Genomic DNA, 41312 nt, shown 5'->3' with positions numbered 1-41312 from the left:
GAGCAACAGCACTTCCGTATCGAGCGCAAGCAGCATTGCGATTTCAAGCTTCCGTTTCTCCCCGTGGGATAATTGGCTCGCGATGGCATGTTCTTTTCCGTCAAGCAGCACAAGGGCAATCAATTTCTCCGCCTCTTCAATGAGCTGCTTATAATGGATAAAGTGGCGAATCATTTGATACCGGATCTTCTCCTTTGATTGCACAGCCAACCGGACATTTTCCAGCACCGTCAAATTCGGGAATACATTCGTAATCTGAAATGAACGGCCAAGCCCTTTCCGCGTCCTGGCTACCGCCGATAAAGGAGCCATCGATTCGCCTTTGAAGAAAACGTCTCCTTCTGTCGGTTTTAGCTCGCCGCTCAATAAATTGAAAAACGTCGTCTTGCCCGCACCATTCGGCCCGATGATGGATTTCAAGTGCCGTGGCGGCATTTCAAAATTCACATGCGATACGGCCGTATGCCCGCCGAATCGGATTGTCAGATTTTCTGTTCGTATAATCGGTTCCACTCGTTCTCCCCCTTCCCCGTCCTTCTCAATCGGATGGAATTTTCAATCCGATTGAGAAGGACAGCGAGTTCACTGTCCTTCCATACTTCATTTTCCAAAGCTGATCAGTTAGTAATCGGAGGCTCCGTTTCGTCAGGCGACAGCTCCCTGATCAAGACCGGAACCGGATATGGAACACCATCTTGCTTTTCAAGCTTGATGGAATATAGCGTTTGCAACGCTTGGTGATCTTCTGCACGGAACGTCATCGTACCTTTTGGCGTTTCAAATGACATGCCTTCCATCACTTTGATAAGCTCATTTCCGTCCGCGTCGCCATTCGTCTTCGTCAATGCTTCAACAATTGCGATTGCAGCCGACATGCCGCCTGGTGTGAATAAATCCGGAACTTCGCCGTTATAGCGTGCCTTATGTTCTTTGACGAGCCAATCGTTAATTTCATTGTCAGGAAGTGTATGGTAGTAAACGGAGAACCCTTCCATGCCGACGAGCGGCTCCATGATCGACAATGCTGGAATATCTGGTGCACCTGTCGAGATTTTGATGCCTTTCTCTTGCATCTTCAAATCAGCAATCTGGTTCCAAGGCGAGTTCGCCCCAGCCCACACGACAAACATATAATCAGGATCTGCTTCAATGATCTTTTGCAAATTGGATGTGAAATCCGTTGCCGCCGGATCTGCAAATTCTTCGATAACGATTTCCGCTCCTAAATCTTCAGCAGCTTTCTTGAACGCTGCGACGCCATCCCATCCGAATGAATAATCCGGTGCAAATGTCGCGATTTTCACGCCAGGACCTGCAATCGCAGCAGCTCCCGCAACAGCATCCTGCGACGAGTTACGCGCCGTCCGGAAAATGTACGGGTTGAATTCGGAACCAGTAATGCTATCAGCAACAGCCGGCTCGACAATCATGATTTTCTCGTACTCTTCCGCTAATGGAAGAACCGCGAGCGTGTCGCCAGAACTAGAGGAACCGACTAGGAAATCGACTTCATCCTCTTCTAAAAGCTTTGTTGCTTTTTGGACTGCGACTTCAGGTTTCGTTTCCGTATCTTCGAAAACGACTTCGATTTTCTTGCCTGCGACTTCCATCGTGCCGCCAGTCGCATATTCAAGACCGAGCTCGAAGCCTTGTTTTGTTTGCTTTCCATACGACTCGAGCGCTCCAGTCAATGAGGCGAGGACACCGATTTTGATTGTGCCGCCTTCTTCACTGCTTGCTTCGCCCGATACAGGCGTTGTATTCGATGACGTTTCCTTTTCAGAAGACGACGCTTCCCCTTCTTCCGATTTACTGCAAGCCGCGCTAACGACGAGCATCAACGCAAATAATAGAACGAACCATAATTTCTTCTTCATACTGCAACTCCTCTCTAAATCGTTTTGTAAACGCTTTCTTCCTGTCTACTACTCTATTAGAGGGGAGTTGCAAAAGAGTTACAAAGTTGAATGGACCTTGATTGCGAAAGAATGGACTTTGTCGAGAAGAATAGACCTTGGCGCGGGGTAAATGGACCTTGGATACAAAAGAATGGACCCTGAAGCACAAAGAATGGGCCCTTGCAAAAACAAGGACCCATTCTAATTAAACCAACTCTATAATTCATTTATAATCATCTTATGCATCTGCTCTGTCGTTTCCATCGGTTCGATGGCGAGCTCGTCTTGCAAAACAGATTGGCATTTGCGATACCATTTGATGGACTGCGGACGGTTTTGGAGTTGATAATGTGCGTACATAAGCAAGCGGTACGCTTCTTCCCATGCCCGGTCGATCCGCAAAAGTTTCTCCGCCCATTCAATCGTTTTTCCGTAATTTTGCAATCTCGTATAGGACTGGGCAAGCCGCTCCAGCGCTTGGATATACAGCTGTTCGACTCGCTCTCGCTCTTGCGCAATCCATTCGACGGACAGCTTTTCCTCGAACAATTTTCCTTTGTACGATGCGGTTGCTTTCAATAAAAGCTCTACAGCTTTCTCGGCTGTCTTTTCCGACAAGCCCGTCTCTACATATTTTTTGAACCGTTCAAGATCCGTCCGGATATCTGCTTTCGGGTTCAGCCGGTACATCGTCTGTTTGCGGTGAATGAAAAATGGATTTTCCCTTGCACCTCGATTCGGCTCAATCACTTTCAGCAAGGCATTCAATGCTACTTTGAAATCGCGGTCAGCACTTTTGTCGTCAGCATCTCCCCATAACGCTTGCATGATTTCCTCTTTAGGGACGAACCGGCTTTTATTCAACAATAAATAAAGGAAGATTTCCTTTGATTTATCACGTTGCCATTTTCGGTCATCTACTTCATCAAGTCCAAGATAGATTGTAAACGGGCCTAGCGAATGGACGTCGATTTTATAGCCTGGATGTGAAAAAGTATCTTCCAATTGAAGGAGATGGATGGCGTGTTGAATGCCAGGCTGTTCCGGATGAAGGCGCCGCGCATTAAGAAGTAAAGGATGGATGGACTGTCGATCGAACGGGCCGAAGATTGTGTCTGTTGTCAGGAAGAAGGAATAATCCATGCAAAGTGTGAAAAACCGTTCTGTTGCATTCGAAAATCGTTCTTCTTCATTACCAACCCGGTCATACAAATTCATCGACCAGAAAGCCGTCACCATCTCTCCGTACACATCCCCACACGTTTGGAATAACCGATCTGCTTCTTGTAAATGGTGTTCCGTGTCCTTATCCTTGCCGGCGTAAAAATGAACAATCGCGAGTCCAATATGAATCAAGGCCGAAAGCCAACTGTCATTGACCTTCTCCGTCTCCCGCAAGCCTGCTTCTCCGTACCGGATCGCTTCAGCAAATTCTCCTTGTCGGGCAGCCACAATCGACAAACCCATATAAGGTTCCGCGTTCCCACGCGACACATTCAGCTCATCCATCCGCTCGATCGCATGAAGATAATGCTCCTTTGCAATGGCTACATTGCTCGAATCGGCTATGAATTTCGCGTGTCCCATCCGAATGAGGCCGACCGCTTCGATGAAACCCGATTTCTCCACCTTTCCTAGCTGGATTCCCCTCGCAGCACTCTCCAGAGCGAGCTCGTTCTCTCCCGTCATTGAGTAAATTAATGAAAGTAAAATATCCGTTTCACGATGCGAATCCGGCAATGTAGAATTATCGATACGTTCCCCCAAGATCGATTGCGCATCACGTAATTTCCCTGTCCTTAACGCAATCCTTGCATCCAAATTTCCTTCCCGAAGAATTGTCCCATCATGGATTTCTTGTTCCACCCACTTTGCGGCGTCTGCAGCTTTGCCAAGATTGACGAGATTCTCTGCGAATTGCCGTTTCAACAACTCCATTTCCAATTCGCTTGTTCTTTCGCTTTTCTCAGCGAAAAGTATGGCATTCATCAAATACGGATCCGCCAAGCCGGGTTGGATTGTGTCGAGATAAATATTTGCGACTCCGGCATGGGCACGCCCGGCATAGTAATCGTCCCCCTTCTCCTCCGCCGCTTTGATGCAGGAGGAATACGCAACTCTCGCTTTCTCGTAAAAAGCACGGTACCGATGCGCTTCTCCTTCAAAATAATAAAGAGGATAAAATCTTTCAAGCATGTCCGGCGATAGGCTTTTGATAATATCGAGCAGCCACTCGAACTGTCCGGCTTTGATCAGACTGGCGCCGTTATCAACGATGATTTGCCCGATGAAGGAAGGGTCTCCACTTTTGACCGCATGGGAAATCGCTTGGACCGGGTTCGACTGCCGCAGGTAAAATTCCGCCGCCTGCTTCTGGCTAATATAATATTGATCAGAATCGAGCGTCTGCCATTTGCGCTCCAAAAATTGCTGGAAGAGGGCATGGTAACGGAACGTCCCTTCTTCAAGCAATTGGATGAACACATGGCGTTCCGCTAGCTGCTTAAGTATACTCGACGCTTCATTCCCATAAAACTCACTGACAAGCTGCAAGGAAAACGTCGGAAAGATCGAAAAGGCCAATAACCAATCCTTTTCTTCCTCACTCATCCGGTTGAACACTTCCTCGGACAGATAGGCGAACAGCTCATGCAAGGCGGGCTTCATCGCAGTCGGCAAATGAGGTTCGCCGCCAGCAAGATGGAGCGCCAGCAGATTGACCGCTATCGCCCATCCTTCCGTCAACCGGATGACTGAAGCCGCCTCTTCCTCCGTTAACGTCTGATCAAAATAATCCTCATAGAAAACGGCGACTTCCTCTTCCGAAAAGAGAAAGTCTTCCTCTGTTAATTCGCAAAGCTGCCCTGTCACCTTCAGCTTGACGATGCTCGCCCACCGCGGACGGTTCCTCGTCGCGACAATCAAATGGATGTTCGGAGGCAAGGAACCGATCATCTTTTCAACAAGATAATTGACTAAAAACACATGGTCGACATGATGGAAATCGTCGATGACAATGAATAGGGAGGTGTCGATTTCACAAAGTTCATTCATGAATAGGGCGAGCCATCGTTCAAGATCCATTTCCTTCGGTTGCAACGTCGGCTCCTCCCATTCTGACAAGGAAGCCCCGAATTCAGGTACAACACGACGAATGCTTTGCGTCAAGTAGGTGATAAACGGAAGGACGTCGTCATCTTCATCCGTCACGGAATACCAGCTGTATGTCGCGTTCGTATCCTGGAAATACGCAGAAAGTCCTGAACTCTTTCCATATCCGGCGCCGCTATGCAATAACGTCAACTTCACCCGATCCGCCAGCTTCATCTTTTTAATGAACGAAGCTCTCCGCATATACGTGGAGGATGGCGTCGGGGGCATCAGCTTGGATAGTAAAATGGGCTTTGTCTGCATCGATTCTCACCTCACCCTAGTGTCACTTTGTAACTAGTTTATCATAAGAAGGTTCTGAATTGGATGACTTTATCGAGAGGTAATAAAAAACCTCCTTGGCAGTTTCGTCAGGAAACTGTAAGGAGGTGCATTTCAATCAAATCGCTTTTTTCAATACTTTAACATCTAATGTCAGCTCGTCTAACCTGGCATTAAAAACGCATCAAACCGAAACGTCCGTTCTCAAATAACGTATATACCTTTTCCATCAAACTTTCAATATAATTCGGAATTCGACAATTTTCTCACCAAACCGCAATTGATCCATCGGTCCTCGATTCGGTACCCCCTGCAAGGACGCCTGTTTCAGGGTTACGCCAAATAATCTGCCCTCTGCCGAATGAACCGCCGTCCAATGTTGGGACGACTTGATGCCCTAATCGGGCGAGTGCTTGCGCGATATGGTTCGGGAAGTTCGGTTCAACGTGCACTTTATTCCCCTCAATCCATTGCCAGCGCGGTGCGTCCAACGTCGCTTGTGGATTCAACTGATAGTCGACCGTGTTGACGACGACTTGGAAATGCCCTTGCGGCTGCATGAAACCGCCCATGACACCAAACGGGCCGACCGCTTGTCCATCTTTCGTCAAGAATCCTGGGATGATCGTGTTATACGTCCGTTTGCCCGGCTTCAAAACGTTCGGGTGCGTCGGATCTAGCGAAAAATCCATCCCGCGATTTTGAAGCGTGATGCCCGTTCCAGGTACGACGATCCCTGACCCGAAGCCCATATAATTCGATTGGATGAATGAAACCATATTCCCCTCTTCATCTGCGGTAGCCAAATAGATCGTTCCGCCTCGAGGAAGCTCATATGGCTCCGGAACTGTCGCCCGTTCCTTAATTTCCACGGCGCGTTTCTTGGCATAGTCCTTCGACAGCAATTCCTTCACATCAATTGGCATATCTTTTTGTTCGGTGATGAACGCTTTTCCGTCAATGAATGCAAGTTTCATCGACTCGATCTGTTCGTGCAAGGAATGCACGTCTCCCGCTACTGCAGGATTCATTTCAGAGAAAATATTGAGCGCCATTAGCGCCACGACGCCTTGTCCGTTCGGCGGGATTTCCCATACGTCATAGCCTCTATAATTGGTCGAAATCGGGTCGACCCATTCCGCTTTATACTTTTCAAGGTCAGATTTGCGGAGATAGCCATTGTTTTCAGCCACATGCGCGTCAATCAAATCCGCGAGCTCACCTTTATAAAAGGACTCCGCATTCGTTTCGCCTATGGCACGCAATGTTTTCGCGTGATCCGGCGACTTCCACATTTCTCCGATTCCAGGCGCTCTGCCGTCCGGCGCGAATACTTTGAACCATTCATCGAATTCAGCAGAGTCTAGCGATTTGAATTTATTATAGGCTATTTTCCAGTACTTCCCTAAAACCGGCGTCAATGGAAACCCTTCCTCCGCATAACGAATGGCAGGAGCAAGCGTTTCGATCAATGGCAGCTTTCCGAATCTTTTCGATAGTTCCTCCCAAGCAGAGGGAACACCCGGAACCGTAATCGGCGTGAAACCGAATGTCGGAATCTTTTCATGCCCCGCTTCTTTCATTGCATCCAACGTCAACCTTTCCGGCGCAGGTCCGGATGCATTCAAGCCATACAGCTTATCCTTCATCCAAACAATCGCAAACGCATCGCCGCCCATTCCGTTCGTTGTCGGCTCGACGACCGTCAGCGCAGCGGCCGTTGCAATTGCAGCATCAACCGCATTACCGCCCATCTGCATCACTTCAATGCCCGCTTGTGATGCGAGCGGTTGCGATGTTGCCACCATCCCTTTTCGTGCAAATACAGTGTGGCGTGTTGTAGTATGTGGGTTATATAAATAGTCCAATGGAATTCCCCCATTTTTTCTTTTATTATACGATACTTTCAAGAGAATGGTGGAAAACTTTAGAATAGTTGTTTATTATTTTAGCAATAAAAAATCCCGCTGGATGCTGGCTGCATCGTAGCGGAAGTGTTAAGTTCATAAAACCTTTTTTAAACGATGTACGTCTGCCTGAGTTGAAACCACTGCAGAGTTCAATACTTCAAACTTCGCATCGACTGTTTCCACTTTGTCTTCTAGACGCTTCAAATCACCCTTCAAGACATTCACGTCTTCCTTCAAGACCTTTACATCAGCTTTCACTGCTTGAATTTCTTCCTTCAACTCAATTTTCGTTTCTTTTAGTTGGTTAGAAAGCCCCAACATTTGGTTAGACAGCTCCATTATAGCTTGCAAGATCGCTTCTTGGCTTACAGATGAACTCATCAACTTCAGCTCCTTTCCTTTGAATTACTTTCCTATATCTATTTATCTGTTAAGGACGTTTTTATCTGTCCTCCAATAATAACACGATATCGGGTGATTAGCTTACATAAATCGACAATTTCCGGTGCCTGTGCGAGACACATTTATGATAATTCGACAAAAGTAATATTAATGCAAATAAAAGTCAACCATCAATTGAGACAGTTGACTTGTTGGTAATGGTTATACAATAGAAGTGTATTATCTGAATAGTATTTCACAAAGGCACCGGAAAGATTCAGAAGAGTTGCATCTGTTCCGAACTTTTCGCTTCGTTACCAGCAGTCACATACCCCATCGAAGCGAATCCTGCCGCTCTTTTTTTATGCATATTCACAAAAATCGGAACATGTTTATCGACATAATCATATACACTGACTTCTTTTTTTATCGGGATAATCGCGGTGTAAACGCCCCACGTATTGCTGAAGAACGCCTTTCCACGAAATAGACATGGGTAAGAACAGCGTATCTAAACGAGGATAATCAAATCCTTCGCCAATATACTTGCCAGTCGCAATGATTAGCAATTCCTCTTTTTCACTGATTGACTCCAACTTTTCAAGCGCTAAAACAATTCTTCAACATGTTGAACTCTTTCCGTTAAAATCAAGGGCGTTCTGCCTTCCTCCAACTCTAGCAGCACATCATTGAACAAACGTTCATTCCGTGCTCGATTCTCAATTAATTCATTACAAATCTCCTGAAACTTTTCGGAATCCGTCTTTAATGAAGTGCTCCGCACAATAATCCGGTGATTGTAGAGGCGTATTTTTGCCTGTTCCTTCGCATCCACTTTATAAATGACAGGCCCACATTGCATTGTAATAATTGGATGCAGCCCATGTTTGCGTGTCAGAATTGCCATCAATCTCTAGACAAATTTTGCGCGGATTTGTTTCATCACTCGCTTAAAGGTGACAGCAGACAAATGATGGAACTCATCCACGATCACTTGCCCATATTGTGTAACAACTGGGTCCATTCCTCCATCCCTTGACAGCGACTGAATTATCGCGACATCAATCAGTCCAGTTTGCTTCCGTTTTCCTCCTCCGATTTGATCGATTTCATCCTTCGATACATCCAGAAATGCTGAAAGTTGCTCCACCCATTGCTGCATTAATTGCGATGATGCCGATCTTAGTGTTCGAACGGAACCTGTATGCCTGGAACATCGCTACGCGAAGAATGGAAGGTGAATCCGAGTGGTTTCCAGGCGCACCATCGGATTGGATTCGGAACTTCGGGATTTCCAAGGCCGATCTGGCATGCATTGAAGACATTTTCGACGAAGATCAAAGCGGACAACCCTTCTATCTTCCGTTCATTCCGCTGTTTCCCAGTGGTACATTGTCAAATGCCTTGCCGCGCGAGCAAAAGCGCTGCCAAGTAGGAGCTTATACATTTAATGTGATGTATGAAACCGATACTTGGCGCAAGCTCAAGCTTCCAGGCGCATACACAATGGATGATTTGCATCACAACATTCTTCTATCTTATGACTTTGAGGATAATCATTTATATTCATTTTTCATGGACAACAAAAAATGGTCCAACAATTGCATCGCCTCTCCAAATGACGATCTAGGTCACGCGGACGCATCAAAAGTCCACATCGATAGGAACGGTTTTGTTAAAGGACAACAATTCCTTTATGTATTCGATTATGGCGCTGAATGGACATTCCGAGTAACCGTTGAGGAGATTGATGAGCAGGATACAAACGATTTCACACCACAACTTGTCGATGAAAAAGGTCCAAGCCCGAAACAATACTTTGATGAGGATTGGGATGAAGATGACGAGGATGATGAAGAGGATAGGGATGAATGGTAATCTTCCCATTTTGGGTGCCTCTTTTTGGGTGCCTGTGCAACGCACATTTATGACAATTCAACCAAACTTATAAAAATTCAAATTGAAGCCAACTGCCCTTTGAGACAGCTGACTTTATGATTTATTTTATACAATTGTAGTGTATAATCTGAATAGTTTCATACACAGGCACCGAAATAATAAGCTAAAATAAAGGGCTGTTCCAAAAGTCTGTTCGACTTTCTGGGCAGCCCTTTCCCATTTACTTATCCTTAATCGCGCCTTTAAACCGCGGATATCCAATCAATATCGCCACAACACAGCAAATCCCCATCAATACAGGATAGAATGAGTAGACGATGATGCTTAACGGTGAAATCGCCGCTAAACCCGCGGCCGCCAATACTTGGACACCGTAAGGCAAGACGCCTTGCCAGACGCTTGAAAACGTATCGAGCAAACTGGCGGATTTGCGGGGATCGATGCCGTACTCATCGGCGATGCGCTTTGCGACCGGCCCCGTAATAATGATTGCGATTGTATTATTGGCAGTTGCAATATCCGCAGCACTCACTAAACCTGCAATACCGAATTCGGCGCCTTTTTTCGACTTGATGTTGCGTGTAATGACCCACAACAAGTAATCGATGCCCCCATTATGCTGAATGATCCCGACGATTCCGCCAATCAAAATGGAGACAATCGCCAAATCCTCCATCGACAGTATCCCAGCGGATGCCGCCTGTAAGACGCTATCCAACTGGTAGGATCCATCCAGTAGTCCAATGACACCGGCAAAAATCGTACCGCCTACAAGCACAATCAATACATGTGCGCCCAACAATGCCGCCACTAAAACAGCCAAATATGGCAAGATCTTTATCAATTCGAATGGATATTCACCTGTAAGTTCCGCTGAATTGCCATGCGTCAACAGAGCAAGGAGAATCATCGTCAGTATCGCACCCGGAAGAACGATGAAGAAATTCACTTTGAACTTGTCCTTCATTTTTGTCTGTTGCGTACGGACCGCCGCAATCGTCGTGTCCGAAATCATCGACAAATTATCCCCGAACATTGCGCCGCCAATGACAGTTGCCATGGCGAGAGCTACTGGGATGTCCGTTTGGGAGGCAATCCCTACACCGATTGGCGCCAACGCGACAATCGTGCCCATTGACGTCCCCATTGAAATCGATATGAAACAGCCGATGACAAACAAGCCAACAATGAGCAGATTCGCCGGGAGCAAGGACAAACCTAGATTAACCGTTGACTCAACGGCCCCCATTCCTTTCGCCACTCCAGAAAAGGCACCAGCTAACAGAAAAATGACGGCCATTAAAATGATATTCGGATGCCCCGCATGCTTCATAAATACATCGACCTTTTTACTGAACGTCTCCCGCCGATTCATTACGAGCGCCACAGCAGCCGCTATAAGCATCGCCACGTTCAAAGGCATATTGGAAAAGTCTTTCGTCAAAATCCCTGACCCAATAAACAGGACAACAAAGACAATAAGCGGCAAAAACGCCAAAAGACTACCTTTTTTTAATTGTTCATTCGACATATGCATTCCTCAACTTCATCATTTTCATTTATTGATGGCAGTTCATATCACGTACTGCGAGCTACCCAGTATAACATAAAAATCAGCTATTCATTCGAGTTAACTACTCGTTTGAAAGCTGATTTTGGTTACGTTCTTGTTAAGCGTGCAATGATTGGTGCACAGTTGAACGGGATGATTAATATAACAACTACAAGATATCCATCCAGATCTTAATAGCAGTTGCGCCGATCAAGACGGCAAGGATGCCTTGTAGGATTTTGGTGTTCACTTTTCCGCTTAGTTTTGCCCCAAGCGGCGCTGCGATAAGGCTTGCGATAATCATAATGACGGCCGGGTAATAATCGACTTGCCCGGTAGACACTTTGCCGATCGTCGCACCAATCGAAGAGATGAACGTGATAGCGAGGCTTGTCGCAATCGTCATTCGGGTCGGGATGCTGAGAACGACAAGCATGATTGGAACAAGTAAAAATCCTCCGGCTGCACCGACGATGCCTGAACCGATGCCGACGATGAACGCAAGTCCGGCAGCGAGCGGTTTACTGAACGTCACGTCTTCCATGGGAATGTCATCGATCTTCTTTTTCGGCACGAACATCATAACAGCCGCGATTAGCGCGAGCACCCCGTAAACGATATTGACGCCACCCTCCGAGATGAACTTCGAGCCGTAGCTTCCGGCAAGGCTGCCAAGTAAAATGGCCCCTCCCATGTAGATGATGAGCGATTTATTCAAATAACCGCCTTTTCGGTATGCCCAGACGCCCGCAATGGAAGCGAAGAACACTTGGACCGCACTAATGCCAGACACTTCATGTGCCGTGAATGCAGCCAACCCGAATAACGGAGGAATGTAAAGCAACATTGGGTATTTGATGATGGAACCGCCAATTCCAAGCATTCCCGAAACGAACGAGCCGATGAAGCCAATTAAAAAAATGGTAATGATAAACGTGAAATCCATCCGATCCACTCCTATGCTATGTACCTACACCACTGCAACCGATCACACGTATCTATTCACAAGCCCATATTGGATGAATTCCGATTTATCCTTCAGTTCGAGCTTCTGCATAATATTCGCCTTATGGTTTTCCACCGTTTTACTGCTGATAAAAAGCTTTTTCCCGATTTGGACGTTCGTGTACCCAAGAATCGTCAAGCGAACAATTTCCTGTTCCCGGTTCGTCAACAGCTCGGCCTTCTCCTTGCCTTTCTGTTTGAAGAGCCTCTCGAGCTGTTCTTCCGGTAATCCGACCTGGTAGTAGCGCTTCCCTTCATGCACAGCTTTGATGGCTTCATATAAAACATTGCCTTGACTGTTCTTTAATAAATAACCGTGTGCCCCCACTTCAATACCCTTTTGGATATAAACGATTTCATTATGCATTGTCAGTAGGATAACTTTAACGCCCTCCAGCCGCGTCATAATCTCCTGTGTTGCAGTGAAGCCATCGAGACCATCGGGTATGGAAATATCCATCAAAATGACATCAGGCTGTGTACTGGCCGCCAACTGGATCGCCTCTTCCCCATCCCCCGCCTCACCGACCACTTCAATATCCTGATGGTTTTCAAGAAGGAGGATGATTCCCTTGCGGATCAACACATGATCATCGACAACGAGCACTTTAATCATAAGGCGCATCCTCCTTGCATTTCGGAATTTCTATTTTGATCTGCGTCCCTTGTCCCAGAACCGACTCAATGGAGAACGTGCCGCCTAACTGGTCGATCCGCTCTTCCATATGCTTTAATCCAAGCCCTTCATTTCTAATGGACTCGATGTCAAAACCGACGCCGTCGTCTTCCACAGTCAACTCGATGTGATTTGAGGTTCGGTTCAATTGAATGAAGACGTGCCGGGCCGATGCATATTTTAAGACATTATGCATTGCTTCCTGCACTACACGGTAGACATTGATTTCTACGGAAGGATCGCACCGAGCCGTCGAGTTCGCATCGAAACGAATATTGATCTCGGGATGCACTTTTTGGAGAGACTCAAGAAGCGACTTCAAAGACGGAATGATACCGAGCTGGTCGATGCTATGCGGTCGCAGCTGATGTGAATAAAGCTTAATATCATTCATCACTTTCTCGAGTTCAAGGCGCACTTCCTCGATATATGTATTGAGTTTTGGATTATGGACATACGATTCGATCGCCTGCAGCGCAACGGAGATGGAGTACAGCGATTGGCCGACACCGTCATGAAGCTCCTGCGCCAGCCGCTTATGCTCAGACTCCTTCGCTTCAATCAACTTCTTGATCATTAGCTTTGAAAAACGGGCTTCCTCTTCCTTCAGCTGAATGGTTTGGTCGCGCAGGACGAGCAAATACTCCCGCTTCTCCGTTTTGCGATCTGTGAACATAAGAGCTGTGCTCATTTCGACATCGATTTTGTTCCCATGATACGTAGGCATTTTGGACAGGAAATAAGGCACTTCATTGCTTTCAATCAAATAACAGCGATTCTCTCCTTCTTTGAGATTCCGATTCTCGCAAAACGAACAGAATGGCACACGGTCGTTCATATTCCAGCCAGTCAACCGCTTTGCCGACGGATTCATAAGCAGGATTTCCCGACATTCGTCCATGATGATGATGCCGTCCTGGATATTTTGGAAAATCTGTTTCAAATATTTATTTCCGAGCTGCATTTCGTCCATCATGCGCACTTCACCCCTTCTGCCTTTAACAAGATCGTATCATACCCGCGCATATGAATTTTAAGAAAAATGCCATCCCGATCACAGGCTAACGGAAAAGCCGCCAAGGAAAAGCGTTTGGCGGCCACCGTTTAACGAGTCAATTACCATCAAGGGGCATGATGATTACGTCGTCACGCTATTCTCTTCCTGTGAAACCTCTCTTTTCCATCTGCCGTAACCGCCATCCATATTGACGACATCTTTCACGCCTGCTGCCTGCAGAATGCTGACTGCGATTGCGGAACGACCTCCAGATAGGCAATGAACGATCAATTTCTTATCGTCTTCCACTTCATCGAGCCGCTTCCTCAACGTCCCAAGCATAATATGCTGGGCTTTATCAATGTTGCCAGCATCGTACTCCGACTGATTACGAACATCAAGAAGATTGACATCGCCTTTAGTCAGCATCTTCTGCGCTTCTAGCGGAGAGATGTTCTCATATGTTTCAAGATCCGTCGCTTTATTCAAGATGCAATTGACGTCCGCAAAGCCTGCGACATTATCAATACCGATTGAACGAAGTGCGCTAAGGATTTCATGGAGCTGTGCAGGATCTGTCAGCAAGTAGAGCGACTTTTCATAATCGACGATCCAGCCAGCCCAGTTGGTGAACGAATTGTTCAGCGGAATATTGATCGTTCCCTCCATATGGCCGTCGGCGAAATCCTTCGCATGACGCGTGTCAAGGACTTGATGGCCTGCTGCCACTGCTTCTTCCGCTTCTTCGACCGTCTCCAGCACTTTCAACTCGGGAAGATTTTTGATAAGCTCAATGCCGACTTTGTTCACATGTTTCATAACCGCGAAATAATACGGTGGCTCCGGCTGCCCGTCGAGCAATGCAGCGATAAAGTCCGCTTCCTTGTCAAACTGCATCGCCCAATTGAATTGTTTTTCATAGCCGACAGTCGTTGACGGCACTGCACCGAGCGCTTTCCCGCATGCGCTGCCCGCACCGTGCGCCGGCCACACTTGCAAGTAGTCCGGCAGCTCCTTGAATCTCTTAATGGACGTAAACATCGCCCGTGCGCCAGATTCAGAAGTTCCTTGCATGCCAGCAGCCTTTTCAAGCAAGTCCGGACGACCGACATCTCCGACAAACACGAAGTCGCCGGTGAAGATGCCCATCGGCTTATCTGCGATTCCGCCACGATCGGTCAAGAAGAATGAAATGCTTTCAGGGGTATGGCCAGGCGTGTGCATCGTTTTAAAGACAAGGTTGCCAATGACAAATTCATCCCCATCCTTAAGAAGTTGATGGTCAAGGTGGCTAATGTTCTCGTACGTCCACCCCTCGCCCCCTTCATCTGAAAGATAAAGTGTCGTCCCGAACCGATCCGCAAGCTCCCGCGAACCCGAAACGAAATCTGCGTGGATATGCGTTTCAAGCGCACCGATGATCTTCATGTTCTCCTTCTCCGCAAGTTCCGCGTACGGTTCGATATTGCGCATCGGATCCACAACGACGGCAACGCCTTTCGCCTGGCAGCCGACCAAATACGAAGCATGCGCCAGTTTTTCATCATAGAAGTAACGTAATAGCATAGTTCACTGTCTCCTTTATTTATTCTGTGCCGTCCGCTCATTCAATACGTCCAGCGTCGCTTGGACATAGCAGAGTCCTTTTTGGACGGCAGGATCCTTCAACCATTTGACGAGCGAGAACATCTTCACATTTTGCGGATTGCAATCAGCCTTTTGCTGCACTTCCTGATAGAAAGACAATCCTTCCTTCCCTTTCTGCAAAAACGGCTCGGCGTACTCCTTTAGATTGGAAACGAGATAGTCAGTGGATTGTTCATCCTTCAGGACAGCGGATACAAAATCGATAATGTTCTCGAGCTGTTCGATCATTTGAACGAGTTTCGGCAGTTTTTCCAGCAGCGTCACAAGCGAAGCGACTGTTTCCAAGCTCAAGTTATAGGATGAAAACAACTCATCGTATTTCCGTGTCGTGGATTCGTCCTGCAGCACGGCTTTGCCAAACTGTACGGCATTCCCGATTGAGTCAATGCTTTTCTCGATTTCGGGAAGTTTCGTCAGAAGAGATGTCAGCGACTGCTGGATTTCAGGGCGTTCCAGTTCGCTGATCAATTGCATCAAATCTCCTTCTTCATGAATAGTCGCACTCATTTTTGCCATCCTCCCTCCGTAATGAAACGCTTACATCGTCCCTTTCAGCATCCCGTCCCAATACATGACTGGAAGCAGTTCCTTCTTCAAAATATACATGCTTGTCCGCTCGACTGCCTGATTAAACGGCATCGACTCGGCCGGCTTCTTATCATAATCGAATTCTGCCAAAATGAGCTTGTTGTAGCCCGTGACAAGTGGACACGATGAATAGCCGTCGTATGTCGCCTGCATCTGTTGCCCGCGCATGAGCGCCACTATATTATCCGCTACGACTGGCGCCTGCTTTCGGATCGCCGCACCCGTTTTCGACGTTGGCAAATTCGAATTGTCTCCGATCCCGAACACGTTCTCGAAGCGTGTGTGCTGTAATGTATGTTTGTGGACATCGACCCATCCTGCCCCATCAGCAAACGGGCTGTTTCGAATAAAGCCCGGAGCCTGCATATTTGGTGTTACGTGAATCATATCGTAGGCAACTTCTTCAATTTCCTTCGTATCCAGATTCTCAAACACGGCAATCTTTTCGTCCGCCTTGATCTCAATTAGACTTCGGCGTAACCGTGCATCTATCTTCTTACGGTCAACCACTTTCTCAAGCGCGATCCGATACTTGTCAACATCGAATAAGGCTGGATTTGCGCTCCCGAAAATGATCGTTGTCGCATCGCGCACCCCTACGCGATTGAAATGGTCATCCGCCAAATACATAATTTTCTGTGGCGCTCCTCCACACTTGATCGGCGTCGCCGGATGGGTGAACAACGCCGTTCCCCCTTTGAATGAACGGATCGTCTCCCATGTATAATCGACATGTTCGTAGGAATAGTTGCTGCACACATTTTTTGTCCCAAGTGCTTCCGCCAATCCTTTCACAGCGTTCCAATTGATCTCAATCCCTGCAGCAACAACGAGATAGTCATACGTAAATGTACCGCCATGTACAGTAGACACTTCATTCCGCTTCGGCTCAAAAGATGTTACCGCATCTTGAATCCATACAGCCCCTTCGGGAATAAGATCCTTCATCTCGCGCTCGGAATCCTCTTTCTTCGAATCCCCGCCGCCGACCAATGTCCAAAGCGGCTGGTAATAATGCTTCTCCGCCGGATCAATGATAGCGATCTCGCCTCCAAACACTTTCGATTGACGAAGCAATCGGGCCGCAACCGAAATGCCCGCCGCACCTCCACCTACAATAACGACTTTAAATGAAGTTTTCATTTGTCAGCCTCCCCACAGGTTTACGTGAATTTTTAAAACAATCAATCTACACTTATTATAGTGGACAAGATCAGGACGAAGTATAGGGGAAAACCCCTATAGTGATCGATTGGTTGTGCAAGACGCAATTATGACTATTCACCTTAAAGTAGATAAATGCAAAATAAAGCCAACCATCATAAGTGATAGTTGACTTCCTGATTTTCTTTGTGTATTTGTAATACATAATCTGAATTGTTCCTCACACAGGCACCTTAAAAATTCTTCCGATACTTGTCATCATACATATGACAACTCACAGTTCTTAGCGAATTGTCCGGGATTTCCTTCGGTACCACTGTTTTACAAACATCCATTGCAAATTGGCATCCTGATGGAGGGGCTGCCGGGTTTGGTACGTCGCCTGCTAATATGATCCGTTCTTTCTTCACATCCGGATCCAGTGAAGGAATGGCTGACATTAAAGCCTGTGTGTAAGGGTGCAAAGGATTTTTGAATAGCTCTTTCTTTTCAGCTAGCTCTACGATCCTCCCTAAATACATGACACCGATCCGATCACTGACATGCTTGACAACGCTCAAATCGTGAGCGATGAAAATATACGTCGGTCCAGAATGTGGTCTGTGTTTGTAGAAAACTAGCCAATCTCGACATTAAATCTTTTATGGAATACAATTCGAGCCTCTTTGAAATACTTCAATTAAATCCTTGGTTAGTCAAATATCGACATACTCTCGGAAATAGTCATAAGGAACGGAATAATACATTCGCTCAACTTGAATATGGTAGTCCCGTTGAACTTTTGCTGTTTTCCATTATGTCAGTTGTAACGTGTTTTAGGAAGCATTTAAAGATGAGATTTCTCTTCTTCCTCAAACACCTAATACATATGTGATTGTCTTTTCTACTTGATAACTATTACACATCAAGTGATATCAAGGAAAACTATTAAACTTATTTTTTTCCTGCTAAACATTATTTTCTCACTAACATGGGACTTAGTCTGCAACAGTAAAAACCAAAATGAAGCTTTATCGCTTCTCAGCAATCACTCTAGCTAAAAATGGATCTTCATCTTTATAAATTGAAAACCCGGTACCTTTATAAAACTTATTTACCGAGAATCCCCTATTAATTAATTCAACTAAAAATGTATCAGTTTCCACAAATCTACGGTAATGATCATCATATACTTTAGATCTCACTGCATCTTCGGCTGTTCTAAACTCTGCTACAAAACATGTTCCTATTGGAGTATTTTCGACCAACGTATCCAGCAATATTTTTTCTGTCTCTACATCAATCGCATGCAATAAAAATCGTAAATAAAGAATGATTCTTTTATTTTCTAAATCTGCTTTACTTGTTACGACTGTCAATATTTCTTGCAACGATTTTTGATCACTTAAATCAACCTTTGAAAAGTAAACCTCTCCAATAGGCCGTATTTGTTCAACCCTCTTCTTATTTGTTGAAATCGCTTCTTCGGAACCATCAATCCCAAAGACGTCGTATCCCTCTTCGGCAAATGAAAACGAATCTCTACCTAAACCACAGCCGATGTCTACAACAATAAAATCACCCTGAAGTTCATTTCGTATTTTTTTGCAAAAAGAAGATTCCTTATTTATTAACTGTTTTTTGTAAAAATTATCCCAATAATTACTGTTCTTGTGTATTAATTTATCAGAAATCATTTATAGAAGACCCCAGTCTATTAAGTTTTGCAGCATTTTATTATTCGAATTGACTATATTTTTTCTACTTTTTTATTCATCAATCACACAGAAACAACATCATTTATTCGGGGAAAGGAACTGCAGAATTCAAACCCGAAATGAATAGTATCTTTCTAAAAGATATACTGTTCAAATAACGTTTATTTCCACTTAATGAAATCTTTAATATGTTGGAAAATAACTTCTTCATACTTATCTACAATATCACTCTGGGTAGATGACGTTTCCTCACCTGTTTCTTTGTTTATTAAACTTACTTCATACTCATCCACTTCAAATGTCAAATCGAATTGTACTTTTTCCTTTGTCTCAAAGCGAAATACGTATGTCTCATCCTCAATCCTTGCCTTATATGTTTGATTAGGATGCAATAATTGAGTAAGGGCATATTCTTTTTCTTTATTTCCGCCAAAAATCTTTGGTAATTCCCCGTCTATTTGATCCGTTAACTTTAAATCACTAACTTTGAGTAATATCGGTAATAAATCTACCAATTCAATAATTTCATTACTATGGGTATTGGGAACATATTTCCCTTTAATCATTAAAGGGATCTTCGTTCTTCCCGAATGTAAAATTTCATCCTTGTCTTCAATATATGTTTGCCCGTGATCAGAATGTAGTAATACAACTACATCATCTTCTACATAATTTTTATTAATATAATCAAATAGAATCCCCAAAAAGAAATCTACTCTTTTTATCTCCAAGTTATACTTATAAATTTTAGATTCATCATACATTGTATGGACAGATGTTACACCTTTGTTATTTGTTTTTACACGATAGGATAAATCTGTTTTTGTTTCAGCTAATAGATGTTGTTCAATTTCATCTGTGGCGTTATGGACATCCATTATCGATATTGAAATGAAATTACTTTTATGCTTAAAACTTTCGATATGCTCAATTGTTTCCATAATAGTGTCTCTAACGTCCATCCCGCCCATGAAATTTTGATAAAGAATACGATCAAAGCCTTTATAATATCCAAAAGCTGGATTAGTACGCCAATTTGATGATATTTTTGCTGTCAAATAACCTGCTTCACTAAAGTATTCTGGTATTAGTTTGTGATATTTTTCAAATGAATAGTAATTAAGTGCAGGATGTAATAATTTATGTGTAGATGGGTATTTCCCTGTATTAACAGTCGCTTTAGAAGGCATTGTCCATTCACTTGTTGCATAGCAATTAGTAGAAATGAAGCCCTTCTCAAAAAAATTGTATATATTAGGTACTACCTCGCGCATCCCCCTCTCTTCTAAAAACTTCATAGATAGTCCATCTATAAATATTTGCAAAACTAACCTCTTGGAAGGGTTATTCATTGTTTCTTGAATTGGTTTTCCAACAAATATGTTTTTGTCAGACTGTATAACAAGATTGCCGGGTTCGCTTATTCTTATATAATGAATTTTATTATGAATTAAATAGGTATTCTCAAAAATGTATTCTTTGCTATTCAAATAAAATTTTATCTTCGTTTGTGGTTCCATCAAGGAGATAGGAATCACGGAAGGATAGTCTAAAACTAATTGAAGTTCATGGTTATTTTCTTTTCCTTTAATGAGTTCACTTTTAAAGAAAAATCTACTATTTGCATCTACGCTGGTGACCCCCATAGATTGATACATGTTAAATAAATACTGATTTCCTTCATTTTCTTTAAAAATAGTCCGCATTTGATCCTTCTCTTGTGTATTTAAGGGGTAAATTCTGTAATCTCTTTCATTCAATAAACACTTTTCAATTTTGTATTTATTAATTACTGACGCAAGAATCTTTCCATTTTTCCGCCTTACACTTTTCAATATATTTTCAACCAATTCAACAGTTTCCAGATTCTTCTCTTTATCAATTGCATACTTAATTGCGAGAATGCCATGATGTATTGAATCTTCAAATCGTTCAATTTCATTTAAGATATAGCTAAGATTGTAGTGAATGTCCGAATTAAATGGATGTTTGATTATCCCTTCTTCCAATATTTTCAAGGCTTTAGTAGTATCGCCTATTTGTAGGGCATAAATAGCTTTTTGTGAACAAATAGTTGCATTGTCTATTCCATTCCCGCATTTATTAATTAATTCACCAACACGTTGTATATCCCCAACAAAAAATGCCTCCTCTATAGCTTTACTTATTTGTTTGAAATACTCATTTTTTTCTCCTATTAAGCCCATTATATATCACTCCACGACATTCTTAATTTCTCATAGTATATCAAGCACTTTCTTTAACGCTAAAACAACATCCCCGACATCCTCATCCGTCATCCCCGGATAAATCGGTAAAGTCAATGCCTGCTCATACCATTTCTCCGCGATTGGACAAAGCCCTTTCTCATAACCTAATTCCTTATAATAAGGTTGCCAATACACAGGTATGTAATGAACATGGACACCAATATTCTGCTCACGCATTTCATTAAAAATCTCCTTGCGCGGCTTATGCAGCACCTGGCTATCCAATTGAATCATATATAAATGCCAACCTGATTCTGCTTTTTCCATTTGTTCCGGCAAAACAATCCCTGGAATCGCTGCTAACTTCTTATTGTATAATGCCGCAATCTCACGGCGACGTTCAATAAATCCATCAATCTTACACATCTGAGATACACCAAGTGCTGCTTGCATATCACACATACGATAATTAAATCCAAGTTCAGTCATTTCATAGTACCAGTCGCCCTGTTCGATAGCATAGGGTGTCTTTCCAATACCATGGCTACGGAATAATTTTAGTTTTTCATAAAACGCTTCCGAATTAGTCGTAATGATGCCACCTTCACCTGTCGTAATCGGCTTAACTGGATGAAAACTAAACATTGTCATGTCTGCCTGCGAGCCTACCTTGCTCCCTTTATAACTAGCACCTAAAGAGTGGGCACCGTCTTCAATCACTATTAAATTATGACGCTTAGCAATATCCATAAGAGAATCGATATCAACAGGTTGCCCTGAAAAATCCACTGGCATGATCACTTTCGTTTTCGTTGTTATTTTTCCCTCTATTTCCAATGGATCAATATTGTATGTATTTTCATCTATATCCGCAAAAACAGGCGTTCCACCACAATATAATACCGCATTCGAGGTAGCCGCAAACGTAATTGGTGTTGTAATCACTTCATCGCCAACACCAATTCCAGCAACATAACAAGCAGCATGTAGCGCAGCCGTCCCATTTGCAAAAGCAACTGCATATTTCACTCCCACATAATTGGCAACCGCCTTTTCGAATTCCTCCACTTTTGGTCCTTGTGTTAAAAAAGGCGACCGCAATGTTTCCACGACCGCCGCAATGTCATCCTCATCTAATTGTTGTTTGCCATAAGATAAGAAACTATCCCTTTTTTTCATATTAACTTAACAACTCCCAACAAAGTGGTGTGCCTGCTGTTAACTTCTTATTCGATTTCATTTTTAGTACTTGCTCGTAATATTTAGGTTCAAGTCCATACCCTGGTCGTATCACCTTAATATTTTCCTTTGTAAAAGCTTCTCCTACTTCAATATCCTTCGCCACATAGATTGATCTCCTAAACTTCAACGAAGCTTTTTCTTTTTCCGTTGGTCCATACGTTACTTTGCCCATTGCCTGCCATGCACGTTCTGTTTCTTCTACAAGTGCCGACATTTCATGTGGCTCTATTGAAAACGCCGAATCCACACCGCCATCCGCACGTGACAGTGTAAAATGTTTCTCAATAACTGTCGCGCCTAATGCGATACTTGCGACAGCAACACCTGTCCCCATCGTATGATCAGACAATCCGACTTGCACATTAAATAATTCACGCATATGTGGAATTGTAGAGATATTCGTGTTGTCGGCTGTAGCAGGATAAGTGCTTGTACATTTGAGCAAGATTATTTCATTACACCCTGCTTCACGAGCGGTACGTACCGTTTCATCCAACTCTGCAACTGTCGCCATCCCCGTTGATATAATCATCGGCTTACCTGTCGCCGCCACTTTTTTGATCAAAGGAATATCATTATTTTCAAATGAAGCAATCTTATAAAGCTGGACATCCAACTCTTCTAAAAAATCAACAGCTGTTTCATCAAATGGCGTACTGAAAGGAATCATCCCGAGTTCACGTGCACGGTCAAAAATTGGCTTATGCCATTCCCATGGTGTGTAGGCTTCTTTATACAAGTCGTATAAGTGCCTTCCTTTCCATAAATTCCCCTCGTCTTCAATTACAAAACCCTTGCCTTTCACATTCAACGTCATCGTATTTGCGGTATAAGTTTGAATTTTAAGAGCATGAGCTCCCGATTTTGCAGCAGCTTCAACGATTTCCAAGGCACGTTCCAGTGATTGATTATGATTTCCTGACATTTCTGCAATGATAAAAGGTCTTTGACCTATTCCAATCATTGCTCCCTCAATTTTTATGATAGACATTTATTTTGCTCGCTTTCTTCTTGTTCTTAACTTTCACAATCAATTAACATAATATCTCTTCCTAAAACGTCAAATGCTAACACTTTCATAGAATCCTTATTCAGTTTCCCGAATTTCAAAAACTCAAAACTCTTTCTGTTCAAATGACATTTGTCTATGATTATCACCAATAACATTATTATCCATTTGTGTTTTGCAAAATAAAAGTGCAGAGAATTGCAGCCAAACTTGGCGTTGGCGTTGCAACTTTACATGGAGTGGTGGGCATGATAGCCTTGCGTAGGCAAAGCCAACCCTTGATATAATAGTTTCTTTTGTTGGTACTCATGCCCGCAGAGGCTCTATGTCAAGTTGCAAAATTATGTAATTACAATTGCAATACTCTGTATTGTTTCATTGCAAAAAACACCATTAATAAACTACTTTTGTTTAATTCACTGACCTTTGCAAATTCCATTCAATTTAATCCACATTTCCCCTTCACTGTAATGAATTACCACTGAAATTTCGTTAAGTAAATGATTTAATTTATTCGCATCTAACTGATTTTCGTAATTGTGATATATACAATTACATCAAAATTAATTTATTTCGATGTTCATATATGGGTAGTGGATAAGCGAATATTTTCTTATTATTGTACTTCATTACAACCAATGTAGGAATCAGTCAAATATTGGGCCTTCATAATAAAATCTCTTTTTTAAAATTATCAAATCCACGATTTGCAATATAATCTATAATGGATAAGTAAGGAATAAAAGGTTTTTCGCTATGATGAGGATATATATAAGGGTCACCCTGATGATAGTTAACCCTAACATTCGATTTTTCAAAAACACTTTCGGCTTCTATATATTCTTTTGAACCCGAGGCACTTAGATAGCTTGAAGCTCCCAAGTATTCACATATATTAAATAAATAGCTGGATTTTATCCCGGTGACAGGGATATCGCTACTTTTAAGTAAGTCAGTTACTATATCTAACTCTTTAGCAATGAACACTATGAGAGAGGTTGTAAAATCTGAAAGTAATATGCATTCCTGTTTATAGAGTTCAAGAATTCCTTCCAAATCATTGTAAAATGGTTTTTTAGAATAAGCATGTTTTATAAGTTGAGAATGTTGACTCTGCCAATCTACTGTATTATCTATTCTAACATCTAGAATTTTTTGATGCCGTAATCCTTTAGTAATCGTTGGTATAGTCACCCATTTTTCTTTACCTTCGTAATCAATTTTATTTCGTTGTTGCCAAGAACGTTTGGAAAATTGCACATCGTCCAAAAAGACAAAAGTCTCCACTTGCGCCATCATATGGAAGTAACCAATCCATGGTAAATATGTTGGTTGCATAATTGCACACTTCATCCTTTTATCATCTCATTTCCGAAATTCCATTCACTTTTCAAAATAGAATACCTTAATTGGTTCTTAAACTTTTTTTCACTATAATGCGATTCTCTTTCAATGCCTTCATAAATAAACCCAAGTTTTTCATATAGCCTGATGGCTTTCTTATTATCTGGAAATACTTGAAGCCATATCCTATGAAAGTTCAGGTTTTCAAAAGCATAATTAATCATCGCAATTAAAGCTGATTCTCCGAGACCTTTTCCTCGTGATTGCGGGTCACCTAAATAAATTTGGAAAAATGCTGAACGATGTATCGGATTGTAAAAAAGCAGTAAATTTCCGCAATACTTATAATGCTTAACATCATAAATCGCCCACATATATGTATTATTTAAACTTTTAACCCATTCCGCATGGGATTGCCTGGTAATTCTTCTTGTAATACCAAATAATTTATAAACATTTGGATCATTTAACCATTCCACTGACTTTTCATAGTGTTCTTCTCCATATGGCACTAAACTTGTATTTGCATATCGCAAATATTGATTCATGTTTCCTCACCTCTGAATTAATCTACTTAGTACTTCAACAATTCGTTCTGTTCCTTTTCCATCAATACATTTAGTATTTTTAATAAATAATGTATTTAATAATTCGGCAGAAGAAATGAATTTATTGAATTCCAAAATAAATGTTTTTTCAGAAGTATTTGAAGCCTCTCCCAAAAACATACAGAAATTGTTTTTTTCTAATTCCTCAAGTATAGGCACCTGATTCTTATTAACTGAAAAATAGGCAGAAGGCAAACCGATACATGCTCTTTCCCATGTAGCAGTTCCAGGTGCCCCAAGAGCTATATCACACTTGTTCATGTGCGCCGCCATATCTTTTACCGCCATCTCCCATTGAAATCTTTCTTTGTACTTTTTTTTCAATTCATTTAAATCATCCTGGTATCCAAATGTACTACCTACAACTGCCATAATCTTTACATTCTGAAAGTTCTTCAAAATAAACTTGCTATATTTTGTTGTATAATTCTTAAAGTCTATGCCTCCAAAAAACATATGAACCTTTATACATCGATAATCATATCTAAAAGAACTCTTCTGATTCTTTTTAAATTGTTCCCTCAATAAACAATATTTAACACCATATAGACCAATTGTTTGTGAAGTAAGTAAGCCACTATATTTTTCTTCAGTTATCCCAAATGTATTATCTAAAATAATATCGCAATCATGCTTACGGTCTGCTAAATCATCGATGACCATAATATATTTTGTGTAATGACGAAGTTTATTTTCCCAATATCTATCAAGACCGTAATGATCTACAATAAGTAAATCTACTTTCTGGCTACTTTCTTCTATTATTGTAATTGTTTGTTCGGCATCAAGCATCCAGTTTTCTTTCGTCCACTGTAAATCAGCTTCATTCGCACCTGTAGTATAGGGTATTAATTTCACTGACATATCCTGATCGCGTAAATAAGAATGCAGATGGCCTTCAAAACTGCGGCAAACAAACGTCACTTTTGCCCCGTGACGTTTAAGTTGTTTTGCCAAAGTTAAGCATCTCATGACATGCCCTGTTCCTATTTCATTAGAAGCATCTGTCCGAATGACCACATTCATTTTCTTATCTCCCAATAGTTCTCTTTTTCTGAACATGTAAAAAACCCTTGATTTAAATGACTCTAAAATCTACATTAATTTAATTCTTGTAGATTTATTTATTTCATCAATAAGTTTCTGATCTGCTTTCCACTTCAATAATATATTATCATTTATTTCTGCTATCTCAGGATTTCCTTCGAAATATTTAATAATATCCTCAAATAAGACAGGGGTTTCTTGAACATTTAAATCCTCATAAATTGTTTGAAATAATTTGTAGTCCTGTGGTTCATCTAAAGTTAAACGCCAGTTAGGATATCGGAATTTTTTTGGCAATGACACAATTTCTAAATTAAATAAGTCAGGATTGTTTTTGAAATAAAAAGATAAATATTCAGTATACTTAAATTCATTATCTTGTGATTTCAATTTTTTTAGACTTCTACTATCAAAAACATCAGCTGCAATACCAACAGCATGATTCAAATCTGTTAATGTCACTTCTGCTTGTCTACTTATATGTTCTTTTATTAGAATTTCTACAGCTTCTGGGGAGACTAGAGGACAATCAGCGGTTACTCGTAATATAATATCTGCTTCTGTTTGTTCCACAACAGTTAGCAATCTATCAAGTACATTTTCCGGATCACCTTTAATAACTTTTATCTTACCACTAAGATTTGCATTCTCTAGTTCTTTATCTGCCTCTAAAAACGATGTGGCCACTAGGACCTCATCAACATAGGGTACTGCTAATGAATTGATAATACATCTTTCAATTGAAGTTATCCCATTAAGCTTTAATAATGCTTTTTTAGGTAATCTTGTTGATTTAAGTCTACCCACTACGGCTATTGTAATTTTAGCTTTCTTAATGTATTTCGGGTTAATCGGTTCGTTTGCTTTAATATCTTTGCTAGCTATATACGCAATATTTTCTTCAAATTCATTTGGCATAAGCGCTTCTGAGTCACTACATCTTTTATAGGTAACATTCTCTAATGAAACATATTGACCCTTTTTTATATCCGTTTTTGCAACTGCCCTTAATGCTCCACTTAAATAATTTCTTTCAGCTTCTCCAATAACAAGAGTACCTGATATTATTTGAGCATCTTCTATTGCTTTAACCATTTCTTTAAATTCTTCTGGTTCAAGAGATGAATAGTAATCATATCCTTTAAGGGATCTATCAAGTGTAATATGCTTCTCTATAACCTCTGCACCAGCAAAATACGCATATACAGGAATATTAATAGCCGTTTGTTTAGATGCGTCCTCATGATCTGCATATCCAACACGTAGATTGTACTTATTTTTCATTTCAGTAATTCTTATTATATTGGAGTCTTCTGTTTTAGTTGGATAACCCTGGAATCCATGTAAGTATATCACTTCTTCTTCATAGTCCTTAATCTTTAAAAATAAACCTTCCAATTCCTCGTTATTCCAACCACCTATTCCAATTAATAATGGTTTTTTTATCGACAAAATCGATTCCAATATTGCCTTGGATTGTATAATCGTTGATGGAAGCTTAATCCCATGGTAAAGAGATTGCATTTTTCTTGCCATCTCAATACCCCATTCATCAAAGACATCAACCCAAACTTCTATATCCAGTTCTTTACAGTACTTTAAAACTTCTATCCATTGCCCTTCATTAAAAAAAAGGGTTTTATATATTTCATGCCATTCATAATCTGGAGTCGACAATGAATCATACTTAAACCATTGAAACTTTATCGCATCTGCTCCAGTAGACTTAGACTTTTCAATCAGCTCTATCAACTGTTTGAAATCACCCTGATGAGCATTAGCAATTTCTGCAATAATCTTAACCTTATTCATGGTCATATAACTCCTTTAAATTTATTTATATTACATTTCTCTAACTAGATCTTTTAGCTGATTGATACTTAACCATTCAGTATTAGTATCACTCGTATATTTAAATCCATTTGGAAGTGCTTTACCTTCATTCTGCTGTTTCTTTGACCACCAAGAAAACTCTGGCTGAATGACATAGTACGTATCAAATTCTCTCGTATGGCGGGCATCATCCTCCATAATCATTGCTTCATGCAACTTCTCTCCCTGGCGAATGCCAACAATGTCAATGTCACACTCGGGAGCAATCGCTTTAGCAAGGTTCATTATGTTCATACTTGGAATCTTAGGCACAAAAATCTCTCCGCCATGCATACGATCTAAGCTATCTAATACAAATTGTACGCCTTGATCAAGCGTAATCCAAAAGCGAGTCATTCTCGGATCTGTGATCGGTATTCGACCAGTTTCTCTCACTTTTTTAAAGAAAGGTACAACGCTACCTCTACTGCCAACCACATTGCCATAACGAACCACTGAGAAACGTGTTGGTTTTTCACCTACATATGAATTTGCCGCGACAAATAGCTTGTCTGATGCTAGTTTAGTTGCGCCATATAGGTTAACTGGGCTTGCTGCCTTATCTGTACTGAGAGCAATTACTTTTTCAACACCTCGATCTATTGCAGCCTCAATCACGTTTTGCGCGCCATGTATATTCGTTTTTACCGCTTCAAATGGATTGTATTCACAGGCCTCTACATGCTTCATAGCGGCGGCATGGATAACAATATCCACCCCATCAAATGCACGATACAAACGGTCTTTATCACGAACATCTCCAATGAAGAACCGCATTCTTGAATCAATAAACTCGTGTTTCATTTCGTATTGTTTTAATTCATCCCTGCTGAAGACTATTACTTTTTTAACGTCTCCCTTTAAAATACGACGAACAAACTTCTTGCCAAATGACCCGGTACCACCAGTCACTAAGATCACTTTTCCTTTATACATTGTTCTACCTCACTCTTCATCTCTAAATATAACTGTTTGACGAAAGGATAATGTTTTGCACACTCAGCAATGAACATCGAAAAACTTTCAACAATTGTTTCACCCTTTTTTATTGGTTCGCTCACAAAACGAACGGCTTGTATTTTCTCCGACAAGCGTTCTTTTTGAACACGGATCATTGGGTCTATAAAGGAACTGTAAAATACATTAGTTGTCATTTGTTCGACTTGTTTATCCAATTTGGTGTATTTCTTCTCGATTTCCATTGTCTTACGCAATACCAAGTCTTTTTTTATATCTTTCAGCGTAATTAACACATGATTTATTTGGTGCTCAGCCTTTTCAATAGCCTTATTAATGTCAACCAACTGATTTATCGTGAATGACTTTTCATAGTCGTTTTTACCTTTGAACCAATCATTCTGCACACTTCTTGAAGTTAATTCATTTATGAGCTGTTCTAAAGGTATAAAGTGGGCTCCCTGTATAGCAGCTCCACCTTTTGTTGTATTAGTCACGTTTACTCCAGAAGAGTTAGCAATATACATTTCCAATTGTTGACGCATTAAATTAAATCCATCTGTTGTTTGAATATCACTGCCAAAAACGTCCTTAACAATTAGGGCATTCTTTAAACTTTCCTCTTTCGCTGCATTTCCATCCCCATAATCAATACCATCTGCGTATTGTTTATTTTCAAGATAAGCTAAGTTTTGTCCAACCAAAATTATTTTTGTGCACCCTAATTTCACTAACAATTGAAATGTTATTACTGCAATCGATGGCGAATCATTCACGAAGTCCAAAGATTTGCCGTCTATATGTTTTAATAAAACTTTTGAAATAGTATCTTGGCTGACAATCATATGAAGAAGATCACCAGGATAATTTTGTATCGTCTCAAATCCTACACTACTTCCAAAAATAAGGGGGATCTTTTTTATTTTTTTATCTTTAATGATTTGAATTACTCTATGGTTTATATCTTGAGGATCATACGTGCATGCGGCATCTGGGTAGACTCCATGCTCAATTAAAGAATTTATTGCAGAGCCTACTGAAAATATATACGCTAGTCCATTTTCCTTAATATATCTTAAATTCTCAAATTCTTCGTTTAATGAAGGCCCTGCCGCTACAATAATCGCAGGCTTTCCTTCGAATGCGTTTCTATCAATATCATGCAAAATATTTGGTGTTTCCAATACGGTGGGAAAGTTTTTAATTGAGTTGATTGTCCATCTTTTTTGGAAAGCTGCATTTGCCACTATGGAATTATGTTTATCTTTTAGCGACGCAAGCGATTTCTCCAAAATACTCGATATTTCTATCCCGTAATGCTTTTCATAAACAGGCAATGTAATGATTTTTAATATGCCGTTCGATTCAACATGCAACTGTTTAACATTATGTTCTACTTCTGCTTGATTTGTTCCAGCAATTAGCCCCATCAAATTCCTCAAAGGCAACTCTTCCAATTTACATGTCGATAAATAAGCATGCAGTACCTCTTCATTTGGCTCGTAAATTGAGAATTTCGTTTCCGGATACTTCTCTAAATATTTTTTTATATGATACCCCATCCCGATCCCGACAAATAGTACATATGTAACTCTTTCATCCTCGAACTTCGCAGCGAACCGTTCAGCTTCCCTTTCTGGATCGTACTTACTCTGCAAATATTGAGGTTTGCCATCTAAAATCATTTTTATAGTAGGCAGGCCGTTTTTTGCTTTTTCCACTTTCACAGTACTTGTTTGTTCATCATCCCACTTAGAAAGTCGATGTAAGAGATCACGGTCTTTTAAGCGTAATACATCTCGATTATCAATTAAGATCATGACGCGTACCCTCGTTATCCATTGTCCACTTAATTTCATTCTTGAATTCTTCGAAAATCGGAAGAATCTCATATTGTATAATATCTCCAATTAAAATGTTGTCCTCATTCTCCATCGATTCAGCAAAGTTATGAATTTCATTTTGCATTGTCTGTGCTGCTGTTATGTAGTTAGACCAATTTGTCGGCACTTCTCCGCTCTTCCCAATTGCCATAAGCATTTCATCCAACCATTGTAGACCCTCTAACAACTGATCTAGTTTGGACCATTCTTCCTCGCTCGGATGATCATAAAATGCTTCTCCTAATTGGGTTAGCTCGGGTGTAGCTCGCTCTAAATATTCTTCAGTGGACAAAAGAATATCATTAACAAATTGTTTAACTGTTTTCCCGATGATTTCAAGTTTTTCGAGATGATTTGCATGTTCATTCAAATATTTTTCATGGTTTTCATACACTTCAATTCCGTCAGCGACAAAATGACTGAAATAATATTTTTTTCCTAACATTTCATTTATTTGTTCAATAATCCTATTTGCATTTGGGCTATCAAGTTCCTTTATTTGATCTTGAAAAATCAGTTGCATGGAGAACCCTCCAGTTGTTTATTTTATATAAATCGTAACACACCTGCACTATTTATATCGGCTATAGAATAGAATTTTATAGTGGAAGAATGTGACTTTCAATAGGAAATGAAGCTATTTTTGTTTTATACAGATTTTATTTTTTTGCACGCTGAATAAGAAATGCGGAATCAATATTGTTGCTCCGAACAGCCTGCAAGAATGTTTGTTCTATTATAATAAATGAAGAACTACTATTTTCCCAATTGGTACAGTTAGCATTCTGATAGAGGTAATTATTGCTTCGATTCTTTGTCTTTATACATAGAACCTGATTACTGCGGAGAGTTTATGAAAATCTTATTAGCTTGTGGTATATAAATTGAATAAATTAAGAACTACGAGGAATTAATAATCAATATTGATAACTTTATTGTATTTAATCGAAAGCGGGATGATTATTTAACCACTAAACAACTATTATTAATGAATATATAAAAACGCGGCCAGAAATCGGACCGCGTTTTGTTAACCATATTAGCGTAGAAGTTGAAGCACGCCTTGTGGTTGTTGATTTGCTTGAGCTAGCATAGCTTGTGCTGCTTGAGTCAAGATGTTATTCTTTGTGAACTCCATCATTTCTTTCGCCATATCGACGTCACGGATACGTGATTCCGCAGCTGTTAGGTTTTCGGAAGAAGTTCCGAGGTTGTTGATTGTGTGCTCTAAGCGGTTTTGCGTAGCACCAAGTTTAGACCGTTCCGCTGATACAGTATTGATTGCAGTTTGGATAGTTGTAATTGCAGTTTCTGCTGCAGATTGAGTCGAAATATCAATAGCTGTATCCGCAGCTCCACTTGCACCTGCTGTTGCAACTCCAAGCGCTACCGCACCCATATCTGCAATATCAAGTGTAAGTGTTTGATTTTCATTTGCACCGATATGGAATGTCAATGATTCACCTGTAGCTGCCCCACTTCCCACCGCTACTCCATTAGCATCGCCATTAATCAATTTCTTTGTATTGAATTCAGTATCCGTAGAAATACGAGTAATTTCTGAAGTTAATTGATTTACTTCTTTTTGTAGTTCAGCACGGTCATCATCAGTATTAGTGTCGTTTGCTGATTGCACTGCTAACTCACGCATACGTTGAAGAATTGCATGTGTTTCATTCAATGCACCTTCAGCTGTTTGGATCAAAGAGATACCATCTTGAGAGTTCTTTTGAGCCATATCCAAACCACGGATTTGACCACGCATTTTTTCGGAGATTGCAAGACCTGCTGCGTCGTCTCCTGCACGGTTGATTTTAAGACCTGAAGATAGTTTTTCTAAGTTTTTAGATGCGTTAGTGTTGTTAGCACCTAGTTGGCGGTGTGTGTTAAGAGCCGCGATATTGTGGTTAATTCTCATTTTTGTTTCCTCCTTGAGTGTTTGGTTGGTTCACGTCCTTGTGAACCGTTTTTTTGTTGCTCGCGGAGTAAGAGCCGGCCGAACTCGTTACTGCCGCTTACAATATTAGTATCGGACAAGTTGGGTAGGAGTTTAGCGTTTTCTGAAAGATTTTGTGGGATTATGGTTTATTTTGAGGATTTTTTTGGGGTGATAGTAAAAACGGATGCCTGAGGCGGCGTCAGGCATCTTTATGGTTATTATTCTTTGTAGGTAAGCTGAGAAAATAGTGAAGCATCTAATGTGACAGCCTCTGTATTTGTCTCAGTTATTGATTGAACGAGTTCACCCCGAAGGATATCTATATTTTCCGGAGCTTCGATTCCAATTCGGATAGTGTCACCTTTCACTTCGAGAATACGAATTTCAATATCATCGCCAATTTTGATAGTTTCATTCGTTTTACGTGAGAGGACTAGCATATTAGTTTGCCTCCTTCGGTTGACCGATCATGTGACGAGTTGTGAAACGGTTGTCGTTTAGAATCATTTGCTTTGCTTTTCTGTTGTTCATTTGGAAGATAAGCGGTGCTTGCAGGTTGATTGTCGATGTTTCGAATGGCTGTTTCAGTGTGAGTATGCCAAGTACGAATACATCTTCCGGTTTTTCGATGTTGAGCAGTTCGATTGTCGGCCCGTCTATGTCGAATGAATAGTCTGCGACTAAGGTGTATGGATTTGTGACGATGAATGCTACTGCTAGTGAATTGGTAGACTGCAATACTTGAAATATATTGTTTCCTTCGATAGGAAGAAGGACGAATTCCTTTTCGTCTTCAAATCCTGGAATGCCTTTTGGGAAGTTCCATAGTTGGTCCGATTGAATTTCAATTTCGCCGTGGAATTTTGTTTGGATGTTCATATGTTTTCGCTCCTTTGATGACAAGATTCGTTATTCAATAGCATAGCATGTTACGGTTTTCTTGCATAAAAAAAGAACGTGTTGGATGACGTTCTTCATAGTTTCCAATCAATTTGGATGGAAGGGTATTGCTCCATGATACCGGTTACTTTGCCTTGTGTGTAATTGTGGATTGGTTTGTTGATTTGGACGTTGTTGACAGCTTTTTGGGGTGTTACGTTGATGTTGAGTGAGCCGGGTTGGAAGGACATTTGGATTTTTGTCCGGTCGCCGACGAATTTGAAAGTCATTTGTTTTGGTGGCGGCGTGCCGTTCTGTTTGGCGATATCGGCGATTGCACCGCCTCCGTTTTCGATCTGTACGAGTTGTTGGCCTTCCTGAGCTCTGCGAGCGATGCCTTCCATGAGTTGTTGCATACCATATTGGGCATTTTCCGCTGAACGTCTTAATGGACTTTTCAAGTCGATGTCCGCTCGCACTTCAGTTGTATCCAGTGATAGTTGCGGTCTTGTCGAGGACATTTCCAGGATGGCGGCAGGTTGTTCTTGTATGAGTGTAGCTCTTGGCTGCTCGATTTCCTGTACCGGTTTGTCGATTTGAAGTCCAAGGATACCTCGTGTCGTTTGGATTTGGAGTTTTGGGATGTTCATTGGCTTCACCTTTTGGAAAGGCGTTTGGACAGCATCCAAACGCCTTTGTTATTCATTATCGTAAAAAGTCTACTAGTGATGGTTGGATGATTCGGGCACCGACGGAGAGTGCTGCGCGGTGGATCGATTCTTGTGTGAGCATTTCAGTGATCACTTTTTCGTAATCTATATCTTCGTTTTCAGATTGCTGTTTTTTTGCTGCACCTTCTTGCATTTCAAGGCGATTGTGCATCAATTCGGCACGATTAGAGCGTGCGCCTACGTCAGCACGGGCGGTTAGGACGGCATCCATTTGGGTGTCGATTTTGGACAACGCGTCACTGAACCCTGCACCATCGTCACCAATAGCTTTCATTTCTTCAAATAATTTATCGATATCCTGGAACATGCCAACAGCATTTGTGTTTACATTCAAACTTACTCCATCAAACACTTCTATTTGAACAGGCTTGCCAAATGCATCTAAAGTTGCTTGATCGGTCGGAAAACCGTTTTCGCCATAGACGGGCGTATCCGTTTTAGTTCCACTAAAGATATATTTGTCACCGACCTTAGTGTTAGCAAGGTCTTGTATTTGTTTTTGGAGTTGCTCAAGCTCAATCTTTATTTTTTCACGATCTTCAGGTGTCATTGTACCTGTATTCGCAGCATTCGTGACAAGTTCTTTTGCACGGTGCAAAACTTGCCCAACGCCGTCAAGCGCGTCATCGGTACTGTCGAGCCAGTTGTTTACTTCACCAAGATTTTTCTGGAAGGTAGCAACTTTGTCGACTTGCATCCGGTAGCCCATGCCTTTCATAACGACGACTGGGTCATCGGACGGGCGGTTTACTTTTTTCCCAGAAGTCAGTTGCTCTTGCAGTTTGCCCATTTTATTGTAGCTCGATGATAAGTTTCGCAGCATATTATTCGATAGCATTGATTGTGTTATACGCATTTAGTTGTTTCCCCCTTCTTATCGACCGACAACGCCCATGCCGTTGATGATTTTGTCGAGTGTTTCATCGACGACTGTAATCATTCGGGCAGATGCATTGTACGCCTGCTGGAATCTGATCATATCGGTCATTTCTTCGTCGAGCGAGACAGAACTGATAGAGTCGCGGCGGTTTGAGACGGCTCCTAGTAGTGTTGCTGTATTCAATGTGAGGCGTTCGGCTTGTTGGCCTTCAACACCTAGTTTTCCAATAACTCCTGAGTAGAAAGTTTGGATGCTTGTGTTTTCAAGTCCAGGTAGCTTATCGAATTGCATATCCGCTAATTTCTTTGCTTGTATGCTGTTACCGACTTCTCCTGCGCTATCTGAAGCGGCTAACTTTCTTGGATCGTCTACGATGTCAGCATTAACCTTAATATTACCTGCAGTCATAGTGCTGTAGTCGATATTTCCAGACGCATCTAACGTGTAAGGTTCAAAGAAATTCAATTCCTTACTGCCATCTAAACCATGACCTGCATAGTGAATGGCATTGAAAGCTTTTGCGAATTCCTGCGCCATTTTGTTCAAATCGGCAAGCATATCAGGATATAACCCTTTTTCGTTATTTGTTCCATCAACATACCCGAAGGATTCGGTAAGCGATTTTAATTTACCTGACAGTTGCATATTATTAACATTTAAACTTCCAACTTCGGCTGGCCCTCCTGTAAACGTAAAGCCTGTCATCGGTCCTGTTGGATTTCCTTCTGCATCAGCACCGTCTACCGATATCTTGGAAGCGGAACTCCCGGATACTACAGTGATCGGATTACCATCTGTTTTGATTTTTACGGTCACCGTACCTTCAGCAATGGCCAAAGCACGTCCGCCGGATTTTTCATATGTCGTTTCAATCGGTACATACATTGAAAGTTCGTCGAGCAACATATCCCGTGCATCGTATAAATCATTCGGCATATAGCCGTTCGGTTCGACTTCTGAGATTTGACGGTTTAAATCCGCGATTTGATCAAGTATGGAATTGATCGCCTTCGTGGAAACGCCGATTTCCTTGCCTAAATTCGTTTGGATTTCGGTCAAGGATTTATGCATATAATTGAATGAATCTGCCACTGCTTCCCCATTCTGCACAACGACTGCACGTGCGCCACCGTTTTCAGGGTTGGCTGCAAGTGTTTGCAACGATGACCAGAATTCGCTTAAGGATTTTTGCAGGCCGTACGCGGATGGTTCTGCTAGGACGTCTTCCATCTGACTGATTGCCTTCGATTTTGATTCCCAATAGCCGAGCTTGTTCGACTCCTGTCTGAACTGCTGGTCGACGAAGGAGTCTCGGATACGTTGGATGGAGCCTGCTTCGACGCCGGTTCCGAGGAAGCCGGGCATTGTTGGTGAGTTGAGGCCGATGCCAGGGAAGCCGGATGTCGCCTGGATGTTGACGCGTTGGCGGGAATAGCCTAGTGTGTTGGCGTTGCTGATGTTGTGGCCGGTTGTATATAAGCCGGATTGTTGTGTGTACAAGCCGCGTTTGTTTGTTTCGAGTCCCATAAATGTGGAGCGCATGGTGAGTGTTCCTCCTTAGGCTTGCGAGTCGAAGTTTGGTAGTTCCTTCGATTCTTTTCTGCCGTTGATTTCAGTTTTTGAGTAGTTCGCCGATTCCGGACGCGGGCGGATCATGTCCAGCGACAGATTCACGAATTGAAGGGATTGGTAGGTCAGTTTTTGATTCAAGTCGTTTTGCCATTTCAATTCATGAATCGCATGCAGGAGACGGTCCTTCGCCTCCACAAGTTGTTTGTTTTCCGGTTCGGGTGTTGCTTCGATCAGATTGGCGATTGTCGGGTTCATCGGCACAGGACGTCCTTGTCCTTTCAAGTAGGCGATGACCGCTTTTTGCCGGTCGTTGTCCATTTGGACGATGGCTGCAAGATGTGCCTGTTCGTCTTTCATAAGCTGGTCGATGCCATTGATGTCGCCGTTTTTAATGAGTGCCGTTTTTTCGTTTGCGATGCGCAGCAGGCTCTTATGCAGTTTTTCCAAGTTGTCGAGTATGGAAAGGATTGTTTCTATTGACATAGGGATCCCTGCTTTCATCTACATTATCGTTTAAAGTGCTTGATCAGGTTGGCAGCGAGTTTTTCTGGCTCCACTTTGTAGTTCCCTGATTCGATTTGGGCTTTCAGTTGTTGCACGCGTTCGTTCCGTTCTGTCGTGATCGGTGATGTTTCTGAAAGCTGTTTCGCTTTGGAAGAGATTTCGAGTTTATCCGTTTTGATTTTCGCTTGTTCCTTCGCCTGCTCCGCTTTCAGCTGGTTTGTGCGGTACGGGTTGACGGGCGGGATGTTGATTTTATTGATTTTCATTGTTCTCGCTCCTTTCGATTCGCTCTTATTGTTTATTTCGGCAGATTTGTGACAACGTTTAGGGTCTTTTGGACGAAAACAGGAAGTATGCTATTTTCCATACTTATCTTTCCCTTAAAATGAGGAAAAAACCGACAAGTGTAGGCCGGTTTTTTGCGTTTATGCGCGTTTGGGCAGATTTATGCGTACGTTTCGGCGATTATGCGCTTCTGGTAGCAATTATGCGTACTTTTAACCGTTTATGCGTAATTGTTGGGATTTATGCGTTTTTCGTCAACCTATATTGGATAAGTTGGCTGTCTTCTCCCAAGTACTCATCACTGCCGATTCTGCTGACTTCCTCAAATCCAATATTTTGCAGCATTTTTCTGGAGCGGGTATTTGTTTCATGTGTTTCCGCGTTGAAGATGGTGATGCCCAGTTCCTTGGATGCGTATTTAAGTAAGTTCAGCGTCGAATGATAGCCGATGCCTTTTCCCCATAGCGACGTTTCACCGATTGCGATGCCGATTTCGGCGGAATGCCCTTCTATATTTGCCAGGTCGGCATAGCCGATCAGTTTTCCGTTGAATTCGATTCCCATTCTGATAAAGTCATCAGCTTCGCTGTTAACACAATGAAGCCACCATTTGTACAGCTCTTCTTCGTTTCGATTTTTCTCCCAGTCATTTGCGGAACAAAAAAGGTCGTCTTTGCTCCAGTTAAGGACGGTTTCATAGTCAGAGACGCTTAATGGCCTAAGGGCAATTGAGTCCTTACCCATTTCGTTTCCGATCGGCCAAGTATGTGCCGGTTTCACTTTTCGTTACCGCTTCCCTGAATTCTTGGGCGGCTTCGAATTGACGGAGGCCGCTTTTCAATTCCTCTGTGCAGCTGTCACAAAGTTTGCCATGTGTAGTCAGCTTGCCGCAGTTATCGCATGGGTAGCCTAGGTTCGGGAATAGGGCGGGCTGCAGGCGGCCTTTCCGTACCCATTTATGCAACAATGTTTCGGTGACGCCTGTCACTTCGACGATTCGTTCGATTGTTGCCGCGCGGTTTTCACGTCTTCTCAGAAAGCGGTACACTTCCTCGTACATTTTTTCTTCATCGCGTGCACATTTAGCACATACATCACGAATGCCTGTGTAGTTGAAAAAGTCCCCGCATGTCGGGCAATTTCTTAATTCTGCCATGTTAAATCCTCCCCTATTTTTCTGCACGGATAAGCGTGACCGCTTCCACCCGCCAGGCGCCCGCTTCCTTCAGGACAGACGCAGCATGACGGAGTGTCGTGCCTGTTGTATAAATGTCGTCGACGAGTATGTAAGTCGTATGTTGAATGTTACTTCCGGGTTTGATTGAAAATAAATTCCTCATGGAAAGCCGCTCTTCCCTCGACTTCTCCCCCATCACTTCGGTGTGTGTCTTGATGAGCAGATCTTCAAATGGAATGCGTGCCGCCATCAACATTTCCTCGACGTGTGCAAAAGTACGCTCAATTTTCTTGAGCGGATGCATCGGAATGGGTACGATTATCGCGTCTTTACGGGCGAGTTCGCTGCGCAGTTCATCTGCGAAGACGCCTGCGAGCGCCACGTCCTGTAGGAATTTGAATTGGTGGAGATAGTCGCGCATCGGTTCGTTGTATGTATAGATGGAAGTGATGTGATCGACAACGTCCCCTTCCTCTTTTATGTCGACACGCTCAAAGCTTTTTGAACAGTTTTCGCAAATTAAAGGCGTCTTTTCGATGGCAAGCAATGATTGCCAGCTAGGGGTAGAGGCGAGTTTCTGTTCGCAAAGGAGGCAGTTCATGCGCGGACACCTCCTTTATTCAACTTGAGGATTTCGTTTTTCGCTTCGTCCATTGCGTATGTGATGCCGTTATGGAAGAGGATGAAATCGCCTGTCGGATAGTCCGCGGAACGACCGACACGGCCGCCTATCTGGATAAGGGAGCCTTTGTCGAAGATTTGCTGTTCAGCGCCAACGACTGCGACTTGTACATTCGGGATCGTGATTCCGCGTTCAAGGATTGTTGTCGTGAGTAGTCCTGGCAATTCTTTATTCCGAAGCGCTTGGACGTGTTCTTTCCGATCCGGATGCGCTGCATGGACGGAGCGGATACGTGGGTCGATGAGCTGGAAAAAAGGCGCTGCCTCCTCCATCAAACCGATATGGTGAAAAAAAATGAGGAAAGGTTCTTTTTTGTCGAGTCGTTGTGACGTCCAATTGACGAGTTTGATCGGCAGCTTTCCTCTCCGAATCTGCTTTTCATAGTTCCATAGCGGAATGAAAGTCGGGACGGGCAATGGATGGCCGTGGTAGCGGCGGTTGATGATCGAGACGAAGCCCGTCCGTTTCATGTCCGATAGGAGCTTATCTGATGGGGTGGCGGTGACGTAATGGACAGGGGAGCCCGGTTTGACCGCTTTTTTCACGGCCTTTTGCAATGTCGCATCTGCTTTATAAGGGAAAGCGTCCGCTTCGTCGACGAAGACGGCGTCGAATGCGTGTTTGAATCTGTATAGCTGATGCGTTGTCGCGAGGACGAGCTGCGACGCTTCCATCGTCGGCTTGGCGCCGCCGTATAACGCTTCGATTTTTGTCTTTGGAAATGCTGCACGCAATCGCGGTTCGAGTTCAAGAATGACGTCAACGCGCGGCGCTGCGATGCAGACTCGTTTTCCTTCTGTGAGCAGCTTATGGATTGGCGGGAAAAGAATTTCCGTCTTTCCTGACCCGCAGACGGCATAGATGAGATGGGACGTTTGTTTTTCCTGGCTATCGGTCAGTTCGTCGGATGCCTTTTGTTGGTGTGGCGTGAGTGTACCTTGCCAAGCGATTGTGTGTTTCGTCGGGTATTCCGATTTCTCGCCTTTCCAGACGATAAGTTCCGTGCAGGATGAGACGCGGCCCATTTTGAGACATTGCCGGCAATATGTGCACGGCCCTTCGCATTTGGCACAGTGGAATGTAGTAAAGCGGACCGGGTCGTCGGTCTCGCATCGGTTGCAAAAGTGGCGCTTTTGATTCAGGAAGGACGGATTTGTTTCGATGCCTTTAATCGTTTGAATGTGGCCGGTATCAATTAGTTCATCGATTTCTTCGTGTAGAAAAGGGGTGTGCATGCGCAGCCAGATGCGGCCGTCCAAGAAATCCCGGATTGCCGGATTGAATGGTTTTTTCATGCTCACACCCCCAGTTTTTGTTTTGATGTAGTAGTGCGCGGATGAATGTTGGTGAATGGTGCATCGTGCCGCGCAGAATGCCTTTGACCAACTAATGATTTACGAAATTTTGATCACTTATGACGATTTATGAGCGATTGGACAACGGTTATGATTATTTATCGCGATTTATGAGCGCATGGACAGCTTTTATGATCACTTGTCACGATTTATGAACGCTTGGATTGCGGTTATGATCACTTTTCTCAATTTATGAGCGATTGGACTGCGGTTATGATCACTTATCCCGATTTATGAGCGCTTGGACTGCGGTTATGATCACTTTTCTCGATTTATGAGCGATTGGACTG

The 41312-nt window shown here is 42.4% G+C and carries 40 protein-coding genes; 1 reads left to right on the top strand and 39 read right to left on the bottom strand.

Features of this window, described 5'->3' with window-relative positions; translation table 11 throughout:
* From AWV70_RS06335 to AWV70_RS23370, 7 genes are all read right to left on the bottom strand, one after another.
* Positions 1-513, bottom strand: a 513-nt coding sequence (locus AWV70_RS06335; RefSeq protein WP_060205319.1) for an ABC transporter ATP-binding protein, incomplete at its 3' end; no start/stop codon positions are given.
* Positions 514-617: 104 nt separating this feature from the next.
* Positions 618-1877 (bottom strand): substrate-binding domain-containing protein, encoded by a 1260-nt coding sequence (locus tag AWV70_RS06330; RefSeq protein ID WP_060205318.1) that lies wholly within the window; start codon positions 1875-1877, stop codon positions 618-620.
* Between the two features lie 237 nt (positions 1878-2114).
* A complete protein-coding gene (locus tag AWV70_RS06325; RefSeq protein ID WP_060205316.1) occupies positions 2115-5312 on the bottom strand; it encodes a BTAD domain-containing putative transcriptional regulator in 3198 nt (1065 codons plus the stop codon).
* Between the two features lie 284 nt (positions 5313-5596).
* Positions 5597-7198 (bottom strand): gamma-glutamyltransferase family protein, encoded by a 1602-nt coding sequence (locus tag AWV70_RS06320; RefSeq protein WP_060205314.1) that lies wholly within the window; start codon positions 7196-7198, stop codon positions 5597-5599.
* Positions 7199-7333: 135 nt separating this feature from the next.
* The gene (locus tag AWV70_RS06315; protein ID WP_060205312.1) at positions 7334-7621 is read right to left on the bottom strand and encodes a hypothetical protein; all 288 of its coding nucleotides are present in this window, start codon (positions 7619-7621) and stop codon (positions 7334-7336) included.
* 607 nt (positions 7622-8228) lie between these two features.
* On the bottom strand, positions 8229-8528 hold the full coding sequence (locus AWV70_RS06310) for a hypothetical protein (protein ID WP_060205311.1): 300 nt from the start codon (positions 8526-8528) through the stop codon (positions 8229-8231).
* Between the two features lie 6 nt (positions 8529-8534).
* Positions 8535-8771: a DEAD/DEAH box helicase family protein gene (locus AWV70_RS23370; protein ID WP_160327636.1), complete on the bottom strand. Its 237-nt coding sequence runs from the start codon at positions 8769-8771 to the stop codon at positions 8535-8537.
* Between AWV70_RS23370 and AWV70_RS06300 the strand changes: the two genes are divergently transcribed.
* Positions 8753-9499 (top strand): plasmid pRiA4b ORF-3 family protein, encoded by a 747-nt coding sequence (locus AWV70_RS06300; protein WP_153009912.1) that lies wholly within the window; start codon positions 8753-8755, stop codon positions 9497-9499. The genes AWV70_RS23370 and AWV70_RS06300 overlap by 19 nt on opposite strands.
* A 241-nt stretch (positions 9500-9740) precedes the next feature.
* Here AWV70_RS06300 and AWV70_RS06295 read toward each other — a convergent pair whose 3' ends face one another.
* The 32 genes from AWV70_RS06295 to AWV70_RS06145 form a co-directional block, all read right to left on the bottom strand.
* Positions 9741-11051, bottom strand: coding sequence for a Na+/H+ antiporter NhaC family protein (locus AWV70_RS06295; protein ID WP_060205305.1), 1311 nt, complete (start codon positions 11049-11051; stop codon positions 9741-9743).
* A gap of 190 nt (positions 11052-11241) precedes the next feature.
* Positions 11242-12018: a sulfite exporter TauE/SafE family protein gene (locus tag AWV70_RS06290; RefSeq protein WP_060205303.1), complete on the bottom strand. Its 777-nt coding sequence runs from the start codon at positions 12016-12018 to the stop codon at positions 11242-11244.
* Positions 12019-12060: 42 nt separating this feature from the next.
* Positions 12061-12693 (bottom strand): response regulator transcription factor, encoded by a 633-nt coding sequence (locus AWV70_RS06285; RefSeq protein ID WP_060205301.1) that lies wholly within the window; start codon positions 12691-12693, stop codon positions 12061-12063.
* A complete protein-coding gene (locus AWV70_RS06280) occupies positions 12686-13729 on the bottom strand; it encodes a PAS domain-containing sensor histidine kinase (RefSeq protein WP_235588559.1) in 1044 nt (347 codons plus the stop codon). Before AWV70_RS06280 ends, AWV70_RS06285 begins: the two co-directional genes overlap by 8 nt.
* 162 nt (positions 13730-13891) lie before the next feature.
* Positions 13892-15316, bottom strand: coding sequence for an MBL fold metallo-hydrolase (locus tag AWV70_RS06275; protein WP_060205299.1), 1425 nt, complete (start codon positions 15314-15316; stop codon positions 13892-13894).
* A gap of 15 nt (positions 15317-15331) precedes the next feature.
* Positions 15332-15904 carry a DUF1641 domain-containing protein gene (locus AWV70_RS06270; RefSeq protein WP_060205297.1) on the bottom strand — a complete coding sequence of 191 codons (573 nt, stop codon included), beginning with the start codon at positions 15902-15904 and terminating at the stop codon, positions 15332-15334.
* A 30-nt stretch (positions 15905-15934) separates the two neighbouring features.
* The gene (locus tag AWV70_RS06265) at positions 15935-17128 is read right to left on the bottom strand and encodes an FAD/NAD(P)-binding oxidoreductase (RefSeq protein WP_060205295.1); all 1194 of its coding nucleotides are present in this window, start codon (positions 17126-17128) and stop codon (positions 15935-15937) included.
* Positions 17129-17382: 254 nt separating this feature from the next.
* Positions 17383-17670: an oligopeptide/dipeptide ABC transporter ATP-binding protein gene (locus tag AWV70_RS06260; RefSeq protein ID WP_060205293.1), complete on the bottom strand. Its 288-nt coding sequence runs from the start codon at positions 17668-17670 to the stop codon at positions 17383-17385.
* Between the two features lie 174 nt (positions 17671-17844).
* Positions 17845-17910 (bottom strand): hypothetical protein, encoded by a 66-nt coding sequence (locus tag AWV70_RS25285; protein WP_414714822.1) that lies wholly within the window; start codon positions 17908-17910, stop codon positions 17845-17847.
* A 249-nt stretch (positions 17911-18159) separates the two neighbouring features.
* The gene (locus tag AWV70_RS06255; RefSeq protein ID WP_060205290.1) at positions 18160-18825 is read right to left on the bottom strand and encodes a class I SAM-dependent methyltransferase; all 666 of its coding nucleotides are present in this window, start codon (positions 18823-18825) and stop codon (positions 18160-18162) included.
* A 182-nt stretch (positions 18826-19007) separates the two neighbouring features.
* Positions 19008-21053 (bottom strand): sulfatase-like hydrolase/transferase, encoded by a 2046-nt coding sequence (locus AWV70_RS06250; protein ID WP_060205288.1) that lies wholly within the window; start codon positions 21051-21053, stop codon positions 19008-19010.
* Positions 21054-21083: 30 nt separating this feature from the next.
* On the bottom strand, positions 21084-22235 hold the full coding sequence (gene pseC, locus AWV70_RS06245) for a UDP-4-amino-4,6-dideoxy-N-acetyl-beta-L-altrosamine transaminase (protein ID WP_060205286.1): 1152 nt from the start codon (positions 22233-22235) through the stop codon (positions 21084-21086).
* Position 22236: 1 nt separating this feature from the next.
* Positions 22237-23289, bottom strand: a complete 1053-nt coding sequence (pseI, locus tag AWV70_RS06240) for a pseudaminic acid synthase (RefSeq protein ID WP_060205284.1) — start codon at positions 23287-23289, stop codon at positions 22237-22239.
* Positions 23290-23973: 684 nt separating this feature from the next.
* On the bottom strand, positions 23974-24645 hold the full coding sequence (locus tag AWV70_RS06235; protein WP_160327635.1) for a WbqC family protein: 672 nt from the start codon (positions 24643-24645) through the stop codon (positions 23974-23976).
* Positions 24646-24656: 11 nt separating this feature from the next.
* Positions 24657-25199 (bottom strand): GNAT family N-acetyltransferase, encoded by a 543-nt coding sequence (locus AWV70_RS06230; protein WP_060205280.1) that lies wholly within the window; start codon positions 25197-25199, stop codon positions 24657-24659.
* A gap of 6 nt (positions 25200-25205) precedes the next feature.
* Positions 25206-26285: a UDP-2,4-diacetamido-2,4,6-trideoxy-beta-L-altropyranose hydrolase gene (pseG, locus tag AWV70_RS06225; RefSeq protein WP_160327634.1), complete on the bottom strand. Its 1080-nt coding sequence runs from the start codon at positions 26283-26285 to the stop codon at positions 25206-25208.
* A gap of 69 nt (positions 26286-26354) precedes the next feature.
* Positions 26355-28118, bottom strand: a complete 1764-nt coding sequence (locus AWV70_RS06220) for an N-acetylneuraminate synthase family protein (protein WP_060205276.1) — start codon at positions 28116-28118, stop codon at positions 26355-26357.
* Positions 28119-28148: 30 nt separating this feature from the next.
* On the bottom strand, positions 28149-29114 hold the full coding sequence (gene pseB / locus AWV70_RS06215) for a UDP-N-acetylglucosamine 4,6-dehydratase (inverting) (protein ID WP_060205274.1): 966 nt from the start codon (positions 29112-29114) through the stop codon (positions 28149-28151).
* Positions 29096-30955, bottom strand: a complete 1860-nt coding sequence (locus AWV70_RS06210) for a motility associated factor glycosyltransferase family protein (protein WP_060205272.1) — start codon at positions 30953-30955, stop codon at positions 29096-29098. Before AWV70_RS06210 ends, pseB begins: the two co-directional genes overlap by 19 nt.
* A complete protein-coding gene (locus tag AWV70_RS06205; RefSeq protein WP_060205271.1) occupies positions 30942-31541 on the bottom strand; it encodes a hypothetical protein in 600 nt (199 codons plus the stop codon). The genes AWV70_RS06210 and AWV70_RS06205 overlap by 14 nt, the downstream gene beginning before the upstream one ends.
* Positions 31542-32057: 516 nt before the next feature.
* On the bottom strand, positions 32058-32936 hold the full coding sequence (gene hag, locus AWV70_RS06200) for a flagellin Hag (protein ID WP_060205269.1): 879 nt from the start codon (positions 32934-32936) through the stop codon (positions 32058-32060).
* Positions 32937-33175: 239 nt separating this feature from the next.
* A complete protein-coding gene (gene csrA / locus AWV70_RS06195) occupies positions 33176-33397 on the bottom strand; it encodes a carbon storage regulator CsrA (RefSeq protein ID WP_060205267.1) in 222 nt (73 codons plus the stop codon).
* A gap of 1 nt (position 33398) precedes the next feature.
* Positions 33399-33836 carry a flagellar assembly protein FliW gene (gene fliW, locus AWV70_RS06190; RefSeq protein WP_060205265.1) on the bottom strand — a complete coding sequence of 146 codons (438 nt, stop codon included), beginning with the start codon at positions 33834-33836 and terminating at the stop codon, positions 33399-33401.
* Between the two features lie 95 nt (positions 33837-33931).
* Positions 33932-34486, bottom strand: a complete 555-nt coding sequence (locus AWV70_RS06185) for a DUF6470 family protein (RefSeq protein ID WP_060205263.1) — start codon at positions 34484-34486, stop codon at positions 33932-33934.
* A gap of 55 nt (positions 34487-34541) precedes the next feature.
* Positions 34542-35423 (bottom strand): flagellar hook-associated protein FlgL, encoded by an 882-nt coding sequence (flgL, locus tag AWV70_RS06180; RefSeq protein ID WP_060205261.1) that lies wholly within the window; start codon positions 35421-35423, stop codon positions 34542-34544.
* Positions 35424-35441: 18 nt separating this feature from the next.
* On the bottom strand, positions 35442-36989 hold the full coding sequence (gene flgK / locus AWV70_RS06175) for a flagellar hook-associated protein FlgK (RefSeq protein WP_060205259.1): 1548 nt from the start codon (positions 36987-36989) through the stop codon (positions 35442-35444).
* A gap of 15 nt (positions 36990-37004) precedes the next feature.
* Entirely contained in the window at positions 37005-37502 is a 498-nt protein-coding gene (locus AWV70_RS06170; RefSeq protein ID WP_060205257.1) for a flagellar protein FlgN, read from the bottom strand.
* Between the two features lie 23 nt (positions 37503-37525).
* Positions 37526-37789, bottom strand: a complete 264-nt coding sequence (flgM, locus tag AWV70_RS06165) for a flagellar biosynthesis anti-sigma factor FlgM (RefSeq protein WP_060205255.1) — start codon at positions 37787-37789, stop codon at positions 37526-37528.
* Positions 37790-38048: 259 nt separating this feature from the next.
* Complete coding sequence (locus AWV70_RS06160; protein ID WP_235588558.1) at positions 38049-38588, bottom strand: GNAT family N-acetyltransferase; 540 nt, start codon at positions 38586-38588, stop codon at positions 38049-38051.
* A complete protein-coding gene (locus tag AWV70_RS06155; RefSeq protein ID WP_060205251.1) occupies positions 38545-38964 on the bottom strand; it encodes a TIGR03826 family flagellar region protein in 420 nt (139 codons plus the stop codon). Before AWV70_RS06155 ends, AWV70_RS06160 begins: the two co-directional genes overlap by 44 nt.
* Positions 38965-38977: 13 nt before the next feature.
* Positions 38978-39586, bottom strand: coding sequence for a ComF family protein (locus tag AWV70_RS06150; RefSeq protein WP_060205249.1), 609 nt, complete (start codon positions 39584-39586; stop codon positions 38978-38980).
* Positions 39583-40962: a DEAD/DEAH box helicase gene (locus AWV70_RS06145; protein ID WP_060205247.1), complete on the bottom strand. Its 1380-nt coding sequence runs from the start codon at positions 40960-40962 to the stop codon at positions 39583-39585. Before AWV70_RS06145 ends, AWV70_RS06150 begins: the two co-directional genes overlap by 4 nt.
* Positions 40963-41312 lie beyond the last annotated feature (350 nt).

It is taken from the genome of Sporosarcina koreensis (genome assembly GCF_001531445.1).
Classification (GTDB): Bacteria; Bacillota; Bacilli; order Bacillales_A; family Planococcaceae; genus Sporosarcina; species Sporosarcina koreensis_C.
Note: the sequence above shows the minus strand (reverse complement) of the source record. Positions and strands in the feature narration are given on the sequence as shown.

Bases quoted from the DNA above. Each gene is read 5' to 3' on its own strand.
- AWV70_RS06330 (WP_060205318.1), bottom strand. From the start codon at position 1,877: ATGAAGAAGAAATTATGGTTCGTTCTATTATTTGCGTTGATGCTCGTC.
- AWV70_RS06325 (WP_060205316.1), bottom strand. From the start codon at position 5,312: ATGCAGACAAAGCCCATTTTACTATCCAAGCTGATGCCCCCGACGCCA.
- AWV70_RS06315 (WP_060205312.1), bottom strand. From the start codon at position 7,621: ATGAGTTCATCTGTAAGCCAAGAAGCGATCTTGCAAGCTATAATGGAG.
- AWV70_RS06310 (WP_060205311.1), bottom strand. From the start codon at position 8,528: ATGGCAATTCTGACACGCAAACATGGGCTGCATCCAATTATTACAATG.
- AWV70_RS06300 (WP_153009912.1), top strand. From the start codon at position 8,753: ATGCTGAAAGTTGCTCCACCCATTGCTGCATTAATTGCGATGATGCCG.
- AWV70_RS06295 (WP_060205305.1), bottom strand. From the start codon at position 11,051: ATGTCGAATGAACAATTAAAAAAAGGTAGTCTTTTGGCGTTTTTGCCG.
- AWV70_RS06290 (WP_060205303.1), bottom strand. From the start codon at position 12,018: ATGGATTTCACGTTTATCATTACCATTTTTTTAATTGGCTTCATCGGC.
- AWV70_RS06285 (WP_060205301.1), bottom strand. From the start codon at position 12,693: ATGATTAAAGTGCTCGTTGTCGATGATCATGTGTTGATCCGCAAGGGA.
- AWV70_RS06280 (WP_235588559.1), bottom strand. From the start codon at position 13,729: ATGATGGACGAAATGCAGCTCGGAAATAAATATTTGAAACAGATTTTC.
- AWV70_RS06275 (WP_060205299.1), bottom strand. From the start codon at position 15,316: ATGCTATTACGTTACTTCTATGATGAAAAACTGGCGCATGCTTCGTAT.
- AWV70_RS06270 (WP_060205297.1), bottom strand. From the start codon at position 15,904: ATGAGTGCGACTATTCATGAAGAAGGAGATTTGATGCAATTGATCAGC.
- AWV70_RS06265 (WP_060205295.1), bottom strand. From the start codon at position 17,128: ATGAAAACTTCATTTAAAGTCGTTATTGTAGGTGGAGGTGCGGCGGGC.
- AWV70_RS06260 (WP_060205293.1), bottom strand. From the start codon at position 17,670: ATGTATTTAGGGAGGATCGTAGAGCTAGCTGAAAAGAAAGAGCTATTC.
- AWV70_RS06255 (WP_060205290.1), bottom strand. From the start codon at position 18,825: ATGATTTCTGATAAATTAATACACAAGAACAGTAATTATTGGGATAAT.
- AWV70_RS06250 (WP_060205288.1), bottom strand. From the start codon at position 21,053: ATGGGCTTAATAGGAGAAAAAAATGAGTATTTCAAACAAATAAGTAAA.
- pseC (WP_060205286.1), bottom strand. From the start codon at position 22,235: ATGAAAAAAAGGGATAGTTTCTTATCTTATGGCAAACAACAATTAGAT.
- pseI (WP_060205284.1), bottom strand. From the start codon at position 23,289: ATGTCTATCATAAAAATTGAGGGAGCAATGATTGGAATAGGTCAAAGA.
- AWV70_RS06235 (WP_160327635.1), bottom strand. From the start codon at position 24,645: ATGCAACCAACATATTTACCATGGATTGGTTACTTCCATATGATGGCG.
- AWV70_RS06230 (WP_060205280.1), bottom strand. From the start codon at position 25,199: ATGAATCAATATTTGCGATATGCAAATACAAGTTTAGTGCCATATGGA.
- pseG (WP_160327634.1), bottom strand. From the start codon at position 26,285: ATGAATGTGGTCATTCGGACAGATGCTTCTAATGAAATAGGAACAGGG.
- AWV70_RS06220 (WP_060205276.1), bottom strand. From the start codon at position 28,118: ATGAATAAGGTTAAGATTATTGCAGAAATTGCTAATGCTCATCAGGGT.
- pseB (WP_060205274.1), bottom strand. From the start codon at position 29,114: ATGTATAAAGGAAAAGTGATCTTAGTGACTGGTGGTACCGGGTCATTT.
- AWV70_RS06210 (WP_060205272.1), bottom strand. From the start codon at position 30,955: ATGATCTTAATTGATAATCGAGATGTATTACGCTTAAAAGACCGTGAT.
- AWV70_RS06205 (WP_060205271.1), bottom strand. From the start codon at position 31,541: ATGCAACTGATTTTTCAAGATCAAATAAAGGAACTTGATAGCCCAAAT.
- hag (WP_060205269.1), bottom strand. From the start codon at position 32,936: ATGAGAATTAACCACAATATCGCGGCTCTTAACACACACCGCCAACTA.
- csrA (WP_060205267.1), bottom strand. From the start codon at position 33,397: ATGCTAGTCCTCTCACGTAAAACGAATGAAACTATCAAAATTGGCGAT.
- fliW (WP_060205265.1), bottom strand. From the start codon at position 33,836: ATGAACATCCAAACAAAATTCCACGGCGAAATTGAAATTCAATCGGAC.
- AWV70_RS06185 (WP_060205263.1), bottom strand. From the start codon at position 34,486: ATGAACATCCCAAAACTCCAAATCCAAACGACACGAGGTATCCTTGGA.
- flgL (WP_060205261.1), bottom strand. From the start codon at position 35,423: ATGCGTATAACACAATCAATGCTATCGAATAATATGCTGCGAAACTTA.
- flgK (WP_060205259.1), bottom strand. From the start codon at position 36,989: ATGCGCTCCACATTTATGGGACTCGAAACAAACAAACGCGGCTTGTAC.
- AWV70_RS06170 (WP_060205257.1), bottom strand. From the start codon at position 37,502: ATGTCAATAGAAACAATCCTTTCCATACTCGACAACTTGGAAAAACTG.
- flgM (WP_060205255.1), bottom strand. From the start codon at position 37,789: ATGAAAATCAATAAAATCAACATCCCGCCCGTCAACCCGTACCGCACA.
- AWV70_RS06155 (WP_060205251.1), bottom strand. From the start codon at position 38,964: ATGGCAGAATTAAGAAATTGCCCGACATGCGGGGACTTTTTCAACTAC.
- AWV70_RS06150 (WP_060205249.1), bottom strand. From the start codon at position 39,586: ATGAACTGCCTCCTTTGCGAACAGAAACTCGCCTCTACCCCTAGCTGG.
- AWV70_RS06145 (WP_060205247.1), bottom strand. From the start codon at position 40,962: ATGAAAAAACCATTCAATCCGGCAATCCGGGATTTCTTGGACGGCCGC.